General features: G+C 64.6%; 47 protein-coding genes, 1 tRNA gene and 1 riboswitch (1 of these 49 running past the window's edge). Of the genes, 24 read left to right on the top strand and 24 right to left on the bottom strand.

The window, feature by feature from the left end; translation table 11 throughout:
• Window positions 1-3,058: the 5' portion of an ATP-dependent RNA helicase HrpA gene (hrpA, locus tag IAG25_RS35340; protein WP_255504184.1), read on the bottom strand. It extends 1,463 nt beyond the left edge of the window; the window shows 3,058 of its 4,521 coding nt (coding positions 1-3,058); its start codon is at window positions 3,056-3,058; its stop codon lies off the left edge, out of view.
• A 22-nt stretch (window positions 3,059-3,080) separates the two neighbouring features.
• Between hrpA and argA the strand changes: the two genes are divergently transcribed.
• The gene (argA, locus tag IAG25_RS35335) at window positions 3,081-4,451 is read left to right on the top strand and encodes an amino-acid N-acetyltransferase (protein ID WP_187608990.1); all 1,371 of its coding nucleotides are present in this window, start codon (window positions 3,081-3,083) and stop codon (window positions 4,449-4,451) included.
• A 57-nt stretch (window positions 4,452-4,508) separates the two neighbouring features.
• Window positions 4,509-4,781 (top strand): oxidative damage protection protein, encoded by a 273-nt coding sequence (locus IAG25_RS35330; RefSeq protein WP_035506430.1) that lies wholly within the window; start codon window positions 4,509-4,511, stop codon window positions 4,779-4,781.
• A gap of 352 nt (window positions 4,782-5,133) precedes the next feature.
• Here the strand turns inward: IAG25_RS35330 and IAG25_RS35325 are convergent, their stop codons facing one another.
• The gene (locus IAG25_RS35325; protein ID WP_187608989.1) at window positions 5,134-5,325 is read right to left on the bottom strand and encodes a hypothetical protein; all 192 of its coding nucleotides are present in this window, start codon (window positions 5,323-5,325) and stop codon (window positions 5,134-5,136) included.
• 134 nt (window positions 5,326-5,459) lie between these two features.
• Here IAG25_RS35325 and proP point away from each other — a divergent pair, with 134 nt between their 5' ends.
• Window positions 5,460-6,935: a glycine betaine/L-proline transporter ProP gene (gene proP, locus IAG25_RS35320; protein ID WP_187608988.1), complete on the top strand. Its 1,476-nt coding sequence runs from the start codon at window positions 5,460-5,462 to the stop codon at window positions 6,933-6,935.
• 52 nt (window positions 6,936-6,987) lie between these two features.
• Here proP and IAG25_RS35315 read toward each other — a convergent pair whose 3' ends face one another.
• Together IAG25_RS35315 and IAG25_RS35310 are read right to left on the bottom strand one after the other, a co-directional pair.
• Complete coding sequence (locus tag IAG25_RS35315; protein WP_187608987.1) at window positions 6,988-7,440, bottom strand: metallophosphoesterase family protein; 453 nt, start codon at window positions 7,438-7,440, stop codon at window positions 6,988-6,990.
• Complete coding sequence (locus tag IAG25_RS35310; RefSeq protein WP_187608986.1) at window positions 7,440-7,601, bottom strand: hypothetical protein; 162 nt, start codon at window positions 7,599-7,601, stop codon at window positions 7,440-7,442. The genes IAG25_RS35315 and IAG25_RS35310 overlap by 1 nt, the downstream gene beginning before the upstream one ends.
• A gap of 131 nt (window positions 7,602-7,732) precedes the next feature.
• Here IAG25_RS35310 and IAG25_RS35305 point away from each other — a divergent pair.
• Window positions 7,733-7,817: transfer RNA gene (locus IAG25_RS35305), tRNA-Leu, on the top strand.
• A gap of 21 nt (window positions 7,818-7,838) precedes the next feature.
• On the opposite strand, the gene IAG25_RS35300 is transcribed toward IAG25_RS35305, so the two are convergent.
• The 3 genes from IAG25_RS35300 to IAG25_RS35290 form a co-directional block, all read right to left on the bottom strand.
• Window positions 7,839-8,342 carry a hypothetical protein gene (locus IAG25_RS35300; RefSeq protein ID WP_035506417.1) on the bottom strand — a complete coding sequence of 168 codons (504 nt, stop codon included), beginning with the start codon at window positions 8,340-8,342 and terminating at the stop codon, window positions 7,839-7,841.
• A 74-nt stretch (window positions 8,343-8,416) separates the two neighbouring features.
• Entirely contained in the window at window positions 8,417-8,629 is a 213-nt protein-coding gene (locus tag IAG25_RS35295; protein WP_035506415.1) for a hypothetical protein, read from the bottom strand.
• 110 nt (window positions 8,630-8,739) lie between these two features.
• Window positions 8,740-9,024, bottom strand: a complete 285-nt coding sequence (locus IAG25_RS35290) for a hypothetical protein (protein WP_035506565.1) — start codon at window positions 9,022-9,024, stop codon at window positions 8,740-8,742.
• Between the two features lie 181 nt (window positions 9,025-9,205).
• On the opposite strand from IAG25_RS35290, the gene IAG25_RS35285 reads away from it, so the two are divergent.
• The 3 genes from IAG25_RS35285 to IAG25_RS35275 all read left to right on the top strand — a co-directional run bounded on the left by IAG25_RS35285 (window position 9,206) and on the right by IAG25_RS35275 (window position 11,661).
• Window positions 9,206-9,562 carry a hypothetical protein gene (locus IAG25_RS35285; protein ID WP_187608985.1) on the top strand — a complete coding sequence of 119 codons (357 nt, stop codon included), beginning with the start codon at window positions 9,206-9,208 and terminating at the stop codon, window positions 9,560-9,562.
• Window positions 9,563-9,598: 36 nt separating this feature from the next.
• Window positions 9,599-10,399, top strand: coding sequence for a phosphodiesterase (locus IAG25_RS35280; protein ID WP_187608984.1), 801 nt, complete (start codon window positions 9,599-9,601; stop codon window positions 10,397-10,399).
• 65 nt (window positions 10,400-10,464) lie between these two features.
• Window positions 10,465-11,661: an MFS transporter gene (locus IAG25_RS35275; protein ID WP_187608983.1), complete on the top strand. Its 1,197-nt coding sequence runs from the start codon at window positions 10,465-10,467 to the stop codon at window positions 11,659-11,661.
• A gap of 5 nt (window positions 11,662-11,666) precedes the next feature.
• Here IAG25_RS35275 and IAG25_RS35270 read toward each other — a convergent pair whose 3' ends face one another.
• The 5 genes from IAG25_RS35270 to IAG25_RS35250 form a co-directional block, all read right to left on the bottom strand.
• Entirely contained in the window at window positions 11,667-12,107 is a 441-nt protein-coding gene (locus tag IAG25_RS35270) for a response regulator (RefSeq protein WP_187608982.1), read from the bottom strand.
• Between the two features lie 46 nt (window positions 12,108-12,153).
• Window positions 12,154-12,786 (bottom strand): response regulator, encoded by a 633-nt coding sequence (locus IAG25_RS35265; RefSeq protein WP_187608981.1) that lies wholly within the window; start codon window positions 12,784-12,786, stop codon window positions 12,154-12,156.
• 97 nt (window positions 12,787-12,883) lie between these two features.
• Window positions 12,884-13,459, bottom strand: coding sequence for a ferritin-like domain-containing protein (locus IAG25_RS35260; RefSeq protein ID WP_035506403.1), 576 nt, complete (start codon window positions 13,457-13,459; stop codon window positions 12,884-12,886).
• A 195-nt stretch (window positions 13,460-13,654) separates the two neighbouring features.
• Complete coding sequence (locus tag IAG25_RS35255) at window positions 13,655-13,816, bottom strand: DUF1328 family protein (RefSeq protein ID WP_016344888.1); 162 nt, start codon at window positions 13,814-13,816, stop codon at window positions 13,655-13,657.
• 54 nt (window positions 13,817-13,870) lie between these two features.
• A complete protein-coding gene (locus tag IAG25_RS35250; protein WP_008350561.1) occupies window positions 13,871-14,047 on the bottom strand; it encodes a DUF1328 domain-containing protein in 177 nt (58 codons plus the stop codon).
• A gap of 219 nt (window positions 14,048-14,266) precedes the next feature.
• On the opposite strand from IAG25_RS35250, the gene IAG25_RS35245 reads away from it, so the two are divergent.
• Window positions 14,267-15,706 (top strand): sensor histidine kinase, encoded by a 1,440-nt coding sequence (locus tag IAG25_RS35245; protein WP_255504180.1) that lies wholly within the window; start codon window positions 14,267-14,269, stop codon window positions 15,704-15,706.
• A gap of 184 nt (window positions 15,707-15,890) precedes the next feature.
• Window positions 15,891-16,025: an entericidin A/B family lipoprotein gene (locus IAG25_RS35240; RefSeq protein ID WP_016344885.1), complete on the top strand. Its 135-nt coding sequence runs from the start codon at window positions 15,891-15,893 to the stop codon at window positions 16,023-16,025.
• A 185-nt stretch (window positions 16,026-16,210) separates the two neighbouring features.
• Here the strand turns inward: IAG25_RS35240 and IAG25_RS35235 are convergent, their stop codons facing one another.
• Together IAG25_RS35235 and IAG25_RS41735 are read right to left on the bottom strand one after the other, a co-directional pair.
• Window positions 16,211-16,993 (bottom strand): DUF4397 domain-containing protein, encoded by a 783-nt coding sequence (locus tag IAG25_RS35235; RefSeq protein WP_187608979.1) that lies wholly within the window; start codon window positions 16,991-16,993, stop codon window positions 16,211-16,213.
• 382 nt (window positions 16,994-17,375) lie between these two features.
• Window positions 17,376-17,816, bottom strand: a complete 441-nt coding sequence (locus tag IAG25_RS41735; RefSeq protein WP_255504195.1) for a hypothetical protein — start codon at window positions 17,814-17,816, stop codon at window positions 17,376-17,378.
• Between IAG25_RS41735 and IAG25_RS35230 the strand changes: the two genes are divergently transcribed.
• A complete protein-coding gene (locus tag IAG25_RS35230) occupies window positions 17,739-18,896 on the top strand; it encodes a tetratricopeptide repeat protein (RefSeq protein ID WP_255504194.1) in 1,158 nt (385 codons plus the stop codon). The two genes, IAG25_RS41735 and IAG25_RS35230, sit on opposite strands and share 78 nt — an antisense overlap.
• Before the next feature lie 100 nt (window positions 18,897-18,996).
• Here the strand turns inward: IAG25_RS35230 and IAG25_RS35225 are convergent, their stop codons facing one another.
• Window positions 18,997-20,424: a YadA family autotransporter adhesin gene (locus tag IAG25_RS35225; protein ID WP_187608977.1), complete on the bottom strand. Its 1,428-nt coding sequence runs from the start codon at window positions 20,422-20,424 to the stop codon at window positions 18,997-18,999.
• Between the two features lie 628 nt (window positions 20,425-21,052).
• Window positions 21,053-21,994 carry an EamA family transporter gene (locus IAG25_RS35215; RefSeq protein WP_187608975.1) on the bottom strand — a complete coding sequence of 314 codons (942 nt, stop codon included), beginning with the start codon at window positions 21,992-21,994 and terminating at the stop codon, window positions 21,053-21,055.
• Between the two features lie 244 nt (window positions 21,995-22,238).
• Window positions 22,239-22,380, top strand: a riboswitch (TPP riboswitch).
• Between the two features lie 146 nt (window positions 22,381-22,526).
• Here IAG25_RS35215 and thiC point away from each other — a divergent pair.
• The 6 genes from thiC (at window position 22,527) to IAG25_RS35190 (ending at window position 28,949) form a co-directional block, all read left to right on the top strand.
• Complete coding sequence (gene thiC, locus IAG25_RS35210; protein ID WP_187608974.1) at window positions 22,527-24,458, top strand: phosphomethylpyrimidine synthase ThiC; 1,932 nt, start codon at window positions 22,527-22,529, stop codon at window positions 24,456-24,458.
• 294 nt (window positions 24,459-24,752) lie between these two features.
• Window positions 24,753-24,932 (top strand): glycine zipper 2TM domain-containing protein, encoded by a 180-nt coding sequence (locus IAG25_RS35205; RefSeq protein WP_375336562.1) that lies wholly within the window; start codon window positions 24,753-24,755, stop codon window positions 24,930-24,932.
• Window positions 24,933-25,141: 209 nt separating this feature from the next.
• Complete coding sequence (locus IAG25_RS35200; protein ID WP_187608972.1) at window positions 25,142-25,648, top strand: hypothetical protein; 507 nt, start codon at window positions 25,142-25,144, stop codon at window positions 25,646-25,648.
• 280 nt (window positions 25,649-25,928) lie between these two features.
• A complete protein-coding gene (locus tag IAG25_RS41730) occupies window positions 25,929-26,057 on the top strand; it encodes a hypothetical protein (protein WP_255504175.1) in 129 nt (42 codons plus the stop codon).
• A gap of 242 nt (window positions 26,058-26,299) precedes the next feature.
• On the top strand, window positions 26,300-27,901 hold the full coding sequence (locus IAG25_RS35195) for an L-lactate permease (protein WP_187608971.1): 1,602 nt from the start codon (window positions 26,300-26,302) through the stop codon (window positions 27,899-27,901).
• A 115-nt stretch (window positions 27,902-28,016) separates the two neighbouring features.
• Window positions 28,017-28,949, top strand: coding sequence for a DMT family transporter (locus tag IAG25_RS35190; protein ID WP_187608970.1), 933 nt, complete (start codon window positions 28,017-28,019; stop codon window positions 28,947-28,949).
• Between the two features lie 464 nt (window positions 28,950-29,413).
• Here IAG25_RS35190 and arfB read toward each other — a convergent pair whose 3' ends face one another.
• Genes arfB through recC form a run of 4 tightly spaced genes read right to left on the bottom strand, consistent with a single transcriptional unit; the run spans window position 29,414 to window position 38,958 of the window.
• Window positions 29,414-29,827 carry an alternative ribosome rescue aminoacyl-tRNA hydrolase ArfB gene (gene arfB / locus IAG25_RS35185; protein WP_187608969.1) on the bottom strand — a complete coding sequence of 138 codons (414 nt, stop codon included), beginning with the start codon at window positions 29,825-29,827 and terminating at the stop codon, window positions 29,414-29,416.
• Between the two features lie 25 nt (window positions 29,828-29,852).
• Window positions 29,853-31,862: an AAA family ATPase gene (locus IAG25_RS35180; RefSeq protein WP_187608968.1), complete on the bottom strand. Its 2,010-nt coding sequence runs from the start codon at window positions 31,860-31,862 to the stop codon at window positions 29,853-29,855.
• The gene (gene recB, locus IAG25_RS35175) at window positions 31,859-35,563 is read right to left on the bottom strand and encodes an exodeoxyribonuclease V subunit beta (protein WP_187608967.1); all 3,705 of its coding nucleotides are present in this window, start codon (window positions 35,561-35,563) and stop codon (window positions 31,859-31,861) included. The genes IAG25_RS35180 and recB overlap by 4 nt, the downstream gene beginning before the upstream one ends.
• Complete coding sequence (gene recC, locus IAG25_RS35170; RefSeq protein ID WP_187608966.1) at window positions 35,560-38,958, bottom strand: exodeoxyribonuclease V subunit gamma; 3,399 nt, start codon at window positions 38,956-38,958, stop codon at window positions 35,560-35,562. The genes recB and recC overlap by 4 nt, the downstream gene beginning before the upstream one ends.
• 193 nt (window positions 38,959-39,151) lie before the next feature.
• Between recC and IAG25_RS35165 the strand changes: the two genes are divergently transcribed.
• Complete coding sequence (locus tag IAG25_RS35165) at window positions 39,152-41,701, top strand: FUSC family membrane protein (protein WP_187608965.1); 2,550 nt, start codon at window positions 39,152-39,154, stop codon at window positions 41,699-41,701.
• Between the two features lie 14 nt (window positions 41,702-41,715).
• On the opposite strand, the gene IAG25_RS35160 is transcribed toward IAG25_RS35165, so the two are convergent.
• Together IAG25_RS35160 and IAG25_RS35155 are read right to left on the bottom strand one after the other, a co-directional pair.
• Window positions 41,716-41,934: a hypothetical protein gene (locus tag IAG25_RS35160; protein ID WP_035510494.1), complete on the bottom strand. Its 219-nt coding sequence runs from the start codon at window positions 41,932-41,934 to the stop codon at window positions 41,716-41,718.
• Between the two features lie 324 nt (window positions 41,935-42,258).
• A complete protein-coding gene (locus IAG25_RS35155) occupies window positions 42,259-42,732 on the bottom strand; it encodes an Lrp/AsnC family transcriptional regulator (RefSeq protein WP_014190921.1) in 474 nt (157 codons plus the stop codon).
• 127 nt (window positions 42,733-42,859) lie between these two features.
• Between IAG25_RS35155 and IAG25_RS35150 the strand changes: the two genes are divergently transcribed.
• The gene (locus IAG25_RS35150; RefSeq protein WP_187608964.1) at window positions 42,860-43,459 is read left to right on the top strand and encodes a cysteine dioxygenase family protein; all 600 of its coding nucleotides are present in this window, start codon (window positions 42,860-42,862) and stop codon (window positions 43,457-43,459) included.
• A gap of 7 nt (window positions 43,460-43,466) precedes the next feature.
• On the opposite strand, the gene IAG25_RS35145 is transcribed toward IAG25_RS35150, so the two are convergent.
• On the bottom strand, window positions 43,467-46,100 hold the full coding sequence (locus IAG25_RS35145; RefSeq protein ID WP_187608963.1) for a mechanosensitive ion channel family protein: 2,634 nt from the start codon (window positions 46,098-46,100) through the stop codon (window positions 43,467-43,469).
• Between the two features lie 115 nt (window positions 46,101-46,215).
• Window positions 46,216-46,692 (bottom strand): hypothetical protein, encoded by a 477-nt coding sequence (locus IAG25_RS35140; RefSeq protein ID WP_187608962.1) that lies wholly within the window; start codon window positions 46,690-46,692, stop codon window positions 46,216-46,218.
• 191 nt (window positions 46,693-46,883) lie between these two features.
• Here IAG25_RS35140 and IAG25_RS35135 point away from each other — a divergent pair, with 191 nt between their 5' ends.
• The 6 genes from IAG25_RS35135 to IAG25_RS35110 all read left to right on the top strand — a co-directional run bounded on the left by IAG25_RS35135 (window position 46,884) and on the right by IAG25_RS35110 (window position 57,511).
• On the top strand, window positions 46,884-47,465 hold the full coding sequence (locus tag IAG25_RS35135) for a DJ-1/PfpI family protein (protein ID WP_187608961.1): 582 nt from the start codon (window positions 46,884-46,886) through the stop codon (window positions 47,463-47,465).
• Window positions 47,466-47,667: 202 nt separating this feature from the next.
• Window positions 47,668-47,967: a hypothetical protein gene (locus IAG25_RS35130; protein WP_187608960.1), complete on the top strand. Its 300-nt coding sequence runs from the start codon at window positions 47,668-47,670 to the stop codon at window positions 47,965-47,967.
• Window positions 47,968-48,502: 535 nt separating this feature from the next.
• On the top strand, window positions 48,503-49,336 hold the full coding sequence (locus tag IAG25_RS35125) for an IclR family transcriptional regulator (RefSeq protein WP_187608959.1): 834 nt from the start codon (window positions 48,503-48,505) through the stop codon (window positions 49,334-49,336).
• A 324-nt stretch (window positions 49,337-49,660) separates the two neighbouring features.
• Window positions 49,661-51,025: an MdtA/MuxA family multidrug efflux RND transporter periplasmic adaptor subunit gene (locus tag IAG25_RS35120; protein ID WP_187608958.1), complete on the top strand. Its 1,365-nt coding sequence runs from the start codon at window positions 49,661-49,663 to the stop codon at window positions 51,023-51,025.
• A 27-nt stretch (window positions 51,026-51,052) separates the two neighbouring features.
• Entirely contained in the window at window positions 51,053-54,172 is a 3,120-nt protein-coding gene (locus IAG25_RS35115; RefSeq protein WP_035510464.1) for an MdtB/MuxB family multidrug efflux RND transporter permease subunit, read from the top strand.
• A 3-nt stretch (window positions 54,173-54,175) separates the two neighbouring features.
• Window positions 54,176-57,511: an efflux RND transporter permease subunit gene (locus tag IAG25_RS35110; RefSeq protein WP_187608957.1), complete on the top strand. Its 3,336-nt coding sequence runs from the start codon at window positions 54,176-54,178 to the stop codon at window positions 57,509-57,511.
• Window positions 57,512-57,671: the final 160 nt, after the last annotated feature.

Below are 57,671 nucleotides of genomic sequence, written 5' to 3'. Positions count from 1 at the left end.
CGTCGCGCGAGAGGAAAAGCAGCTTTTCGTTGCCCTCTTTCTTCTGCTCGTCGCGATACCAGCGCTCGAACGCCGCGCCCGTCCACATGCCTTCGGGAATCAGCGAATCGTAGAAGCCGTAGATGAGTTCATCGTCGACGAGCACGTCCTGGCGACGCGACTTGTGCTCCAGTTGCTCGATGTCGGCGACCAGCTTGCGGTTGTGCGCGAAGAACGGCAGGCGCGTATCGAATTCGCCTTCGACGAGCGCGCCGCGGATGAACAGCTCACGCGCGTATTTCGGGTCCTGCTTGCCGAAACTCACGCGGCGGCGTGCGTAGACGGTCAGCCCGTAAAGCGTCGCGCGCTCGTAGGCGACGACCTGCGCGGCCTTCTTTTCCCAATGCGCATCGGAAAGCGACGTTTTCAGCAAATGCGCGCCGACGGTTTCCAGCCATTCCGGCTCGATCTTCGCGATCGTGCGCGCATACAGCCGACTCGTTTCGATGAGCTCGCCCGCCATCACCCAGCGCCCCGCTTTCTTCAGGAGCGCCGAGCCCGGCCACAAATGGAACTTGATGCCGCGCGCGCCGAGATAATGCGGCTCGTCGTCGGCTTTCAATCCGACGTTGCCGAGAAGACCGGTCAGGAGCGACAGATGCACCTGTTCGAACGTCGCTTCCGATTCGTTCAGACGCCAGCCGTGCTCGCGCACGACCGTCAGCAATTGCGAATGCACGTCGCGCCATTCGCGCAGCCGCAGGTGCGACAGAAAATTCGCGCGGCACGCATCGGCGAGCTGCTTGTTCGACTTCTTGTGCGCGACGGCTTCCTCGAACCACTTCCAGATGCGCGTCCATTGCAGGAACTCGGAGCGCTCGTCGACGAACTGCCGGTGCGCCTGGTCCGCCTGCTCCTGCGCCTCGATCGGCCGGTCGCGCGGATCCTGCACCGACAATGCCGACGCGATGATCAGCACTTCCGCGAGCGCATGATGATCGCGCGCGGCGAGGATCATCCGTCCGACGCGCGGATCGAGCGGCAGGCGCGCGAGTTCGCGGCCGAGCGGCGTGAGCGCGTTGTCGTCATCGACGGCACCGAGTTCGTTCAGCAACTGATAGCCGTCCGCGATCGCGCGGCCCGGCGGCGGCTCGATGAACGGAAAGGTTTCGATCGCCGTCAGATGCAGCGACTTCATCCGCAGAATCACGGCGGCCAGCGACGAGCGCAGGATTTCCGGATCGGTGAAGCGCGGCCGCGTCTGAAAATCCGCTTCGTCGTAGAGCCGCACGCACACGCCGTCCGCGACGCGCCCGCAGCGGCCCGCGCGCTGATTCGCCGCCGCCTGCGACACCGGCTCGATCTGCAGCTGCTCGACCTTGTTGCGATACGAATAGCGCTTCACGCGCGCCATGCCGGTATCGACGACGTAGCGAATGCCCGGCACCGTCAGCGACGTTTCCGCGACGTTGGTCGCGAGCACGATGCGCCGTGCATTCGACGGCCTGAACACGCGCTCCTGCTCCTGCGCGGAGAGGCGCGCGAAGAGCGGCAGGATTTCCGTGTGCGGTGGATGGTGTTTGCGAAGCGCCTCGGCGGCGTCGCGGATTTCGCGCTCGCCGGGCAGGAACACGAGCACGTCGCCGGGGCCGACGCGGCACAGTTCGTCGACGGCATCGACGATGGCTTCCATCAGATCGCGGTCGGTCTTGCGATCGTTGCGCCGGGGCAGCGTGCCTTGCGCGTTCTTGATCGCCTCGCTTTCCTCTTCGATCGGCCGATAGCGCACTTCCACCGGATACAGCCGCCCGCTCACCTCGATCACCGGCGCGGGCTTTTCGTCGCTGCCGAAATGGCGCGCGAAACGCTCGGCGTCGATGGTCGCCGACGTGACGATCAGCTTCAGATCGGGACGCTTCGGAAGGATTTCCTTCAGATAGCCGAGCAGAAAGTCGATGTTGAGGCTGCGTTCGTGCGCCTCGTCGATGATGATCGTGTCATACGCGTTGAGCAGCGGATCGGTCTGCGTTTCGGCGAGCAGGATGCCGTCGGTCATCAGCTTGACGGACGCGCCCGGCGCGAGATTGTCCGTGAAGCGCACCTTGTAGCCGACGACTTCGCCGAAAGGCGTGCCGAGTTCCTCCGCGATGCGCCGTCCCGTGGCCGAAGCGGCGATCCGGCGCGGCTGCGTGTGACCGATGAGACCGCTGCCGCCCGCGCCGAGACCGCGCCCGAGTGCGAGGCAGATTTTCGGAAGCTGCGTGGTCTTGCCCGAGCCGGTCTCGCCGCTGACGATCACGACCTGATTCGCCGCGATCGCGCGTGCGATTTCCTCGCGCCGGCCGGAGACCGGCAGCGCTTCGGGGAAGACGATCGGCGGAATCGCGTTCGGTGTGACGATGCGTGGTGGACGCGGTTCGCGAGGCTCGCGCGGTGCGGGCGGGCGTTCGGCGGCTCGTCCGGGGGCGACAGGCTCGCGGCGCGCGACGGGCGCGGGCCGTTCGTTTCGATGCTCGGCGCGTTGGGCGTCGTGCTTGCGCGTGTCGGCTGGCTTGGTCGGCGCGCCGCCGTCCGGTCGCTCGGCTCGATGCCCCTCGCGCGGCGGACGCGCGTCTTGCGCGTGGCGAGTGTCATCGCGCTTCGCGGGCGCGGCCTTATCGGATGCGGCGAGCGGCTCGCGCACCGGAGCGCGATCCGTTTTCGCGGCAAGCGCGGGCTTCTGCTTCGTCCGATCGCGGATCGGCTCCGCAGGCTGCGGCTGTCGAGGCGGCGGCGGACGTTTCGTCGCCGAAGTGCCACTCTGCCCGCGCGTCATTTCCACGGCCTTGCCGTGCGCGACGCTTTTCTGCTGCGGCGACGCCGACGCAGCAGGCGCGCCCGCCGCGAACCGCCGCGCGGCGAGTTCCTTCTTGCTCAACCCCGCTTCGCCGGAATCGCCGGACGCGCCCCCGCCCTCCCACGCTTCGCGCAGCAGATTTTCACGCAGTTGTCGCAACTGCTCCTGAGGATCGAGGGATTTATCGGCGGACTGAGACTTGCCCGCCTGATCGGGACGTGATGGACGAGAAACATTCGGCATAGCGTCGCATTATAATCCCGGGATGAATTCCCAAACCGACCTCACGATGACCGCGTCGCAGCCGGCAGCCGAGCCCGAAGCGCCCGATCTCCACGCCCAGTTCGTCGACTGGATGCGCTCCGTCGCGCCGTATATTCACGCGTTCCGGAACAAGACCTTCGTCGTGGCGTTCGGCGGCGAGCTGGTGCAGGAAGGACGCCTGAACGCGCTCGTGCAGGACGTCGGCCTGCTGCACGCGATGGGCATCCACGTCGTGCTGGTGCACGGCTCGCGCCCGCAGCTCGACGAGCAATTGAGCCTTCACGGGGTGGAATCGTCGTTTTCGCACGGCCTGCGTATCACCGATGCCCGCGCGCTCGAATCCGCGAAGGAAGCCGCCGGCGAAGTGCGTCTCGATATCGAGGCCGCGATCAGCCAGGGCTTGCCGAACACGCCGATGGCGCACGCGCACATCAGCGTCGTGTCGGGCAACTTCGTGACGGCGCGGCCGGTCGGCATTCTGGATGGCGTCGATTTCCAGCATACGGGCGTCGTGCGCAAGATCGACGGCGATTCCATCCGCCAGTCGCTCGCATCGAACAAGCTGGTGCTGCTGTCGTCGCTCGGCTTCTCGCCGACCGGCGAGGCGTTCAATCTGTCGATGGAAGATGTCGCGTCCGCCGCCGCCATCGCGCTGCGCGCCGACAAGATCATCTTCGTGACCGAAATTCCGGGCCTCGTCGATTCGGAAAACGAACTCATCCGCGAACTGTCGCTCGACGATGCCTATCGCCTGCAGGAAAGCGGCGAGCTGCAGGGCGACACCGCGTTTTATCTGAAGCATACGGTGCGCGCGTGCCGCGGCGGCGTCGCGCGCGGCCACATCATTCCGTATTCGCTCGACGGCAGCGTGCTGCTCGAACTGTTCCTGCACGATGGCGTCGGCACGATGATCTCGTACGAGAACCTCGAAAGCCTGCGCGAGGCGACGCCGGATGACGTCGGCGGCATTCTCACGCTGATCGAGCCGCTCGAAAGCGACGGCACGCTCGTGCGGCGCGGACGTCACCAGATCGAACGCGATATCGACCACTTCTCCGTCATCGAGCACGATGGCGTGCTGTTCGGCTGCGCGGCGCTTTATCCGTACACGCAGGAACGCATCGGCGAGATGGCGTGCCTGACCGTCGCGCCGGAAGCGCAAGGTTCGGGCGACGGCGAACGCCTGCTCAAGCGCATCGAGCAGCGGGCGCGGGCGCGCGGCCTCACGCGTATCTTCGTGCTGACGACGCGCACCGAGCACTGGTTCCTGAAGCGCGGCTTCGTGAAGGTGACCGTGGACGATCTTCCCGAAGACCGCCGGCGCCTTTACAACTGGCAGCGCAAGTCGCTCGTCCTGATGAAACACCTTTGAACACGATTTGAGAAGCGCGAACCGCGCTTCGCCCCCGATACAGAGGAGAAACTCACAATGGCTCGAATGGTTCAATGCGCGAAGCTCGGCAAGGAAGCCGAAGGACTGGACTTTCCGCCGCTGCCGGGCGAGCTCGGCAAGCGCATCTACGAAACGATCTCGAAGGAAGCCTGGCAAGGCTGGCTCAAGCAGCAGACGATGCTCATCAACGAGAATCGACTGAACATGGCCGATCCGCGCGCGCGCCAGTACCTCATCAAGCAGACCGAGAAATATTTCTTCGGCGAAGGCGCCGATACGGCTACAGGCTACGTCCCGCCGCAAAGCTGAAATCGCGGCTCGATCGCACTGCAAGAACCGGCCCATGCGGCCGGTTTTTTGTTGCCCGCGAGTGTGCAAAATGTTCCGAATGGACCATCAGACGAATCGCATGGGATTCGGCGCAATCCTAGACCAGGCAAGGGATTGAGCCAGCCTCCGATGCGTGCGCCGATAGCCCGGTTTGCACATCGTCTGTCATCGTGTTATCATCTGTTCGTTATCAACAGTAATTCACCATCATTCACGCGCATGAGTCCGGCGCATCGCTTTTCGGACGCATCGCGGTAGTGACAGTTTTTATACAAAGAGGCGCGTCGGTTTTTTAGCTGGTTCTGCCAGACTCACGCCGGCCTTTTTCGTCTCAGGTTGTTTTTTCGCCGACGTCGCGGCTCCACCCGCGGCAACTCAGGTTCAACACCGGGTTCGCCGTCCGCTCGTCAAATTCGTTTGTTTCATCCGAGTGCAATTTCGCGACCCACCGCGAAGCACCGGCACCGCGTTTGCTATTCGTTTCTTCAGCATCTGCTTCGAACACGATGCTGCGCGGAGCCATTGGCGTCTGTTTCCCGCGATGCAAAGCGGCGCCGTCGCGAAACTGCACTGTCCCGGCAATACGCGCTGTCCTTTCGACGGCGCGCCCGAAGCTCCGCGCGAGTTCTCGGGATCGAATACGGAGTTTTTCGAACTATGTCTTCTCTTCAAGAGGGCCTTTGGCGCAAACACGATTCATCGAGTCGGAAGTCCGATCTCACCCTCGACGACATCACCATCGTCGATCAATCCCTGCTCAAGCGCGCGGTCGGCGCGATGGCCATCGGTAATGCGATGGAGTGGTTCGACTTCGGCGTGTACAGCTACATCGCCGTGACGCTCGGCAAGGTGTTCTTCCCGTCGAGCAGCCCGGCGGCGCAGTTGCTCGCGACCTTCGGCACGTTCGCGGCAGCGTTCCTCGTGCGCCCGATCGGCGGCATGGTGTTCGGCCCGCTCGGCGACCGCATCGGCCGCAAGCGCGTGCTCGCGATGACGATGATCATGATGGCCGTCGGCACGTTCTGTATCGGCATCATTCCGAGCTACGAGTCGATCGGCGTGATGGCGCCGGTGCTGCTGCTCGTCGCGCGTCTCGTGCAGGGCTTCTCGACGGGCGGCGAATACGGCGGCGCGGCTACGTTTATCGCCGAATTCTCGCCGGACAAGAAGCGCGGCTTCATGTCGAGCTTTCTGGAGTTCGGCACGCTCGTCGGCTATGTGCTCGGCGCGGGCGTCGTCGCGGTGCTGACCGCGGTGATGTCAGAGCGCGAACTGCTCTCGTGGGGCTGGCGCATTCCGTTCATGATCGCGGGTCCGCTCGGCCTGATCGGCCTGTATATCCGGATGAAGCTCGAGGAAACGCCGGCGTTCCAGCGCGAAGCCGAGAAGGCGGAAGCGGTGTCGCACGAAACGACCAAGGAGCAGTTCCGCGAAACGCTGATCCAGCAATGGAAGCCGCTTTTGCAATGCGTGGGCCTCGTGCTGATCTTCAACGTGACCGACTACATGGCGCTTTCGTATCTGCCGAGCTATCTGTCGGCGACGCTCAAGTTCAACGAGACGCACGGCCTCTTCATCGTGCTCGTCGTGATGGTGCTGATGATGCCGCTGACGCTCTTCGCCGGCCGCCTGTCGGACACGATCGGCCGCAAGCCGGTGATGCTCGCAGGTTGTATCGGCCTCCTGGTGCTGTCGATTCCGGCGCTTTCGCTGATCCGCATGGGCACGGTTCCGTCGATCTTCGCGGGCATGATGATTCTCGGCGCGCTGCTGTCGACGTTCACGGGCGTGATGCCGTCGTCGCTGCCGGCTCTCTTCCCGACGAAGATCCGCTACGGCGCGCTCGCGATCGGCTTCAACGTGTCGGTGTCGCTGTTCGGCGGCACGACGCCGCTCGTCACGGCATGGCTCGTCGACAAGACCGGCAACCTGATGATGCCCGCGTACTATCTGATGGGCGCGTCGCTGATCGGTATCGTGTCGGTGCTCGCGCTGCACGAAACGGCGAAGAAGCCGCTGAAGGGTTCGCCGCCTGCCGTGGCGTCGAAGTCGGAAGCGCACGCGATCCTGCGTGGCCATCGCGAAGCCGCCGAAATGGACGATACGTTCCCGGAAGGCACGGTGCGCGCGTAAAGCGCCGGGCTTTTTGAAGGCGCAAGGCCGGTGCGTGAGCGCCGGCCTTTTTTTATGTCACGAGCGCGACGATGTGCGCTTCCAGTTTTCCATCGTCGATATCGAGCAACGCGAGCGTGATCGGCAGTTTGAAACGACGCGGCCCCGCGCTGCCGGGATTCACGAAGAGCACGCCGTTGCGACGCTCGATGAGCGGCTTGTGCGAATGACCGGTCACGACGACGTCGATGCCGTCGAGTTGCTCTGGGACATCGGCGATATCGTGGACGACGTGGATCGTCGCGCCGCCAAGCTCGATGCGCGCGTGCTCGGGCAATCGCGCGACGTCATCGCCGACATCGTTATTGCCGCGTACGACGGTGAGCGGCGCGAGCGATGCGAGCGCATCGAGCACGTCGCGCTTGCAGATATCGCCTGCATGAATGATGTGCGCGCAGCCGCGCAATGCGTCGAGCGCCTCGGGGCGCACGAGGTTGTGGGTATCGGAGATGAGCCCGATGCGCATCACGTTTCCTCGTTCGCGAGGATGCGCTCGATGCGTCGATCGGGCACGAGCCATACGGCCGCGACGAGCGCGTAGATCGTCGCGGCGATCCACGGCTGCCAGAACGACACGGCGATGGCGATCACGCCATCGCTGAATGCTTCGAGCCGGGTCGTGCCCATCGTGTGTCCTCGCGCCGAAAACGGTGCCGCCGATTATGCGGGAGCGTCGAAAACTTGTCGAACGGCGTGCATGGTGGCGGCCGGCGCGGCTTTGGCGCGGTGTCGGGCAATGGTAGAATCGCGTCCGCCCTGCCGGGGTGATGAAATTGGTAAACATAGCGGACTTAAAATCCGCCGCCTAACGGCTTGCCGGTTCGAGTCCGGTCCCCGGCACCAGGCACGCGATTCGCACTCCCCTCAATCGTTCAGCGGCATCCCGCCAACCAGCGCCACGCCGTTGGCCACCTGCCTCCCGACCGCATCCGCGACTTCCTGGATGCTGCGATAGCCCGTCGGCATCCAGTGCAGCCACGTGTCCTCCTGAACGTCGAAGCTGGCGTCACCCACGGTCACCGTTCCCGACACCCACTCCGCACCATCGAGGAAATTGAAGGCGATACGCGCCGCGTCGGACTTCGATCGAACGCTGGTGATGCGGATCCTGACCGGCACTCCGTTCGGATCGATTCGAAGTCCGAGATGAGCGGCGCGCATCGCGAATGCGGACATCATCGCGCTGCGAACCCACGGCGTGAGGAGAACACCGTTACTGTCGATCGTCGGGGACTGGATGCCATCGACGATTCGCTGCCTCGTCTGGACGCTGCCCGCGCTGGAAGATGGGATATCCGGTACTGTCGTCAGGCATCCGGAGAGAAACAAGGACAACGCGACTGCGCTTGCAAGGGATTTCAGTGCCATTCGTGGATCAGGTTTTCGGTAAAGGATTGGGTCACCGTAATAACGACCCGCCTTCCGAAATCTTGAACGCCCCCTCACACCGCATTCAACAACCGCTCCGCGTCCCTCACCGCATCAAACAAGGCCTCGATCGCCGTATCGCGATCAAGCAGGCACACGTGTTCGATATCGAACGGCAACGCATCCACGCCGATGAACCGCACCGTTCCGCCGAAGCAGTCGCGCGTCTTGCCGCCGCGCACCGACGCGATGTAGTTCGGGGTGATGTAGAGCGCAACGGGCGTCATGGCAACCTCGGCGATGGTCCGGTCGATGAACCAGAGTCTAGCGATGCCCGCCGTCGCGCTGCACCCGCCTGACGCGGGGAACGCTTCCCCTTCCTTCGTGGCCCTCGCCGCTACACCGCGTGCCCCAGGACGCGCGCGACGTAATGCCGTCCCCACGCCTCGCCGTGCGCGATCGCCTCGGCGACGGTCTCGAAAGGACCGTGATCGCCCGTCATTTCGCCCGAGTCGTCGGCAAGTGTCGATCCGTGCACAGGTTTGCGGTCGAGCCGCGTCACGCGCACGCGAATCGCGTAACCCTCGGACGGAGCCGCCTCCTCGTCGCCGTCGGCTTCGATCGGCCTGGATACGGCCTGCATGGCGAGCAGGTAATCGCCTACTTCGATGTCCTTCTGCATGGCGGTGGTCTCCATCGGTGCGCAACGCGCGGTCGAATGACAGAGCCGATTGTGCTACCGCATCGCGCGAGAAAACAAGCGCCCGGCCAAACCCTCGCGGGGCGCGCATGATATAAAGTTTCGCCCCATCCTCTTTCCGCTCCGAGCCCTTCGCGGCATCGGGCACCGACAGAATTCATCGATGAACCATCGCACCCGCCATCTGCCGCTCGTTTTGCTCACGATTCCGCTCGCTTTTCTCGCCGGCTGCACGTCCTATTACAAGAACGTCGAAGCCTGCAAGGACAAGGTTCGCGCGGATTACCCCGACGCCGCGAGCGCGCCGCTGAAAATCACCGGCTCCGGCGCGAGTTATCATGGCTCGCGGGTGGTCGTGCACGGCACGATCCAGAATCCGCCGAAGCCGCCGGCCACCAAGGCGGCACAGGTGCCCGCGGCGGCCGAATGCACGTTCAGCGAAACGTCGATGACCGGCTTCCAGTGGCTCGTTCCCGCGAAACTCGCGCCGAAGCCGCCCGTCGCCGCATCCGACGATTGAGCCTCTAACCCGCCCGCGACGAGGAGATCCACGCGCATGCTGCTCGCCCAGATCAGCGATCTGCACATCACGGCGCAAGGCACGCTCGCCTACGGCCGCGTCGATACCGCCGCTTTCCTCGCCCGCGCGATCGGCCTGCTCAACGCGCTCGATCCCCGTCCCGACGCCGTGCTCGTCACAGGCGATCTCGTCGATGCGGGCGGCATCGACGAATACCGGCATCTGCGCACGCTCCTCGATACGCTCGCGATGCCGTGGCATGTGATCGTCGGCAATCACGACGACCGCGCGAATCTGCGCACGGTATTCGGCGATCGCCCCGAACTCGCGGGCCACGACGGCTTCGTGCAGTACGCATTCGATGTCGGCAATGTCCGCGTGCTCGCGCTCGACACACTTGATCCCGGTTCAGGCGGCGGACGTCTGTGCGCCGCGCGCCTCGCCTGGCTCGAAGCGCAGCTCGACGCCTGCCGCGATCAGCCCGTCGTCATCGGCATGCATCACCCGCCGATCGCATGCGGCATCGGCTTCATGGACGAAATCCGCCTCGCACCGGACGACAGCCGCGCGCTTGATGCGCTCGTGCGCCGCCATCCGAACGTCGAGCGCATCGTGTGCGGTCATGTGCATCGGGCCATCGGCGCACGGTTCGGCGGCACGTTCATCTGGTGCGCGCCGTCGACCGCGCATCAGGTGGCGCTGCAACTGAAGCCCGACGGCCCCGAGGCGTTCGTCATGGAGCCGCCCGCGTTCGGTCTGCATCTGTGGCGCGCCGATCTCGGCCTCGTCACGCATTGCATGAGCGTCGATCAGGGCGGCGGCCCGCAGCCTTTCTGACGGCGCGCTGCGGCGCGCGCGCGTCTTCAGTATGATCAGCGGCTGATCTTCATCGGCTTCGGTTCATGCCCAATTCGCCGCAATCGAATCCTCCGGCGCGCCATCCGCACTATTCGCGCGCCACGCTGTGGCTGCTCGCGACCATCGCGGGCGTCTCGGTCGCAAACATCTATTTCAATCAGCCGCTGCTCGGCGATTTCCGCGCGAGCTTTCCCGGCGACGCCCATTTGATCGGCGCGGTGCCCGCCTCGACGCAGCTCGGCTACGCGCTCGGCATGCTCGTGCTCGCGCCGCTCGGCGACCGCTTCGACCGGCGTCTTTTGATCCTGCTGCAACTCGCGGCGCTCGGCGTATCGCTCGTGGCCGCGGCGAGCGCGCCGACGCTCGCCGTTCTGATCGCGGCGAGTCTCGCGATCGGCATCGTATCGACGATCGCGCAGCAAGCCGTGCCCTTCGCCGCCGAGCTCGCGCCCGCCGCCGAACGCGGCCACGCCGTCGGCACGGTGATGAGCGGGCTCTTGCTCGGCATCCTGCTCGCGCGCACGGTGTCGGGCTTCGTCGCGCAGTACTTCGGCTGGCGGGCCGTGTTCGGCGCCTCCGTGCTCGCGACGATCGCGCTGGCGGTCGTCGTGATCGCGCGGTTGCCGAAGAGCCGTCCGACCTCGACGCTCACCTACGGCAAACTGCTCGGCTCGATGTGGCATCTCGCGGCCGAAAACCGCGCGCTACGCGAGGCGTCGTTCACCGGCGGCGCGCTCTTCGCCGCGTTCAGCATCTTCTGGTCGGTGCTCACGCTGCTGCTCGCGGGCGAGCCGTTTCATATGGGTCCGCAGGCGGCGGGGCTTTTCGGCATCGTCGGCGCGGCAGGCGCGCTCGCCGCACCGCTCGCCGGAAAATCCGCCGACAAGCGCGGCCCGCGCGCCGTCATCTCGCTGTGCATCGGGCTCGTGGCGCTGTCGTTCGTGGTGTTCGCGTTTTCGGCGAAGAGCATCGCGGGGCTCGTCGTCGGCGTGATCGTGCTCGATGTCGGCGTGCAGGCCGCGCAGATTTCGAACCAGTCGCGCATCTACGCGCTCAAGCCCGAGGCGCGCAGCCGCGTGAACACGGTCTACATGGTCGCTTATTTCATCGGCGGGGCGCTGGGATCAGCGGTCGCGTCGCTCGCGTGGCAGGCGATGGGCTGGACGGGCGTCTGTCTCGCCGGTCTCGCGGCGACGGGTCTCGCGGGCTTCAGCCACTGGCGCGGGCGCGATAAGCGATAGCGGATTCAGGTGCGCTCGCGTGCGTAGTCGCACAACGCGTCGAGCACGCGATCGAATTCGAGCGACTTGTCGAAGAAGTGGCGCACGCCGTATTGCAGGCAGCGCTCGCGATACGTCGGCAGCGCGTGATTCGTGAGCACCGCGATGAACGCGCCCGGCGAGCGCGCCGCGCCGCATTCCTCGAGCCACGCGAGCACGTCGATGCCCGAGCCGCGTTTCAGTTGCAGATCGACGATCACCGCGTCGAACGCCTGCGCCGACAGCAGCGCGATCGCGTCGTCCGGCGCATCGGCGAACGCGCTCACGCGCCACGGTCCGAGCGCATCGATCGCCTCGGTCAGGCTGCGGCGGATCAGCGGCGAGTCCTCGATCAACAGCACCGCGAGCGGCGTGCGCCGCGCGCCCGGCTGCCCGCTTCGGTCGTCAGTGGTGATGTGATTGCCCACGTCGGGCGCCCTCCGGCAGTGCTCGCGGATTTCAAACCATGCGCCGCTATTCGATCAGGCCATTCTTGATCGCGTAATACGTGAGATCGGCGTTATTGGAAAGCCGCATTTTTTCGAGCACGCGCGCGCGATACGTGCTCACCGTCTTCACCGAAAGATGCAGTTCCTGCGCGATTTCCGTCGGAATCCGTCCGCCCGCGAGCTTGCAGAAAATCTGGAACTCGCGCTCCGACAGCAGTTCGTGCGGCCGTTCGGCGGCGGGCTTGTCGAGCTTGTCGGCAAGCGCATCCGCGATGAACTCGGACAGATAGCGATGTCCGCGCGCCACAGTACGGATCGCGCGCACGATCTCGTCGGGCGCGGCATCCTTGTTCAGATAGCCGTTCGCGCCCGCCTTCAGCAGGTTGATCGCGTACTGGCTCTCCGGAAAGCCCGAAAGCATCAGCACGCCCTGCTCCGGGCGGATCTGCTTGATCACGCGCAAGGTGTCGACGCCGTTTTTGTCCGGCATCGCGATGTCGAGCAGCACGACGTCGAACGCCTGCGCGCGCACGAGCGCGATGGCTTCGTCGCCGGTTGCGGCCTCGCCCGCGACTTCCATGTCGGGCTCGTCCACGACAAACTGCCTGAATCCGCTGCGCACGATCGCGTGGTCGTCGGCTATCAAGACTCGAATCATTCGCGTCGTCCGCGCTGCCGGACGCTCTTGTAGTAGTTGATCGGTCATTTCATGCATGCGGCCGGATACGCCCGCAGCGTATCCGGCCGCGTCGCCCTTAGCCGTTACGGCCTTCCAGCAGATCCGCCATGTCGTCGGCGTGCTCTTCCTCGACGGCCAGAATGTCCTCGAAGATGCGGCGCGTCGTGACGTCCTTGTCGCCGAGATAGCGGATGATCTCGCGGTACGTATCGATCGCGATGCGCTCGGCAATCAGATTCTCGCGGATCATGTCGATCAGATCCTTGCCTTCGTTGTACTCGGAATGCGAGCGCGACGACAGGCCATCGGGCGCGAAATTCGGTGCGCCGCCCAGTTGCACGATGCGTTCGGCGAGCGTGTCGGCGTGCTCCTGTTCCTCGTTCGCGTGCTCCAGGAACTCCTGCGCGACGGCTTCCGAGTGAATGCCCTTCGCCATGAAGTAATGACGCTTGTAGCGCAGCGTGCAGACGATTTCGGTGGCGAGCGAATCGTTGAGCAGCTTCAGCACCGTCTCGCGGTCGGCGCCGTAGCCCTCCGTCACCGCGCCTTCGTCCATGTGCTGACGCGCATCGGCGCGAATTTTTTCGACATCGAGGACAAAAGCGCCCGAGGACTGGTTCGACTCGGCTTTTACAGCAGACGATTTGGACATTTGGTTCGCTCCTCTGTACGGGATGAGATGACTGTTCGCTGGAGCAGGTTCTCGCAAATGCCGCGTGCATAGAACCCTGCTATCCAATCAGAGGCTCCGATGCATGCACCATGCCTGCCCCTCGAAAAAGCCGCGCGACGGTCGTAAGTCCCGCGCGCGGCTTGATGGCTCATGGCTTTCGCCCTGATGCGGGCGTCATGTGCGGAACACGCCAAGCAGCAAGGTGACCACGAACACGACGAGAAAAATGAAGAAAAGAATCTTCGCGATTTCCGCCGCGCCGGCCGCGATGCCCGTGAAGCCGAACACGGCGGCAATGATGGCGATGACGAAGAAGACGGCAGCGTAGTGAAGCATGTGAGCTCCTTCCTAAGTAGTTGAGAACGTTCTGGCGAGCGGACGCAAGCGCCGCTAATCGATGGCTTTTTTTGTGACGACGAAGCCCAGCACCAGGAACACGACGCAGAGGATCAGGAAGAGCACGAACAGGAACTTGGCGATTGCCGCGGCGCCCGCAGCCACGCCCGTAAAGCCCAGCACGCCGGCGATCACGGCCACGATCGCGAAAAACAAGGCCCACTTCAGCATGATCGTTCCCCGTAAAGAATGAATGACGGAACCATGCTAGCGATGCCCGCCGCGCGGCGCATTCGGGCAGGCTCCTTTTTTGCTGTGGGAATCCACCGACACCCGCTTTCAAATCGGCTGCCTTAAGTGAAACGCCGCACCACCGACACCATGAGCCACCTACCGCGAGCCGCGATCCTGCCCGACGACCCGCCCCTCTTCGCAGCCGACGAGCCCGCCATGCCGAAAGCGTCCACGCCGCCCGCGCCGGCCGGCATCGCGCGCCGCGCGGCGCGTTTGAACGACTGGATGCGCCGCTATAGCTGGGCGGTCGCGATGACGGTCGCGATCGTCATCACGGTGGGTGGACTGATCATTCTGGAATCGGGACGCATGCGCATCGCGTCCGAATACGAAACCGCGCTCGAAGCGAAGGGCGCGACCGCGCAGCTTTCGATGCTCGCCGCCGATATCGCCACGCTCACCGCCGACGAGCGCGGCTTCGCGCTGAAAGCGGACGATGCGTTTCCGGCGCACTTCAGGGAGACGGCGGCGCGCGTGCGGCGCACGCTGGCATGGCTCGATGCGTACTACCGACGCATCGGCGACGACACCGCGCTCGCGAGCTTCGCGCAGATCCGCGCCGCCGCCGACGATGAAATCGCGCAAGGCACGGTGCGCTTCGCCGACCCGCCGGCCGACGCCGCCGCACGCAATCGCACGCTGGCGCCGCCGCCCGACACGAGCGCGACGCTCGACGCGGCGCTATCGCTTCTGCGTCTGAACGAGGAACAACGCGCGCAGCACGCGCTCGATGCGAGCCGCGCCGATCAGCGCATCTCGACGCTTTGTGTCGGCGCACTTTGCGCGCTCAATATCGTGTTGTTCATCCTGCTCTTTCGCAATCTGGGCATCCAGCTCGACAAGCAGGCGCGCGTGCAGAAAGCGCTTATCACGCAGCAGGAAGAGCTCGATCAGCTCGTGTTCGCGCGCACGCGTCAACTCGAAGCGCTCGCCTGGCACTTGCAATCGGTCAGCGAAAACGAAAAGACGGAGCTTGCGCGCGAACTGCACGACGAACTCGGCTCGATCCTCACCGCGAGCAAGATGGATGTCGCGTGGGTGCGCGGCAAGCTCAAGAACACGGAACCCGCGATGGCCGAGAAACTCGCGCGCGCACTCGGCAATCTGGATCAGGGCATCGCATTGAAGCGACGCATCATCGAGGACATGCGGCCGACCGTGCTCGCCAGCTTCGGCCTTGTGACCGCGCTGCGCTCGCTTGCCGACGAAGCCGCGCAACGCAACGGCTGGAGCGTCGAGTTCGATCTGCCGGGCGACGACGTGAAGCTCGGCGAGGCGATCGAAATCGCGCTCTTTCGCGTCGCCCAGGAAACGCTGACCAACGCGGCGAAGTACGCGCACGCGAGCCGCATCCGCGTGACGCTCGACGTCGATGAAGAGAACGTGTCGCTCTCGATCATCGATGACGGCATCGGCATCCGGCCGCAGGATCTCAAGCGCACGCAGACGCATGGGCTCGTCGGCATGCGCCAGCGCGTCTCGGCGCGCGGCGGGCGCTTCGAGATCGAGCGCGCGTCGCCGCATGGCACGTCGATCAGCGTGTCGATGCCGCGTGAGCGCAGTGTCGATGCGCCCATCGTCGCGCCTTCCGCGTAGGACGATGCCGACATCGAATGCAGACGCCGCCGACAGCAAAATCGCAGCCGTGCCTACAGCCTGAGACCGACCGATTTTTTTATGATTGTTCACACCGGTATGCGGGGCGTCGAAGAGGTCCGTCACCAGACATGATGCGCGAACCCGATTCCAGTCACGCATTTCAACTCCAAGGGGAATAAACATGACTCGACTCATCGCTCTACTGCTGATTGCAGGCACGGCGGCTCTCGCGGGCTGCAACACCGTCTCGGGCGCTGGCCAGGACATTTCGAAGGGCGGTCAGGCCATTTCGAATTCCGCCGAGGAGCACAAGTAACGGGCGACGTGCGCCGCATCGTTGCGGCGCACGCGCTCAGGCGTTCCATAGCGTTGATGTAGGACCCTGTCTTCCCGCCACGTTCGCGTGGCGGGATTTTTTTTGCGTCGACGTTGGCGCGCGCCAAACGCAAAAAACCCGGCCGATGCTGCGCGGCCGGGTTTCGTTGCTTCAGGCGCTTGTCGTTATTGCGTGTCGGGCAGTTCCAGCGCCGGTTGCTGCGTGTTGCCGCCCTGCGCGACCAGCATACGGATCTTCTCCGGCACGAGTTGCGAGACCGCATTGCCTGAAGGCAGCGTCGTCACGAGCCAGTCCGCGTTGTTGACGAGCGTGAACGAGGCCGATGTGTAGACCGGCGTCTTCGTGCCCGGCAGCGTCGCGATCAACTGGTACGTGCCGCCCGAGACATAGATGGAATCCTGCGTCGTCGCGGGCACGGCGTTCTTGTAGGCGACACCCGCCATCGTCGGACTGACGCTCGCGATGTTCGTCCCCGGCGCGACGAGATAGATATCGAGGTTCGGCGCGTTCGTCGACGCGTTGAATGCGCGCACGCGCGCGCTGCTCGACAGCAAGCCCTTGTCGAACGGATCGTCGATGACCGCGATCGACGGCAGGAAGCCCGCGTCAGGCAGCGCGATCACCGTGTATTCGTGCCCTTTCGCCGCGTTCGAGATGCTCGTGTCGGTGGCGAGTTGCGTCGTCGTGTTGACGGCCGCGTAGGAGAAGCTGTGCTGGCCCGTGTCGATGTTCGCGAAGTTGGTCACCGCCTTGTAGGCGAGATTCGGCTGCAGGATCTTGGCGTTGTCGTAGAAGTCGACGTTCGGGCCGCTCGGAATCGCGTGAATGAAATGGACCTGCGCCGGGGTGACGCCGATTTCCTTGCCGACATCGTCGGAGCTTCCGCCGCAAGCGGAGAGCAAAGCGGCGACGGCGGCGAGCGCGGCAGCGGTGCGGATGAGCTTCATGGTTCCACCTTTTCTCTGGTTCTTTTCTATTCGAGTCCGTGGCGCGGGGGTGCGATGCCCGGCTGGGACTCTCCCTTGTTGGCCTTCCCTGCCCGCTTGCGACGAAGTTCGAATGCGAAGACGCGTGGAACGGGCGTTCGCATTGAGCAATCGACGTGCCCTTGATCGGTGCGTGGGCGCGTGGGTAGGCCGCGAAGCCTTGTGGGATAAGGCTTTGGTTTCGTTAGAGGATTGCTTCGGGAAGGTACGAGCGGCGAGTTCGGCACGATGACACGGCTGCAAATCCCACGATAGAAACACTCAATTTTCCAATCTGGCGAGTGGCAAATCGAAACCGATGGATAGAATCGGTGACGTGGTTCGCAAAACATTCGGAGTCGCTTCAGGAATGCAGGATGATTTTCAGTCGACGGCCGATTGCTATAACGCTGGCCAATGGCAAGGCGCTGTGTTTTGGAGTGAACGATGTCTGAGCATCGAATCGGATAACGCGGATGTGCTCCATTTGCGTGGTATCACCGCGCTTGCGCTTGACGATGCAAAAGACGCGCAACGCTGGGCTCTGAAAGCAATCGAGCGTTCGCCGAATCCGGTCTTCCTCAATACGCTCAGCGTGATTCAGACGCACCTGGGCGCATTCGCCCGCGCCGCGGAAATCGCGCGAACCGCACTCGAAATCGCAGCGCAAGGGCGCCCGGACATCGATAAGAGCGTCCTGCTCTATAACCTCGGTCGCGCGCTGCAATTGGATCTGCGCTTTGCGGAAGCGGCTGCGGTATATCGAGAGGTGATCGATCTCAACCCCGGTCATGTCGAGGCGCATAACAATCTCGGTGTGTCCTTAAGATCGCTTGGCCAGCTCGACGCGGCCGTCGAGCAACTCCATCATGCGCTGGCGATCCAACCGGCGAATCCGGTAGCTCATGGCAACCTCGGTCACGCGTTGCTCGCGTCGGGTCGATACAGGGACGCGTGGCCGCATTTCGAACATCGATGGTCCACGTTTCTGGATGAGCGCGGCGATTCGAAGATCAATCCTCCGAATCTGCCGATGCCTCAATGGAAAGGCGAAAGCACGCGGGCAGATCAGGATCGTCTGCTGGTACTGCACGAGCAGGGGCTGGGTGACACGCTTCACTTCTGCCGGTATATCCCGATGGCGATGGAGCGTTTCTCCCAGGTGGGCTTTGCCTGCCCCGAACCTCTTCGGCGCCTGTTGAGCCGCGCTTTCGGTTCGACGTCATCGAAGTTCGTGTACCTCGATGCGACGCGCGTTGACTTGCGACAGTGGGACATGTACAGCCCGCTGCTGTCACTGCCGATGACGTTCGACACGGATGCCGACTCCATCCCGGCCGCGATTCCGTACTTGCACGCGGAACCGCGCGCAGCGCAGCGCTGGTCGAAACGGCTCGCCGGCTTGCAAAACTCGGCACGGCCGCGTATCGGTCTTGTATGGGCCGGCGGCGGGCTGCTGCCGGAAGTGGATGCGAGACGAAGCATGCCGGTCGACAAAATCGACGCGCTCATCTCCTGGCCGCATGCGCTCTGGATCAGTTTGCAGAAGCCTGTGAGCGACGCGAAGAAACTGCAAAGCCGGCAGCGCGCCCATATCGTCGACTGGATGAACGAGATCGACGATTTCGCCGATACCGCCGCGCTCGTCGCATCGCTGGACCTCGTGATCTGTGTGGACACATCCATCGCGCATCTCGCCGGCGCAATGGGCAAGCGCGTATGGCTGCTCAATCGGTATCAGGGCTGCTGGCGCTGGATGCGCGATCGTGAGGATACGCCGTGGTATCCGAACATGCGGATCTTCAACCAGGAAACGTGTGGCGACTGGGACGAAGTGCTGGCACGGGTGCTCGCGGAACTGGAACGGGACGCCTGGCGGTCGTAGTCTCAAATGGCGAACCCGGGCACATCGTTATCGATGTGCCCGGGTCCGAGTGTCATCAGATGGAACTGGCGGAATGCCGCCCGTTCTATCGAACGTGTGCTTACCAGCGGTAGCCCGCCTGAGCCTTGAGGGCGGTCGAACCACCATTTGCCGACGAGACACCGACACCCAGGTTAAGGTTCATCGTCACCTGATAGGCCGCGGCGACGCCGACAGCGGTCGCGCTGCCGTAGTTGCCGACCGCCACGCCGGCCCACTTCTCGCCCGGGTTCAGCACCGGAATGCTCGGGATGGCCAAGGTCGACGCCGCTGCACGATCAGCGTAGCGTTCCATGTCTCGCCGCGTGCTGGCGATCGCCTGATCCGTATAGGCTTTCTCGCCTGCGACGGCCTGATCGGTGTAGGCGTTCGCTTGCGTGATCTTGTCGTTCAACTGATTGACGTTGACCGCGTCGGTGCCTTGCGTGCCGGCCGCGACGTTCGTGATCTGACGCTCGCTGCCTGCCGCGCCGACGGACACCGTATTTGCGCGATCCGCGACGGAGTTCGCACCGAGGGCGACCGAATTGTCGGCGCTGGCGTTCGCGTTCGCACCCATGGCGGTGGCGTGCGTGCCCGATGCCGTGGCGGTTTCACCGGCGTTGCCACTCGCTGCGAAGAGCGAGTCGGAGACGGCAGCGCTGACGACCGGAGCTGCGGCGCGCACGGTCGACTGGAGCATCGCGCTCCGGACAAGCCCGTTGCCGCCCTGGAGAGCCAGGATGTCGGCGGTGTTTTGCGCGACAAGTTGGCCTACTGCGTTCAACTGGTTCATGTTGACAGCGTCGTTGCCGTCGATGCCGTCGGCGACGTTGATAATCCGACGCGTTATCTCGCCGCCAACGCTGAAAACGTTCCCTTGTCCGCCATCACTACTGCCATTGCCGATCGCGACAGAGTCAGTACCTGAAGCAACCGCCCTGAAGCCGATCGCGACTGAACTTTCACCACTCGCATTGGAAGCCCAACCCATCGCTATTCCGCGCTCAGTAGACGAGGCCTCTACGCCCACGGCAATCGCGCCATTGCTCGCGCGCGAATTCGCACCAACGATGACGGCACCTTGAGAAGCTTTCGAGTTTGTGCCGATGACGACGCTGCTGTTTCCGGCTTGCGCGTACTGTCCGATGACAACAGAAGCTTGGGGCGGACCTGATGTATATTCCCAACCGTCTAACGGAAGCGCTTTCACGTTGTTTCCGATCAAAACGGCTCCCCAACCATCGGCATTGACCTGGTGATCGCCGATCATGGTCGCCATTACATCTGTATGGTTGTCGTCGCCATAGATATTCGTACCGTCTCGCGGCACGGGCTCTCCCCAAGGCGACACGCCCAGCGTGTTGTTCCAGCCTGTGATCGTCCCGGCCGAAGCACCGGAACCCGCCAGAACGGCCATGCTGATCAACACCCCCGTCATGACCGGCTTAAACCGAATTTGATTACGCTTCATATATAATTTCCCGATAATAAAATATTTGATGTACATCCCTCGCTGCGTTCGAATTCCGGCCAAGGTTCCCGAACGTAGCCTTCTTTTTCGCTCACGCGAAAATCACTTGCAACACGTGTTATCTCGCTGCCCGCAAATTATTGGCATTCCGCCGTATCACGGATAACGAGACATCAGAATCGCTTTGTTTGATGTTTTCAGGCGTTCGAAGAGTCTTTTATGACGAACGTCCGCCGTAACAATCAGTAATATGATTGTTTGCGGACAGCATTATAGTCAGACGATTGAAGACACTGTTGATTGCACCGCTTTTTGACAAATCACAGCGAGTTAAGCCGTCAACTCATTGCGTCGCTGAGAAAGGGGCTGAAATCGGAAGGCGTATTTAGCGTTGTGCAGTCGACCAGCTCGTCATTAGTGGCTTTTCCATGACGCTCAATGACCTTGATGAAGATGTCCCGGTCGCCGCCGTTAGCGTAAATAGTCGACTTGTCCGACATCGCGCTGACCGTCTGCGCGACTTCTTCCAGTAACCGGGCATTTTCCCGCGTGTTACAAAATCCCGTGACACTCGAATTGAAATGCCAGGGCAAGTGCGAAGACAGGTTGTTCGCTCTGCCGGCCTCAGGCGCGAAAGCCGTTTCGCGTCAGTTCACCACCAGCGCTAAGCCAACCCCCGTCGCCGATAATCAAACCAGAACGAAAGCCCGACCGAAAGCAAAATCACGACCGTCGCGATAACAGTCCATTGCGTGATGATTTCCCCGAGCAGCAACGCCCCCAGCAATACCGCAACGACCGGATTCACATAAAGACAACTCGTCGCGACAATCGTGCTCGTATTCCGAATCAAGAAGTTATACGCGACATAAGCCGCCATCGATCCGATCACCACGAGATAAATAAACGAAAATCCCGCGCCGACGCTCATATGCGTCACTCGCTCCCCCGCCGCCAACGCGATACCCGTCGCAATCAATCCACCGAGCCCGATCTGCAAAGCCGTCGACATCAGAAGATCCGAAGCCTGCGGCAGACGCGTCGCCAGATGCGCGCCGCCCGCCCAGAAAATCGCGGCACACAGAATCGCCAATGTGCCGACGGTCGAACTCGGAGAAGGATCGCCGTGATTCAGCAGCACGATGCCGATGAGTCCCAGCGCCACCGCGAACCATTCACCCCTGGCGACGCCGCGTCCGCTCAACGCGGTGAAGATCGTCGCGAAGAGCGGCACGGTGGCCACCATCACCGCGGCCGTGCCGGTTCCCACCGTGCGCATGCCGTAGGCCATCATCCCGCTCGACAAACCCTCCAGCAATGTGCCGACGATCGCCGCATTGCGCACTTCCCGCGCGCTGGGCCACACCGCCTTGCAATGCACGGCGATCACGAACAGCCCGACACCGGCGCACAGGTTGCGCAAACCGCCGAGCATGAGCGGCGGAAACGACTCGAGCGACAAATAAATCCCGAGATACGTCGAGCCCCACACGAGATAAACGACGGCCAGCGCAAGCGCGACCTGCCCTTTGAACGAGCGCGGCGCGCGAAACGGAAAACGGTCGGGGAAACTGAACGGCAGACGCGGCGGCGGCAAAGCGGACATGCATTACTCCGCGACGGCTGCGCGCCGGACAACTGCAAAAGGAACAGGGAAATACGCTGCGGCGACTACCAGACTGAACGGCATGACGGGACGAAAGAAGTGCGATTGCGCGAGGAGAGACCGCGCGATCCTCGGGAAAACCCCGATAATCCGCGGCGCCCGACATTATGCAGTAAGCACGGAACGCGTTTGCACAACTTTACGAATGGTTGCCAAGACGCCACGCCGCGGTGTAACGTGTCGGCTGCTAACGCGGGGGTCCTGCGTTGCACATCGCGATCTCGATCGGTTTTATCGACGAAATCGCTTCGTGTGGCGTGGGTGAGAAATACCCTTTGAACCTGATCTGGATAATGCCAGCGCAGGGAAGCGTTCGGGTTCCATGGTTTGCAGCATCCAGCCACTTCTTCCGGACCCGTACCTTTCCATCTCGTTCCTCCCTGTTTAGCTCCTGAATCAGCCGAGCTCGACTGCGTTCGTGTGTGCGTCGTCGTGCTTCGGCAATAAACCATCCCTACAGGAGAGACAGCACATGAATGCCAACCCGAAGTTCCTGTCCGAGAACGCCGTCGTCGATGCCGCCGCCATCGCGCCGCTGCCGAACTCGCGCAAGGTCTACGTGACCGGCTCGACGCCCGACATCCGCGTGCCGATGCGCGAGATCACGCAATCGGACACCCCCGACGGCTTCGGGGCGGAGAAGAACCCGCCGGTGTACGTGTACGACACCTCGGGCCCGTACACCGATCCCGACGCGAACATCGACATCCGCGCGGGTCTGCCCGCCGTGCGCGCGCAATGGATTGAAGCACGAGGCGACACCGAACAGCTCGACGGACTGTCGAGCGAATTCGGCCGCGAGCGCGCCGCCGATCCGAAGACGGCCGAACTGCGCTTTCCCGACCTGCATCGTCATCCGCGCCGCGCGCTGGCCGGGAAGAACGTCTCGCAGATGCACTACGCACGGCAAGGCATCATCACGCCCGAGATGGAGTACATCGCGATCCGCGAAAACCAGCGGCGCGCGGAATACCTCGAAAGCCTGAAGCACAGCGGCCCAAACGGCGAAAAGCTCGCCGCGATGATGGGTCGCCAGCATCCCGGACAGGCCTTCGGCGCGGCGGCGTTCGGCAAGGACGCGGCAAAGGAAATCACGCCCGAGTTCGTGCGCGAGGAAGTGGCGCGCGGCCGCGCGATCATCCCGGCAAACATCAATCACCCGGAAAGCGAGCCGATGATCATCGGCCGCAACTTCCTCGTGAAGATCAACGCGAACATCGGCAATTCGGCGGTGACGTCCTCCATCGGCGAGGAAGTCGACAAGATGACCTGGGCGATCCGCTGGGGCGGCGACACGGTGATGGATCTCTCGACGGGCAAGCACATCCACGAAACGCGCGAGTGGATCATCCGCAATTCGCCGGTGCCGATCGGCACGGTGCCGATCTATCAGGCGCTCGAAAAGGTCAACGGCAAGGCCGAGGACCTGACGTGGGAAATCTTCCGCGACACGCTCATCGAGCAGGCGGAACAGGGCGTCGATTACTTCACGATTCACGCGGGCGTGCGCCTGCAATACGTGCCGCTGACCGCCAACCGCATGACGGGCATCGTGTCGCGCGGCGGCTCGATCATGGCGAAGTGGTGCCTCGCACATCACAAGGAAAGCTTCATCTACGAGCACTTCGAAGACATCTGCGAAATCATGAAGCAATACGATGTCTCGTTCTCGCTCGGCGATGGCCTGCGCCCCGGCTCCATCTACGACGCCAACGACGAAGCGCAGCTCGGCGAACTCAAGACGCTCGGCGAACTGACGCAGATCGCGTGGAAGCATGACGTGCAGGTGATGATCGAAGGCCCCGGCCACGTGCCGATGCAGCTCATCAAGGAGAACATGGACCTGCAACTGGAATGGTGCGACGAAGCGCCGTTCTACACGCTCGGGCCGCTCACGACGGACATCGCGCCGGGATACGACCACATCACGTCGGGTATCGGTGCGGCGATGATCGGCTGGTTCGGCACCGCGATGCTCTGCTACGTCACGCCGAAGGAGCACCTCGGCCTGCCGAACAAGGACGACGTCAAGGTAGGCATCATCACCTACAAGCTGGCGGCGCACGCGGCGGATCTGGCGAAGGGTCATCCGGGCGCGCAGGTTCGCGACAACGCGTTGTCGAAAGCGCGCTTCGAGTTCCGCTGGGAGGACCAGTTCAACCTCGGCCTCGATCCCGACAAGGCGCGCGAATTCCACGACGAAACCCTGCCGAAGGATTCGGCCAAGGTCGCGCACTTCTGTTCGATGTGCGGCCCGCATTTCTGCTCGATGAAAATCACGCAGGACGTCCGCGATTTCGCCGCGAAGCAAGGCGTGAGCGAAAACGAGGCGCTCGCGAAGGGCATGGAGACGAAGGCGATCGAGTTCGTCAAGAAGGGCTCGGAGATTTACCAGCCGACTTGATGCTTGTTTCTGGCTGACAACGGCCTGTCGCACAGCGCGTGCGGCAGGCCGTTTTTTTATCGGAATCGGGCGCAAAGCCTTGTCGCGTCTGGATGAGCGGTTCATCGGACGATTCGGGCACTTTTCCTGCTAGAGAAGCGAACGAACCGGCGAAAACATGGCGGCCCTCGTTGGTCGACGCCGAAAACGGTCACTGCGCGGCTCGCGTAGCCGCGTGTGAACCGAAGCCGATTCATCTCATCATCGAATTGGAGAGTCGACATGAAAAACATCAAACAGATCGGCGCCGCTGCAATGGTCATTGCGTTTCTGGGAGGATTGACCGCTTGCGGCGACATGACCACGCGTCAACGGGATACCGCGATCGGCGCAGGCGTGGGCGCGGCCGGCGGAGCGGTGATCGGCGGCAGTGCACTTTCGACGTTGGGCGGCGCTGCAGTCGGCGGCGTCATCGGCAATCAGGTCGGCAAGTAAGGAGGTGGCCGTTTTAGGCGGCGAAGCGTTGCGCTTCGCCGCGTCAAACCGAACCGCTGTTTCATGTTTGTTACAGAAAGGCGTTTCGGTAATGCTTTGTCACATGACATCGGACGCCTGCGCGCCATCGTTCGTCTAAGCTGTTTCTAACGGACCGTTCGATTTTCATCGAGAAGAGTCCGGCAAGCCGTAGCGCAAGGAGCAGCATCATGATTTCCGCCTGTATTCCCGGACCCAGAACGGCCGCCGCCGCGCTCGCCGCCGGGCTGCTTCTCAGCGGGTGCTATTACCCTTACGGGTATCCGGCTTATCCACCCTATCCCGTCACGAGTGCGACCTACGCGCAGCGTGAGTTCGTCGTTCCCGCATCGGGAGCGGCGGTAGCGGCCTCGCCTGCCACGCTGCCGCCGCAGTACGAGTACGCCGTCGGCTCGCCCTATTCCGACTACTACCAGACCTATCCGTACCCTTATCCGTATCCGTACTATCCGTACGCCGGGTATCCGGCGTATTACGGCTATGGATATGGCTACGGCTATCCGGCGGTCTCGATCGGCTTCGGATACTGGGGCGGCGGCGGTTGCTGCTGGGGTCACGGATGGCACGGCGGAGGCTGGCATGGCAACGGCGGATGGCACGGCGGCGGAGGCGGAGGCCGCTGGCACGGTGGCGGCAGCAGCTGGCACGGTGGCGGGGGCGGCGGCCACGGACACTGAGCGCCGTGTCGCGATCGCGTTGGATGACACAGAAAAGCCGTCCGGCGCGCGCCTGCGTAACATAGCTGCAACATTTTCTGATCGACTCGCGGACTTACGCGCACATTACCCAACTGTGCGCCGGGACACTTTCCTTATCCGACAAGGCTTCGGCACATTTCGCCAGACGATTGGCACAGTTCTGGCTACATAGCTCCCCTATTCGACACGTCGCGACGGCGACCCACGCAGCAAACCTCGCGCGCATCGCTGGCGCACTTTCCGTATCGGGGGATCGGACATGATGGCCTTTATATTTTTCCTGCTGTGGATGCTCGCCTCGCTCGGCCTTTTGACCGTGTGGGTGTTCCGCCAGACGCCATCTGTCCGCCATGACGAACGCGCGCCGGACGCGGTCGCCAAGGGCTGACGCCCTCCACTTCCGCGCAACTCCCGCATCGACGACGCGCCCGCAAGCGGCGCGTCCCGTCACGCCGATGCCGCAATGGGCGGGCATTCACGCCTTGACGCAGGCCGTTCGCGCCCTATTCTTAGTGTGCGCGTTATGCGTTTGCTTAAGCCCGCGGCCGGCTACTGCTTAACATCGAACTCCACGCGCATCGCGGCTTCGCTTCGCGCCGCTTCGGCTCATGACAAAGAGAAGGAGACCCGATGTTCCACCAGCTACTCACCCCGATCGCCAATTCCCTGTTCGCATCGTTCATCGTCGCGGCGCTGCCGATCATTCTCGTGCTCGTGCTGCTGGGCTGGGCGCGCCGCCCCGCGTGGCAGGCATCGCTCGCGGGCTTGATACTCGCGCTCGTCATCGCCGTGGCGGGCTGGCATTTCCCGGTCGCGCTCGCGCTCGATTCGGTCGCGGCCGGCGCCGTGTTCGCGCTGTGGCCGGTCATGTGGATCGTCTTCGCCGCGATCCTGCTCTACAACGTCGCGCAACGCTCGGGGCGTTTCGAGGCGTTCCGCCTGTGGATGGTCGATAACCTCCCGAACGACCGGCGCATCGTGCTCGTCGTGATCGGCTTCTCGTTCGGCGCGCTCCTCGAAGGGATCTCGGGTTTCGGCACGCCGATTGCGATCACGAGTTCGCTCTTGATTCTGCTCGGCTTCCCGACGCTCGAAGCGCTCACCTTCACGCTGATCTTCAACACGGCGCCGGTCGCGTTCGGCGCGCTCGGCGTGCCGATCACCGTGCTCGGCGCGGTCACGCACCTGCCGACCGATGCGCTCGCGAAAATGGTCGGCCGCCAGTTGCCGTTCTTCGCGTTCTTCCTGCCGTTTTACGTGATCGGCATTTACGCGGGCTTTCGCAACATGATGCGCGTGTGGCCCGTGCTGCTCGTCTCCGGCGGCGCGTTCGCGCTCACGCAGTTCGTGACGTCGAACTACATCAGCTATGCGCTGACCGACGTGCTTTCGTCGCTCGTCTCGCTGATTCTGACGATCGCGTTCCTGCGCGTGTGGAAGCCCGTCGCCGACGAGCGCTTCGCCGTGAACGTCGAGCGCCTCGGCAATACGGGCGCGACGCTTTCGGGCGGCCACGGCTGGGTGCCGTGGATCGTCGTATCGGTGGTGGTGATCGTGTGGACGGTGCTCAAGATTTTCCTGATCGGCGACGTCAAGGTTCCGTGGCCCGGTCTCGACAAGGCCGTCTACATCACGCTCTATAACCAGCCGTACGGCGCGATCTGGGACTTCCAGCCGCTCGCGACCGGCACCGCGATCCTGGTGGCGTCGATCATCACGGCGCTGCTCGTGAAGCTGCCCGCGCGCGAGTACGGCGCGGCGATCGCGGATACGTGGGTGCAGACGCGCATCGCGATTCTGACGGTCGCGACGATCGTCGGCCTTGCGTATCTGATGAACTATTCGGGCATGAACTACACCCTCGGTCTGGGCGTGGCGTCGGTCGGGCCGTTCTTCCCGCTCGTGTCCGCGTTCCTCGGCTGGGTGGCCGTGTTCCTCTCCGGCAGCGACACGTCGGGCAACGCGTTGTTCGGCAATCTGCAGGTGGTGGCGGCGAATCAGCTGAACCTGAATCCGGTGCTGATGGCGGCGACCAACTCGTCGGGCGGCGTGATGGGCAAGATGATCTCGCCGCAGAACATCTCGACCGGCGTGGCGACGACCGAGCTCAAAGGGAAGGAAGGTGTCGTGTTCGTGCGCACCTTCAAACATTCGATCCTGCTCACGATCGTGCTCGGCGTGCTCGTGTGGCTGCAGCAGAACGTTCTGACGTGGATGATTCCGCCGCACTGAAAACCCGGCGCGCTTCTCCCGCTTCTTGCGCTTTCGTTCGGCGGGCGTTTTATCGGTACGGGCGCGGTGCTAACATGCGCGGACTTTCAATCAGCATCCCGAAGTCCGCCTCGCCATGTCACCCGCCAATCTGCTGCAACTGATCGTGCTCGCCGCCCTGTGGGGCGCATCGTTTCTCTTTATCCGCGTCGGCGTGGCCGAGTTCGGCGTCGCGCCGCTGATGGCCTTGCGCGTGGGCATCGGCGCGGTGTTTCTGGTCGCGATGCTGCTTGCGCGACGCCCGTTCGCCGCCACCGTCAAGACGCTGCGCACGCGCTGGCTTCAGTTGCTGGCCGTCGGCATTCTCAACTCCGCGGCACCGTTCTGTCTTTTCGCGTATGCCGAGCTGACGCTTTCGGCCGGCGCGACGTCCGTCATCAATGCGACGACGCCGCTCTTCGGCGCGCTCGTCGCTTTCCTGTGGCTCCGGGACCGTCTGACGACGGCACGCTCGATCGGCATGGCGATCGGCTTCGCGGGCGTGCTCGTGCTGGTGTGGAATCAGATCGCGCCGGATCACGGCGGGCACGATGCCGCTTTGCCGGTGCAGGGCATGCTGGCGGCGGCTGCGGCGCTCGCGGCATCGGCGCTTTATGGCGTCGCGGGCAACTTCGCGAAGAAGTATCTGATGGACGTCGACGCGATGACCAACGCCGCCGGCAGCATGATCGGCGCGACTCTCACGCTCGCGCCGATCGCGTTTTTCACTTGGCCCGCCGTGCCGGTTTCGGCGCATGCGTGGGGCGCGGTGCTCGCGCTCGGCATCGGCTGCACGGGCATCGCGTACTTCATCTATTTCCATCTGGTCGCGGTCGCGGGGCCCGCCCGCGCGATGACCGTCACCTTCGTCATTCCGCTCTTCGGGATTCTGTGGGGCGCGGTGTTTCTTGGCGAACATGTGTCGGTTGCGATGATCGCGGGGTGTGGGATCGTGCTTGCGGGGACTGCGCTTGCTACCGGTGCCGTGAAGCGTGTTCCGTTCGTTGGGCGGCGTAAGCTTGCGCCTTGAGGTTTTGGGGAACCTTGTGTTCGTGTCGGTCTATTAGCATTGCCCCTGTGCGGGGCGGCAGTCACTTTCTTTGCTGCTGCAAAGAAAGTAACCAAAGAAAGCAGCTCGCTCAGGCCCGCGGTCACACGCACGTTGGCCATGCTTGCCAGCCGCCCTTGGCCCTCGCCTGAGATCGCCGACAAGAGGCTCGCGCATTCTGACAAGCTTGTGATTCAAGCGAATTGGTTCAGCACCGAACTGCTCCGGCACAGCTTCCTCCGCTAATCTCGAATTCGAGATGGAAGACGCTCATCTACACGGTCGTCGGCTGTTCGACTACTGGAAGGACACGCATGACGTGGCCTCGGCGCATCACGCACTGATCTATCCAGATCTCGCTGCTTCGATGATCGGCCGCGATGTCCTGAAGTCATACTTTCCCGCCCCGCGCATCGGTGCGCCCCCGAAGCCGCAACAAGCCCAACTCAATCCCCCCGCACCGGCCCCCTTCCCGCCTTGATCGCGCCACGCTTCACCTTCCCCTCCACGCGACGTCGTTGCGATGCGCGCGTCGGCTTCGTCGCGATCCGCTTGCGCCGCGTGACGGCGACACTCCGAATGAGCTCATCCAGCCGCGCCAGCGCCGCCGCGCGATTCATGTCCTGCGTGCGATGCTCCTGCGCCTTGATGACGATCACGCCCTCGCGCGTGACACGGCTATCGGTGAGCGCGAGCAGGCGATCCTTGATGTACTCCGGCAGCGACGACGCGCGGATGTCGAAACGCAGATGGATCGCGCTCGACACCTTGTTGACGTTCTGACCGCCCGCGCCTTGCGCGCGCACGGCCGTCAGCTCGATTTCATTCGGCGGCACGGCGAGGCTGTCGGTCATCGTCATCGGTCGGCTCCTTCTTGTCCTGCACTCATGTGAGACGCCGTATTCTCGCCGCAAGTCCGGAATCGCGCCGCGTCGGCTCCCTCACGGCCTGCGCGAAAATCGCCGCCGAGCCGATGACCTCCACCCTGCGCTTCGCCCGCGTGATCGCCGTGTACACCAGTTCGCGCGACAGCACGCGCACGAACGCGCCGGGCAACACAAGCGCCGCGTGCTCGAATTCCGATCCCTGCGACTTGTGCACCGTGAGCGCGAACGCGGTGTCGTGCGGCGGCAGCGCGGCGGGCGACACATAGCGCAGCGCGCCATCGGCCATGCGGAACGCGACGCGCAGCGATCCGTCCACGCCCGGCAGCGCAATCCCGATATCGCCGTTGAACAGCCCGAGCGCGTAATCGTTGCGCGTGACGATCACCGGCCGTCCCGCAAACCACTGTGCGCCGAGCGCAAGCGCGATGCCCGCCTGCTCGCGCACTTTCGCGGCGATGCGCGCGTTCACTTCATCGACGCCGCGCGGTCCTTTGCGGGTCGCGCACAGCACGCGAAAGCGATTGAGCGCGTCGAAGAGCCGGGCGTGATCGGCCTCTGCGCCATCGAGCGCGGCGGACAGCGCTTCGGCATACGGCGCGAAGCCTTTGGCGAGGCGCGCGAGCGTGCGCTCGGACAGCGCCGCGTCGCCGTCGTCGAAGAGCACGGCCGCGCGCGCGCCGGATGGATCGAGCGCATCGAGCGCGGCCTGTTCGTCGCCGTTGCGGATCGCGATCGACAGACGGCCAATGTCCGAATCAAGCCCGAACCGATAATTCTTCTGCAGCCACACGACGCAATCGGTCAGCGCGCCTTCGCCTTCCTTGCCCCGCCCGCTCCAGTCATCGGGCAGCGTATCGAAGAGCGCGCCGTAGCCTTCGGAATCGTCGGCGGACGCAATGTCGAATAGTCCGAGTTGCGGCTCGCTCTTTGGCGTGCGGGCGTGCGGCAACGCGGCTTCGAGCCGCTTCGCATCGATCGAGAGCGCCGCCGCGATGCGCGCCTTGCCCGATACACTGAACGACGGCTGCGCGCTCAGTTCCGCGAACACCGCGCCGGCTTCCACGGCCGACAACTGATCCTTGTCGCCGAGCATCACGAGACGGCTCGCCGGGGCGACCGCTTCGAGCAGATGCGCCGCGAGCGCGACGTCGATCATCGAGGCTTCGTCGACGACGATCACGTCATACGGCAAGGGATTGTCGCGATGATGCCGGAAGCGCCCGTCCGACTGCACGCCGAGCAGCCGCTGCAAGGTGAACGACGTGCGCGGCAGGCGCTCCGCGAGTTCCGGCGGCAGCTTGTCCGCGCGCTCGATGAGCGCCTCCTGCATGCGTTGCGCGGCCTTGCCGGTCGGCGCGGCGAGCGCGATGCGCACATCCGGATCGGTATCAAGCAGACACGCGAGCACACCGACCACCGTCGTCGTCTTGCCGGTGCCCGGCCCGCCGCTCACGATCGTGAGCCGCCCCGCCAGCGCGACCAGTGCGGCGACGCGCTGCCAGTCGATGTCGTCGTCCTCGCGCGGACCGAAGTAACGCGCGATGCGCCCGGCCTGCTGCGCGATGCCCTCCCGCGAGACGGGCACGCGCGCATCGCGCGAGCGTTCGACGAGCGCCTCCGCGAGCCGCCGCTCGTACTCGAAGTAACGCGCGAGATAAAGCCGCCCATCTTCGTCGATGACGAGCGGCAAAAGATCAGCGGCGTTGCCGCGAGCGTTACTGCGCGCAAGGCACGCGACGCCGCTCGCGAGCAGCGCGTCGCGCGCTTCGTTGAAGTGCGCCTCGTGACGCCGGGCGAGCGCGCCGAGCGGCAGGCACACGTGACCTTGCGCAGTCGCGCGGCTCATCGCGAGCGCAGCGCGCTCGGTCCACAGCACGCTTCGCTCGTCGGCGCCCAGCCGCGCCGCGAGTGCGCTCAGACGCCGCGCGAAGCCTTCGGCGAGCGCCGCGCTCTCGTCCGCGGGCGCGGGCACGGGGCGCGCCGCTTCCATTGAATCGAGCGTGCTCATGCGACGCCTCCCGACATCAATCGATCGAGCGCCTCGACCAGTTCCAGCGACGGCCGTCCGCGATGCACACCGCTTGCGGATTCGCCATCTCGCCAGTCGGGACGAACGCCGCGCACGAACAGATACAGATATCCGCCGATATGCTTGTCGTACGCATAGTCCGACAGACGCGCGCGCAGGTAACGATGCAGCGCCACCACATAGATGAGCGCCTGAAGGTGATACGCATGTTCCGCCATCGCCACGGCGAGCGGTGCGGCGGCGTAGTCGGAAGCGGCATCGCCAAGATGATTCGACTTCCAGTCGATGATCCAGTAGCGGCCTTCATGCTCGACGATCATGTCGATGAATCCCTTGATGAACCCGCGCAACGCGCCGCTTTCGAGGGCGACGTCGGGAAATCCGTGCGCGGCGAGCAAACGCCGCATCGCGGTGAAATCGAGCGCATGCGCCGGAAACAGAAACTCCAGCTCGTTCATGCGACGCGTCATCGCGATAGTCTGAAGCCGCATGGCGGGCGCGATCTCGGCGGCGACCGTATCGGCGAGCAGACGCAGCATCATCGGCCGCAGGCGCGGGGCGAGCGCGTCCGGCGCGGGCGTCGGATGCTCGTGCAGCGCGCGTTCGACGGCAGCGGGCCAGCCGGACGGCTCGGTGAAATCCGCGAGCTCGAACATGCGATGCAGGCACTCGCCCGCCGCCGCGCCGCGCGGGAACGCGAGTATGTCGTCGGGCGCGAGTTGCGATTCGTCGCGCGCGGATGGCGCTATTCGTGCGGCGTCATCGAGCGCGGCGAGTTCATCGTGATCGGGACGCGCTTCGGCTGGCTGCGCCTGATTCGCCTCGTCGCGCGCACCAGCCGCGATCAGCGAGCTGAAACTCGCCATGCGCCAGCGATCGCGCAGAATGCGCTGATTCACGCGCGCGGCGATCTCGTGCTGATTCGTCGCATCCGCGACGAGCGGCTCGCGCATATCGATCACAGGCAACGGCGCAACGCCGATCGCGCCGTCCGAGCGCGCCGCGACCGCATTCCACGCCGCGACGACATCCGCTTCCTCGGGCGGCTCGTCGCAGAACGCATCGAAATCTTTCCCGCTGCCCGCGACGAGCCAGTTGAGCACGCTGCGACGCGATTCCTTCGTCGATCGGTTCGACACATAGAATCCCGCCACGACATAGCAGCGGAACACCGCACGCGTCAACGCGACGTAGACGAGACGCGCGCGCTCGGCCGCCTGCTCGCGCGCGATCGCCGCGCTCACGTGATCGTCTTCATTGCCTTCGATGCCGTAATGGAGCACGGCTTCGCCCGCGTCGTCGTGATACTCGCGCGCATCGGGCAAGCCCGATTTCGACCGCTCGCGCGATGCGCCATCGTTCAGGAACGGACAGAACACGACCGCGTATTCCAGTCCCTTCGACTTGTGAACGGTCACGATCTGCACGAGATTGCGATCGGATTCGAGGCGCAGTTGCGCTTCCTCGCCGCCGCCCTGCTGCTCGCGTTGCGCTGCGAGCCAGCGCAGCGTCGGCGCGATGCCGGGCTGTTCGGCTGAACGCGCCTGCAGCAACTCCGCCAGATGATTCACGTTGGTGAGCCTGCGCTCGCCGTCGGGCCGTGCGACGAGACGCGTCGCGATCGACAATTCGCGCGCGAGCGTGCGCCACATCACCGCGAAGCCGCGCTCATGCCAGATCGTGCGATAACGCGAGAAGCGCTCGACCCAGCTCGTCGAATCGATCGGCTCGCCGTGCGGATCGGCCGCGTCCGCGTGCTCCAGCCGCCAGAGCGCGGCGGCGTCGAGGCCGAACCAGTCGGTCGCGAGCGCCGCGCGCAGACGGCGCAAGTCGCCCGGCGTGTCGATGGCGGCGAGCACGCGCTCGATCTGCTCGGCGTCGGGCGAGCCGAACACCGACGCCTGCGCGAGCTCGACGCTGCCGATGCCCCACGCCGCGAGCACGCGCTTCACGAGACTGCCCTGCCGGTGCGTCTGCACGAGCACGGCGATATCGCCCGCCGAAAGCGGCGCGCGGCCGATGGTCACCTCGCCGCGCTGCGCGCCGCGCAAGAGCCGCGCGATCTCGGCGGCGCAGGCTTCGGCGGCATCGCGATGCGCGGTGGTTTTCAGGAGCGCCGATTCGCCGTGGGGCAGCATCCACACGCAGAAATCGGCGATGTCGGCATAGGCCGCGGCCGGCGTGCCGTCGACGAACGGCCCGCGTTTGCGAGTACCGGCGCGCACCGGCTGATAGTCGAGACCATCGAGAATGAACGCCGCCGGATTCGCTTCGAACACGCGATTGCACGCCTCGATGATCTGCGGCGTCGAGCGCTGATTGACCGCGAGCGTATAGCGCGCGCTCGCGCCGTCGCGCGCCGCGAGATACGTGTGCAGGTCGGCGGCGCGGAAGCTGTAGATCGCCTGCTTCGGATCGCCGACGAGAAAGAGCGGCCCGTGCGGCGCGAACACGCGGTTGAAGATCGCGTATTGCAGCGGATCGGTGTCCTGGAATTCGTCGATGAGCGCCGCCGGATAGCGCGCGCGCAACGCCTCGGCGAGCCACGCGTGCCTGACGAGCGCGTGATGCAGGTTCGACAGCAGATCGTCGAACGATACGACGCGGCGCGCGCGCTTTCTCGCGGCGAGTTCCGCGGGCGCGTGATCGAGCCACTCGCGCACGATGTCGAGCCACATCGCGCGCTGCGACGCCTCGGCTGCGGCGGCGGATGCAGCGAGCGCATCGGCCTGATCGAAAAACGCGTGCGCGGGCGGCGTGTTCTTGCCCTTGGTGCCCTTCGCGAGCGCGGTCGCGGTGAGCTTGAGCGCTTCCTTCGGCGGCGGCGCGTGACAGTCGGCATTGGCGAAGTAGTCGGCCCACGCGTCGATGGCCGCATCGAGGATCGTGCGCTTGTGCGTCGTCTTGTTGAGGATGGCTTCGGCGTCGAAGAGCAGCTTCGCGATGCCGTCGCGTTCGGCGTTCCACAACGCGCAGGCCTGGTCGAACAGCGCCTGCATGTCGGCCGCTTCGGCGGCATTCGTATCGCCGAAACGCAGCGCCGCGAGCGGCTTTTTCAGACGCCGGGCGAGCTGCGCATCGAGCGATGCCGGCCCCGCGCCCTTCGCGACGAGCCACGACGCGAACGACGGCGTGCGCGCCGCGACCGGCTCCACGCGCTCGCGCCAGAAATCCGCTGCGAGCTCGAAACGCAGCGCGCTGTCGTCGGCTTCCATCTCGAACGCGAACGGCATCGCGGCGGCGAACGGCGCCTCTTGCAGCGCGCGCTGGCAGAACGCGTGAATCGTGTGGATCGCGGCCTGATCGAAGGTGGACACGGCGATGCGCAAGCGCTTCGCCGCCTCGGCCGCGTCGATCTCTGCGAGCGTCGTTTCGAAGAGTTGCTCGATGAACGGATCGCCGGCCGCATCGCCGTTTTCGATCGCATGCGCGACGCCCGCGAGCCGCGAGCGGATGCGCTCGTGCAACTCGGCGGTCGCCGCCTTCGTGAAAGTTACGACGAGAATCTGCTCGACGGACAGGCGCTTTTCGAGCAGCAGGCGGACGTACAGCGCGCAGATGTTCCAGGTCTTGCCGGTGCCGGCGGAAGCCTCGATCTGATTCACGCCATCGAGCGCGCAGGAGAAGACGTCGAGTTCCTGCACGCCGGTGTCATCCATGAATGTCGTGAGGTTCGTCATGCGCCGCTCCGCAGATGTTGTGCGAGCGGATCGAACACGATGCGCGCGAGCGCGGCGAAGGCGTCGTCGAGCGCGAGGTCTGCGCCGCGAAACGCGATGCGAAACACCGGATCGTCGGATTCGGCGCGCGTGCGTTCGGACTCCCACGCGGCCTGCGCTTTCGAGTCGCCCTCCTTCACCTTGAGCCATGCGCTCTTCGGAAAGAACCTGAGCGGCATGCGCCGTCCCGCGCGATAGAGCGACGCCAGCGCGGCGAGATGCGCGAGCGGATCGGCGACGGGCATCAGCTCGAAATCCGCCGATTGCGACCCGCGCCCGTGCCAGATCGTGCGGCGCGGACCATCGGGCAGCGCCGCGCAATACGCGAGATGCGCGAGCCACGCGGACAGATAATCACGCGCGCGCGGCGCATCGTAGCGATAGATCACCTGGCCTTGCGGCGTCAGCGCGTTGAGCGTGCCGACGAGCGTCATCGGACGAACGTCGATGAGCGTGTCGTCATATGCGCCGAAGAGCGCGATGCCCGCGGTGTCGGGCCAGCGCGGCTCGAGATCGAGCGAGAACGGCAGGCGCTCGACACCCGCCGATGTCGAAGCGCGCACGCGTTCGGCCAGTTGCCCGAGCGCGTGAAGCTCGCGCGCCTGCCACACGCTGCCCGTTGCGCCGCCGGGCATTTCCGGACTCGCGCGCGCGACGCGTCTCGCGCGTTCGCGTGCGGCGCGCTCGCCGTCGTCGGCGGCTTCGAGCAGCGCGGGCAATACGCGCGCGGCGAGCGCGTCGCGGCCCGCGAAGCCCAGTTCGAACGGCTCGGTTTCGTCGAGTTCGGCTTCGGCATCGACGAGCGCAATGCCGAGGCGGTCACGCAACAACGCGCGCGCGGGATGGCGCCAGAAGCGCACGAAGTCGTCGAACGCGACGGTCTGGACGTCCTCCTCCTGCGGCAATGGCGCGGAGAAAAACCGCGCGACGGACTGCGACTTGCCCGATTCCAGCGCGCGAGCGAGTTCGGCGCGCTCGGGCTCGTAGGTGAAGAGTCGGCCGTCTGCGTGAAAATATTCCGGCGCATACGGCTGCAACGGATGCTCGAACACGAAACGCGCGCGCGCCGCTTCGAGTTCGTCGGGCGCGGCATGTTTGCCCGCGACGGACTGCGCGAGATAGTCGAGCAGTTCGTCGATGAGCGCGGCGGGCGGCAGCACCGCGTTGTCGCGGATACTGCGCCCCGTGTACGCGATCATGAACCGGTCGCGCGCGGCGAGCATGAGATCGAGGAACAGGTTGCGCTCGTCGTCGCGGCGCTGACGGTCGCCGAGCTTGCCGAAACGCGCCATCAGATCGAACTCGTCGGCGCGCGTGAGGCTCGGCAGCATGCCGTCGTCCATGCCGAGCAGGCACACCACGCGATACGGCAGGCCGCGCAGGCTCGTCAGCGACGAGAACGTGACGCCGCCCCACGGCACCCCGCCGCGTGCTGGATCGTCGAGTGTATCGCTGAGCGCGGTGCGGATCACGGCAGCCGATACGTCGGTCTCGCCCGCGCCTTCGTCCATCGCGACGACGAGCGAATCGATCGCGCGGCGCACGTCGCCGATGGCGTCGGTGAACGCGACGCCCGCGTCGAAGAAACGTTCGAGCGCATCGAGCAGCAGATCGCCCCAGGCGCGCGCGGTGCGCGACGTGGCGATGCGTTCGGCGAACGCGTCGATATCGTCGACGAAGCGCGTCAGACGGCCGAGCAACTCGGCGTCGGAGCCATTCGCGCCTTCGATAGGCAGCCATTCGTCGACAGGCGCGCCGCCGCCCGGCAGCGCGTAACCGAGATAGAGGCGCGTGAGGGCGTCGGCGAACGTGTGGCGCGCGGCGGGCACGTCGGCGGCGGTGACTTCGTCGGGCCGCAATCCGCGACGCGCGCCTGCCGCCGCAAGCCACGCCTGCGCGGTTTCGAGCGCGATGGCGTCGATGCCGTAGCGCGCCGCGATCGCATCCACGCGCAGCCATTCGACGAGTTCGGGCGCGCCGACGCTGCGCTCGGTGAGCGCGAGCCAGTCGATGAGCGCGCGCGCGACCGGATTCGCCTGCGACGGCGGCAGGCCCGTGATGCGATACGGAATGCGCCGCCGCTCGTTGCTAGCGCCCGCGGGCGCGGTGCCGAAGATGCCGTCGATGAGCGGCCCCGCCACCGCGAGATCCGGAAACGCGACGAGCACGTCCGACGGCTCCAGGCCTTCGATCTCGTCGAACCAGTCGAGCAGACGGTCGTGCAGCACTTCGAGTTGGCGCGACAGGCTATGACAGACATGCACTTCGATGCCGTTCCCGACGATCGTTTCGGGCTGCGGCTCGATGCTTTCTTCATCGAGCGCGAGGATGCCGTTCTGCACGCGCGCGAGCCACGTCGGCGCGGGATTGTCCTCGAAGAGTTGCCGCTCGCTCGACGCCGCGCTTTCGGTCAGCTCGTGCAGCATATGCAGTTGCGCCTGCGTCTGTCGGCCCCATTCCGCGAGCAGCGGATGGCCGACTTCCTGATAGTCGGCTTCGCCCTTCAGTTCGAGTTGCTCGACGCGCGCCTCGCTCACGATGTCGTACCAGAACTCGCGGCAAGGATTCTGCGCATAGACGCGCACGTCGATCCAGCGCGACAGCTCGCGCAACAGCGCGATATGCAGCGGCGGCATCGTCGGCAAGGCGAACACGCTGATGCGGCGCGGCCATTGCGCATGCATCACGGCATCGAGATCGAAGCCGGACGCATCGGCGAGAAAGCGGTACGCGGGCGGCGTCGGATCTTTTTCGGCGCCGTTCGCATCGTGTGCGAGATCCGCGAGCAGCGCGCGCCAGAGCGCCGCCTGCCAGCGCTCGTCCTCGCGCTGGATATCGTTCGCGCCCGCGAGACGCGGGCCGCGCGCATCGGTCTCGACACCGCTGCCCGCGAGAATCGAGCCGCCCGCCTGCCAGTGCGTGAGCCACTCGGGCCGATATGTCAGGTAGTGATCGAAGACCGTTGCGATGCGGCGCGCGAGCTCGTAGCGCATCGAATCGTCGGCGGCGTCGAGATATGTCGATAGCCGCGCCGAATCGCCGATCGACGGGTCTTCGAACAGCCGGTAGCAGCGCCACGCAAGCCGGTCCGGCGCGAACGGCGAATGCACGGCCACGGGCAGCACGCGCCCGATCTGCGCCCAGAGCCACTGCGCGAGATAGCAAAAATCGACGTTCGCGCAGATGCCGAAGCGCTCGGCCATGTCGAGTTCGAGCCGCCGCCGCACGGCCGCGCTCGGCACGATGACGGCTTCGCGCGCGAAGGGATCGCTCTCGCGCATCGCGAACGCGTCGAGGTCCTCGAAAAGCGCAGCGGCGAGCGTCTCGTGACGATTCGAATAAAAGAGTTCGAGCATGGAAGCGCCGTTGCTATGCGGCCTGAAATGGCGGGATTCGAAAAGCTTTGTAAGTCCAGGCGCCAGCATAGCAAAGCGGGCGCGGTGACGAGAACCTGGCCGAATGGCCGAGGTCAGAAGCCCGGTAGAGTTGGGTTAGACTCGTTTCTCGCCTCGTCCCCGGAACATCAACGAGCGTCAAAACAGGAAGTCGATGCGCTATTCGTTCGAAATCAGGAAGTTCATTTACAGCCAGTATTTCTTCGGCGGCTTGCGCATCGCTTTGGGCGTGTCGCTGCCCGCCGTCCTGATGCTCATCGTCTTTCATAATCGCGAACTCGGCTTCACGATCGCAACCGGCGCGCTCGGCGCATGCGTCGTCGATATGCCCGGCCCGCTCAGGCACAAGCACAACGAGATGCTCGCCTGCACGTCGATCGGCTTTCTCGCGGCGCTCGCAACGGGTATCGCGACCGCGCATCCGATCGCGCTCTGGCTGACCATCGTGCCGCTGACTTTCGTGCTGTCGCTGATCGTCGTGTATGGCAATCGCTGGCCGCAGATCAGCTTCGCCACGCTCTTCATGATGGTCGTCACGCTCGAAGAGCATTTCACGCCGATGCAGGCGCTCATCAACGCTTCGTGGATTCTGCTGGGCGGCCTCTGGTACACCTACTGGGCGACGCTCGTCTCCCGCCTGCTCGTGTATCGCATCGAGCAGCAGGCGCTCGCCGAAAGCATTTTCAGTTGCGCGGAGTATCTGCTCGCGCGCGCCGAGTTTTATGACGGCGACGCCGATCTCGACGAGTGCTACCGCGTGCTCATCGAAAAGCAGATCGCGGCCGTCGAGCGGCAGGAAGCGGCGCGCGACATCGTGCTGCGCAACCTGCCGAAAGTGAAGAGCGGCAAGCTCGACGCGCGGCGCGCACGGCTCTTCAATCTGTTCATCAACGTGGTGGATCTGCACGAGTTCTTCGTCGGCGCGCATACGGATTATCCGCTCGTCAGAAAGACGTTCGCGGGTTCCGACGTGCTCATCTTCTATCGCGACCTGATGCGCAAGGCGAGCGCGGATCTCGAAGAAATCGGCCTCGCGGTGCTGCAGAACAATCCGGCCGGACGGCAGATCAGCATGAAGGCCGAATTGCGCGCGATCGAATATGAACTCGAACTGATGCGCAAGCACGGTCTGCCGGAGAAGAATCCGGAAGCGTATACAGCGGCGGCGGCGGTGTTCAGGCGGCTCTGGAGCGCGACGCGCCTCATCGACAAGATGCGCCGCCGCACGCGCGACGGCGCGAGCGCGATCGAAACCGAAGTGCAGATCGATCACGCGCTGTCGCGGTTCATATCGAGCCGGCGCGTGCCGTTCATGCAGATCTTTTCGAATCTCACGATGTCTTCGCCGAGCTTCCGTCACGCGCTGCGCGTGACGATCGCGGTGGGCATCGGCTTCTGGCTCGGACGTCTGCTGCCGCTCACGAACGCGTACTGGATCGTGATGACCACCGTCATCATCCTGAAACCCGGCTATTCGCTCACGAAGCAGCGCAACACGCAGCGGATCATCGGCACGGCGATCGGTTGCGCGGTGACCATCGCGCTGATTCTGTTCGTGAAGGAGCCGCATATCCTGCTCGTCGTGATGTTCGCGTCGATGGTCATGAGCTATAGCCTCCTGCTCTTCAACTACGCGGCGAGCGTCGTGTTCACGTCGTCGTACGTGCTGCTGATGTTCCACCTGCTCGCGCCCGGCAGCTTGCGGCTGATCGGCGAGCGTGCGATCGATACCGTCGTCGGCTGCGCGATCGCCATCGCGGCGAGCCATCTTTTCCCTTATTGGGAATACCGGTTGATGGGCAAGCTCGTGAAGGATCTGCTCGCCGCGACGCGCAATTATCTGGAAGCAAGCTGGTGGTGGCGCGCGAAGCCAGCCACGCCGGCGGAGAAGTCGCGCGCGGCTTCTTCATCGGCGGTGGAAACGCCCGTCGATCGCGCGGTGTTCGCCGATGCCAACGCGGGCGCGGTGGCGTCGTCATCGGTTGTCGAGGCGCCCGTGCAAACGGTGGCCATCACAACCGTCGCGGCCAACGAGCCGAACGCCACCACGCCGCCGCTCGATCCGGCAGTGGTCGCCGATTCGGCGATGAAAGCCGCGAGCGCGACTGCGCAGCGCTTGTCGTCGGTGAGTATCGGGGAAAGCACGGCGGCCACGGCGAGCAAGGGCGCGTCCGCTGCGGCGACGGTCGCCGCCACCGCGCTCGACCGCGACTTCCGTTACCGGCTCGCGCGCAAGAACGTGCATATCGCTTTCGCCAATCTCGCGCAGGCGTTCCAGCGCATGATGCTCGAACCGAAGGCGCAGCAGCGGTACGTCGCGGAATTGAACGATCTGCTCGTGCAAAGCCATGTGCTCGCCTCGCAGATCACGGCTGCCGCGCCGCTTTTGCAGTCGCTCAACGAAGCGGGCGGCCAGCCGTTCGAACCGGTGCAGCGCACCTTCGGCATCGTGCGCGACAACCTCGCCGACGCCGTGGGCGAGCTGCCTGCCGCACCGAAGCCCGATGCGCCGCCCGCACAGGCGGACGCGCTCAAGGAGTTGCGGCGCGATCTGGACAAGATGGTCGTCGATGCCGAGCGCGCGCAATCGCTGTCCGCCGATGCGCTTCACGACCTCAAGCTGCTCGCGCATCAATGCAAGCAGATGCTGACGGCGTCGTCGCTCATCGGCAAGGACGCCGCGCAGATTCGCCTGCCAGTGTGAACGCCGCTCAGGCGCTACTGCGATGCGCCGATCGCAGGGACCGCGGGACGCACGTCGCTCGCGGCGGACGGTTGCGCGTTTTGCTGATCGAACTCGCGCTTTTCGCGAATCGCGTTGAAGAGGATCGTGCCGATCACGAGCAGCACCACGACAACGATGAACACGCTGACCGCGCGGGTCGGGTTCTTCGGCTTACCGTCCGGGCGGCGGGAATCGCGGGGGTCGTGGTTCATGAAAAGGTTCGTGGCGACGTTTCGGGAATGACCCGACATGGTACCCGTATCGGGTTTCAGTTGGATTGCGGGGCGCGACGATTCGCGGCACTTGCACTCACGTCGTTTCGATACGCGCGCGCCGGTCGCGAAATTCTCTGCTGCACCGCGCCGCTTGAAGAGAGCCCGTCCGGACGACGATACTGAATGCGATTCCATGCGCGTCCGATCCCGGCGCGGGTGGCAGGTGCAGGTGCCGGGATGATCTGTGACCGGACGTGGTGAGCCGCCCGCCCGGGCGGCCTTTTTTGTTTCATCATCCTAAGTTAATGCGCTCGCGAACGCTCAAGGCGCAAGCGTCGGGCGCACCGGCAGCGCCGTCGAATACTTGATCTGCTCCATCGCGAAACTGGAACTCACGTCGTACAAAGGCACCGCGCGAATGAGCTGCTTGTACACGCGGTCGTAATCATCGATATCCGACACCACGACCCGCAGCAGATAGTCGGTTTCGCCGCTCATCCGATACACCTCGACGACTTCCGGAATATCGCGGACCGCGCGCGTGAAATCCTCGGCCCACGTCTGCGTGTGCTGATTCGTGCGCACCGCGACGAATACCGTCGTGCCGACGCCCAGTTTCTTCGGATCGCATAGCGCCACCTGCGCGCGGATCACGCCCGTCTCTTTCAGACGCTGCACGCGCTTCCAGCAAGGCGTCTGCGACAGATTCACTCGTTGCGCGAGTTCCGCGATGGGCATCGTCACGTCGTTCTGCAGCAATTCGAGCAGTTTGCGGTCGATGAGGTCCATTCCCATGCTGCACCCCTTATAGGAAATTATTCTATTTCTCGATGGTCGAGCGAAATTATATGGAAACTAATTCTGGAGGCAAGCCGGTATAAATGAGTGGATCAGGTAACAACGAAAAGACGGCTCATCCACTATGCAACTCGAACATGTCAGCCGCCCGGCGCGGCCCTTCCCCCCGGCTTCGCCGGCGTCCGAATCCGCTGCCCGCACAAGCCCGGCGGTCGAACAACTGTGCCGCGAGCTCGACGCGGCTTTCGCGGCCGCCGAAACGGGTTCGCAGGCTGCGTTCGGGCAGCGCGTGCGACTTGCGCTGCAACGGGCGATCGCCGATCCGGCCGTGCTGCGCCCCGATCAGCGCGCGGGCAATCCGCAGACCTATTGCCGCCATCTGCTCGCCGCCGATCCGCTCAACCGCTATGCGATCGCCGCGCTCGTCTGGGCGCCGGGACAGGCGAGCCCGGTGCACGGTCATCGGACGTGGTGCGCCTATGCGGTGATCGAAGGCACGCTCGAGGAAACGCTGTATCGCTGGGACGCGGCGGAGCATCGCGCGATCGAAACGCGGCGTCATCCACGCCCGCCGGGCGCGGTGTCGTATGTGGGCGCAGGACGCGGCGCGATTCATCAGCTCGGCCTTTGCGCCGATGCCGCCACGCGCGCCCTGTCGCTTCATGTCTATGGCGTCGCGGGCGAGCAGATCGCCACGCACGTCAACGATCTGCTCGCAGCCTGAAGCAGGCTCAGCCTTTTCCCGGCTCGGACGCCGTCGGAATCTGCGGCGGAATCGGCACGGACTGATCGGTCGGCGGGGGCGCGGGCTGCGGCTCGTGCGACACATCGCGCGCCGCGGCTGTCGCCTCTTCTTCCACCGCAGGCGGCGCCCCGCCCGTCCAGATGCGCCGCGCGCGCTCGCGCCCTTCGGCGGCGTCGGCGCCGAGCATCGCGTCGCGCGTCATCTGCACGTGCATCTGCGGCACCGGAATCTCCATGCCGGCTTCGTCCATCTTGCGCTTGATGCGCAGATTGAACGCCCGCGCGACGCTCCATTGCTGCAGCGGCCGCGTCTTGATCTGCCCTTTCACGACCATCCAGTTCGGATCGAAACGGTCCAGTCCCCATACTTCGACCGGCCCCAGCATCTCCAGCCGATAGCGGAAATCGTCCATCAGCTCGGCGCCGACTTCGCGGATCATCTGGGTGACTTCATCGACGTCGGCCGAAAACGGCACGCGCACCTCGAACACCGCATACGCGAAATCGCGCGACAGGTTCTTGACCGTCTTGATCTGCGAGAACGGAATGGCGTGGATCGCGCCCTGACCGTCGCGCAGGCGCACGGTGCGAATCGTCAGGCTTTCGACGATGCCCGCGTGACCGCCCTCGACCTCGATCGAATCGCCGACCGAGATCGTGTCCTCGATGATGATGAAGAGCCCCGTGATCAGATCCGCGACGAGCGACTGCGCGCCGAAGCCGACCGCAAGGCCGATCACGCCCGCGCCCGCGAGCAGCGGCGTCACGTTGAGGCCGAGATTCGCGGCGGTCACGATCGCCGCGACCGTCAGCAGGAAGACGAACACGACGTTGCGCACGAGCGGCAGCATCGTGCGGGCGCGCATGCTCGGGCCGCGCCCGCCGCGCCGCGCCGCGTCCGGCCTGAGCGCTTCCTGAATGCCCGTGTCGATGAGAATCCAGATCAGCCACACGACGAAGAACGTCAGCACGATCATCGCGACGGCGTGCGTGATGCCGCGCGCGGCCACGCTCTCCTCGGCCATGTGGGCGAGCGAAAAACCCCAGAAACGCGACGACAGTTCGAGGAACACGAGCCACACGCCGACCACGATCATCGTGCCGACGAACTTGACGAGTCTGCGCACATACGCCGATTGCCGGCGCGGTTTGCGCGACTTGGGCCGTGTGATGCGCACGATGATCGCGGAAAGGAAGAACGCGATGACGAGCAGGCCCGCCGTCGCGATCGCCATCTGCAACACGTTCTCCGACGTGCCGATGCCCATCAGCGTCGCCACCACCGACGCGGAGGCGAGCAGCAGCAGCGGCAGTTGCCACAGCGACGCGACCACTTCGAAGGTTTCGGTCGCGGCCTTGCGCGTGTTGCGCTGCTCGTAGCTGCGGCTGCGGATCAGATGCGCGACGGGCCGCTGGAACGCGAGCGCGAAATACGCGGTGAGGCCCGCCGCGCCCATGTTCGCGCAGGTCGAAATGAGGCCGGCGAGATTGGTGCCCAGTTGCTGCGCGACGTCGTAATTGGCGGCGGCGTCGCCGAGCGCGCCGAGCGTGCCGATCAGGAACAGGAGCCGCCGCGCGCGGATGATCAGCAGGTTCACCGCGACGCGGCGGTGCGCCGAGCCGAACAGCGAGAACATGATGAGACAGATCGCCGAGAACACCGCGCCTGCGACGATCGCGTACGCGGTGACCATCGCGAGCGTGCGACCGAGCGACAGCGGCATGTAATGCGTGAAGGTCAGCGCTGCGAGAAACGCGAACAGGTACGGCGCCACGCGGCGCAGCGTGAAGAGCAGCAGCTCGCGCGTCGTCGGATTCGAGTGCAGGCCGGTGTCGATACCGTAACGCGCCTGCACGCGCCGCTGCAGATAAACGAGCGTCAGCGCGCACGCGGCCCAGCCAGCGAGCATCGCAAAGAAGTTGAAGAGCGTGCGGCCGAACGTCTCGCGGCTCTGGCTCGTGACAATCGTGAAGAGCTCGTTGCCGGCCGCATTGAAGCGTCCGATCCAATAGGCGATCGGCGTCTTGCCGCGCTTCACGTCCGCTTCGATGTTGGTGAGCGCCGACGCGATCGCGCCGAGCAGCCCGGCGTTCTGCGCAATGGTCGCCACCACCGACGATGCCGTCGAGCCGGATGTCGGCGTCGCGCCTGCCGCGGCCGTGCCGCTCGCGGTTACGTCCGTCGTCGCGGAAGCCGCCGCTGCGCCGGATGCGGGAACGGTGGTGTCGGCCGCGCGTTTCGCGTCGCGCAGATGCTTCAGTTGCGAAACGAGCGCGGCGCGTTGCTTGTCGCTGTCGAGCGTTGCGATGATGTTGTCGAGCGAGCGCACCATGTCGGCATCGGACATGGCGGGCGCGGACGCTGCATCCGGCGCGGATGCGGGCGCGGCCGGCGTGATCAGTTCCTGGAAGGTGGGCAGCGTGAGCGCGGAAGCGGCGTGGGCGGCAGGCGTCGCGAGCGCGATCGACGCGACGAGCACGGCAAGCACCGACGACATGACAAGCGAAAAACCGCGCGACGCGTGGCGCACGAGCGCGGCGTAAGAAAGCGCGAACGCCGCCATCCAGGACATCGCGACAGACGCCGCCGCGCGCACGGGCGCGAGCTTGCGTAACTTCATAACGGTCTCGATTTCTGAAAGACCGCCAGTTTAGCGGCTGCAACAGGAACGCCGCCCAACCGGGACGTAACCGAATGTTAAGCGGATTCGCCCCGTTTTCTCAGACGAATGAACGCTATTTGTCCATCTCCGTGCGGGTGCCGCTGCTGCCGTCGGCTGCCGGGCTCGCGACCGAACCCTGCGCACTCGCCTGCGGATTCGACGCGCCGCCGCTCGTCGCGGACCACTCCTGCAGCTTGCGTCCCGCCGATTGCAGGCCGGCGCCGGTCGCGCTCGCGGCATTGTTGATGGCGGCGTTCGTCGCGCTCGCGGCGCTGTCGAAATTCGATCGCGCCGACGCGGCGACGCTGCTCGCCGACACGTCGGGCATCGAACCGGCGTTATCGACATTCTGTTGCGCCGACTGCTTCGCCGCATCGACCTTCGCGCCGACATAGCTCGCCGCCTGATCGAACTTCTGGCTCGTCTGGCTCGCGAGGTTGTTGAATGCGCCCGCGGCCTGTCCCGCGGTTGCGTCGTGCTTCTCGCACGCGGCCAGCACGCCGAGCGCGGCGAGCGCCACGGCGATGCGGCTCATAGGATTCATTTGCATGGTGTTACCTTCTGCCCGATTCGTGATCTCAAAAGTCGCGCACATCATACGCTGCCGCTGCTATACCGCTCGGCAATGCAGTTCCGGCGTGTCACATGCGAAGCGTGACATGAATAGTAGACTGGTCCGCGTTGCGCGCCTTGCGCGCGGCACGGTGCATCCGACAACCCATTCCCTGACGAGGTCTAGCGATGGCTGCGAAGAAGATTCTTTTCCTCACCGGCGATTTTGCCGAGGACTATGAAACGATGGTCCCGTTTCAGGCGCTGCAGGCCGTCGGCCATACGGTCGATGCAGTCTGCCCCGGCAAGCGGCGCGGCGACTACGTGAAGACGGCGATCCACGATTTCGAGGGCGACCAGACCTACACGGAGAAGCCCGGCCATCGCTTCACGCTCAACGCGAGCTTCGATGATGTCGATCCGGCCCGTTACGACGCGCTCGCGATCGCGGGCGGCCGCGCGCCGGAATATCTGCGGCTCGACGATCGCGTACTGGAACTGGTGCGCCATTTCGCGCAGTCGAACAAGCCGATCGCCGCTGTCTGCCACGGCGCTCAGGTGCTCGCAGCGGCGGGCGTGATCGAGGGACGGCGCATTTCCGCCTATCCGGCTTGCGCGCCGGAAGTTCGTCTCGCCGGCGCGACTTTCGCCGATATCGCCGTGGACGACGCCGTGACCGATGCGAATTTCGTGACCGCGCCCGCGTGGCCCGCGCATCCGGCGTGGATCAGGCAGTTTCTCGCGCTGCTCGGCACGCGAATCGAACTCTGAAACCTTGCATCGCAGGGGAACCTGACTGGCGCGAAGGCCGCGCCAGTCCTTACGAATACCTGCCAACGGACGCGCCGCCCGTGAAAAGCGGCAAATAGAATTTTCCCTCTACATTTAAGAGACTTCTGGTTTTGGAGCGTACCGGGCTGACATATATTCGCCGGCGTCCCGCCTCCCCACACAGTCTCGCTCCATGCTTCTCATGAATTTCGCTGTCGCCCTGGTCGCAGGGTTGATCCTGTTCGGCCCGTTTACCCGCGCCCCCGTCTCCCGCTTCACCACGCCCCGCATGCGCCGCAATCTCGCCAGCCGCTCGTTCTACCAGGCGGGCGTGGCATTCCTGACGGCGTTGTTCATCGCGACGAGCCCGCCCGCGCCGGAACGCATTTCCCCGCTGCTGGTGCTGGCCGTCGCGCTACTGCTGGTATGCGCGAGCGTCTACTGGATTGCGCGCGGCAAGCGCCTGCTCAAGCAGCCTCGTGTGTTCAACAACATGTACTGATTTCCACGACGCGGCGCCCTGTGCGCCGCGTTTTGCCATCGCGCGATGAAAGTCTTCGCCGCCGATCTCCCGCCTCGCATCACCTTTCCCTCCGGCATCCCGATCCAGCGACCGCACGCGGCATCCAGGCGGCTCGTGCCCGTTCAGGTATATTCGCCAACGCGCTTCGATTAAGCGAGTACGAAAAAAAAAGGCGCTACGTTGCCGTAGCGCCTTAAAAGTTCTAGCCATTCCGAGGGCCGTGCTAGAACCTGAGAGCCTGTATTTCGAGCCCTGAGCGGAAAGCGCCAATGCGCACATCACCCCGGTTTCGAAATTCGGTTCCATTTTTTCCGGGATCGCTGCCTAAGTCAAGCAAAACTTCACGGTCCGGGCAACTGCCCAAACTTCGTTCAAGGTGCGACCGTTGCGGGAAAAGTTTCATCGTGTATGCAGCTTATCGTGAAGGCTTGCATCGTTTGCAAGTTTCGCGGTGTCGCCCTGTAGAATCGCGACCTATCATCAAATAAAACAATGTTTCACAAAACGAATGCCTATGCAAAATGAACGGTCGCCAGGCCGGGAACGCGCCCGGGAAAAAGACGGCGAAGAAGTCACGGCTCTCGCCCGCGGGCTCGATGTGTTGCGCCGGATCGCCGCCGCCGATGCGCCCGTGAGCAATCGCGAACTGACGGACTGGACCGGCATCCCCAAGCCGACGATATCGCGCATCACCGCGACGCTCGTCGGTGCCGGCCTGCTGCTGCGACTGCCCGACAGCGAGCGGTTCGTGCTGACCGCATCGGTTCTCGAACTGAGCAACGGATTCTTACGCAACTTCGATATTCGTGCTCGGGCGCGCCCGTTCCTCATCCGGCTCGCGGAACGTACCGGCCTGTCCGTCCACCTCGCCGTGCGCGATCGGCTTGAGATGGTTGTAATCGATGCCATCCGGCCACGTTCCGCCGTCCTGGTTTCGCGGCTCGAAGTCGGCGGCAGGATGGACCTGTGCCGCACGGCGGTCGGCCGCGCGTATCTCGCGGTGCTCTCGGAGCCGGATCGGCGCGCGCTCATCGGCAGTCTCCAGACCGCATCGGGCGACGACTGGCCGGCCATCGCGGGCGGCTTGCAACGCGGCCTCGACGATGCCTTGCGCCTCGGCTTCGCGACCTCCGTCGGCGAATGGCACCACGGGCTGAACGCGGTCGCGGCGGGCTTCGTCGGGCCGTCCGAGGAACGGTATTCGGTCAATTGCGGCGGGGCCGCGCATCAGTGCCCGCAGGACATACTCACCGGCGAAGTCGCGCCAGCCCTGCTCGATTGCATCGAGCAGATCACCCGCGAGATCGGCGGCTCGCGCGCGACGAACGCGATACGCGCCGCCGGTTAGACTACGCGGCTGCACGGCGCGCGAGCGAAGCCCATCGAAAGCTCGGGTCGGCGCGCGTGTAACAGTCGTAATCAACAGAAAGAATGGCCGGTAGACGGCCTCGGGTGCGGGACGTAGCATCATGCTTCGCGCGCACCGGGGCTGCGCCGGATTCCTGGCCTGATCGACAGGCAGGCTTTCCAGCCGCTTTCGACGGCCCCCGCATTCTCACGGCCTCCGCTTCGGTCACGGTTCATGCGCGCGGCGCATCGCCTTGCGCGTCCGAACCGCGACCGCCGCCCGTCCGCGCTCCGTACAGATTTGAAAGACCCAGCCACCGAACCGATGGACGACCAAAAGAATCCTTCCGCGCAACCGCGCCCGACGCCTCCAACGCCCGCCGCCTACGAACCCGCGCAGCGGCGGCGCCGGATCGTTCCGCTCATCGTCGCGATGCTGATCGTCGCCGGTGCGATCGCATGGTGGCATCCGTGGAATCGCGGCAGCACCGGCGGCACGAACGCTCCGCAGGACGCGCGTCAGGGCGGACGGCGCGGCGCGCAAGCGGCGAACCAGCCGCAACCGGTGCATGTGGCGACCGTCACACAGGGCGAAATGCCCGTCGTCATCAATTCGCTCGGCACCGTCACGCCGCTCGCGAACGTCACGGTCAAGACGCAGCTGAACGGCACGCTCGTCGATGTCGCCTTCAGGGAAGGCCAGATGGTCAAGAAGGGCGACGTGCTCGCGCAGATCGATCCGCGTCCGTATGAAATCTCGCTGCGCAACGCGGAAGGCGCGCTCGCGAAAGATCAGGCGTTGCTGCAGACCGCGCGCCTCGACTTGCAGCGCTATCAGACGCTGCTTTCGCAGGACTCCATCGCGAAGCAACAGGTCGACACGCAAGCGTCACTCGTGAAGCAGTACGAAGGCGCGGTGAAGTCCGACCAGGCGAATGTGGATACCTACAAGCTCGATCTGACCTATGCGCGCATCACCGCGCCGGTGTCGGGGCGCGTGGGTTTGCGTCAGGTCGATCCGGGCAACTACGTGACGACGGGCGACACCAACGGCGTCGTCGTCATCACGCAGTTGCAGCCGATCAGCGTGATCTTCACGACCTCCGAGGACAACCTCGCCGCCATTCTCAAGCCGCTGCACGCGGGCACGAAGATGTCGGTGACCGCGTACGACCGCGCGAACACCACGCCGCTCGAAGCGGGCTTCCTCGAAACCGTCGATAACCAGATCGACACGACCACCGGCACCGTGAAGCTGCGCGCCACCTTCGACAACAAGGAGAGCATGCTCTTCCCGAATCAGTTCGTGAATACGAAGCTGCTCGTCGATGTGATCAAAAACGCGACCATCGTGCCCACCTCCGCGGTGCTGAACGGCTCGTCCGGTGCGTTCGTGTATGTCGTGAAGCCGGACAACACCGTCACGGTGCGCAACGTGAAGACCGGTCCGGTCGACGGCGAGCGCACGAGTATCAAATCCGGGCTGGAAACGGGCGAGCGCGTGGTGATCGACGGCTCCGACCGCCTGAAGGAAGGCGCGAAGATCACGATCCCGGCCGAGAAGGCGAAGGCGGCGTCGGCTGCTTCCGGTGCTTCCGGTGCTTCCGGCGCATCGGCGGCCGCGCCAGCTTCGGCGGCATCGGGCGCACGGCATGGCGGGCATCGACGTCAGCAGTCGCAGCAGCAGTAACCGCAGGCATCACGTAATGAATCCGGCATGAACCCATCCCGCATTTTTATTCTGCGTCCGGTCGGCACGGCGCTCCTGATGGCGGCGATCATGCTGGTCGGCCTCGTCGCGTTGCGCTTTTTGCCGCTCTCGGCGCTGCCCGCCGTCGACTATCCGACGATCCAGGTGCAGACGTTCTATCCGGGCGCGTCGCCGGACGTGATGACATCGAGCGTCACCGCGCCGCTCGAAAAGCAGTTCGGGCAGATGGCGAGCCTGAACCAGATGTCGTCGCAAAGCTCGGCGGGCGCATCGGTGATCACGCTGCAGTTCAGCCTCGACTTGCCGCTCGATATCGCCGAGCAAGAAGTGCAGGCGGCGATCAACGCGGCGGGCAACCTGCTGCCGTCCGACCTTCCCGCGCCGCCGATCTACGCGAAGGTGAACCCGGCCGACGCGCCGATCATGACGCTTGCGGTGAGCTCGAAAACACTGCCGCTCACGCAGGTCCAGGATCTCGCCGACACGCGCCTCGCGCAGAAAATTTCGCAGGTCGCGGGCGTGGGTCTCGTATCGGTGAGCGGCGGCAATCGTCCCGCCGTGCGCATCCGGGCGAACACGCGCGCGCTCGCATCGTACGGCCTCAACATCGACGACCTGCGCACGACGATTTCGAACCTCAACGTCAACACGCCGAAGGGCAACTTCGACGGCCCGACGCGCGCCTACACGATCAACGCGAACGACCAGCTCACCGACGCCGACGCCTACAAGAGCGCGGTGGTCGCCTATCGCAACGGCCGCCCGGTCATGCTGACGGACGTCGCGACCATCGTGCAGGGCCCGGAGAACACGAAGCTCGGCGCGTGGGTCGATGCGACACCCGCGATCATCCTGAACGTGCAGCGCCAGCCGGGCGCGAACGTGATCGCGGTCGTCGACGGCATCAAGAAAATCCTGCCGCAGTTGCAGCAGGCGCTGCCGGCCGCGCTCGACGTGCGCGTCGTCACTGACCGCACCACGACCATCCGCGCATCGGTGCGCGACGTGCAGTTCGAGCTCGCGCTCTCCGTCGTGCTGGTGGTGCTGGTGATCTATCTCTTCCTCGCGAACGTCTACGCGACCATCATCCCCAGCTTGTCGGTGCCGCTCTCGCTCGTCGGCACGCTGGCGATCATGTATCTGTGCGGCTTCTCGCTCGACAACCTCTCGCTGATGGCGCTGACCATCGCGACAGGCTTCGTCGTCGACGACGCCATCGTGATGATCGAGAACATCGCGCGCTATGTCGAGGAAGGCGAACCGCCGCTCGAAGCCGCGTTGAAGGGATCGAAGCAGATCGGCTTCACCATCATCTCGCTGACGGTTTCGCTCATCGCCGTGCTGATTCCGCTGCTCTTCATGGGCGACGTGGTCGGCCGCCTGTTCCACGAATTCGCGATCACGCTCGCGGTGACCATCGTCATTTCTGCGATCGTCTCGCTCACGCTCGTGCCGATGATGTGCGCCAAGCTTCTGCGCCACACGCCGCCGAAGGAGAGCAAGCGCTTCGAGGCGCGCGCGCACCAGTTCATCGATTACGTGATCGGGCGTTATGCGGTCGCGCTGACCTGGGTGCTGGAACGTCAACGCGCGACGCTCTTCGTGTTCGTGCTCACGCTCGTTTTCACCGCCGTGCTGTACGTCTACATTCCGAAGGGCTTCTTTCCGACGCAGGACACCGGCGTGATCCAGGCGATCACGCAGGCGCCGCAGGCGGCGTCGTATCAGGCCGTCGCGGAGCAGCAGCAGGCGCTCGCGCAGAAAATCCTGCAGAACCCGGATGTGGAAAGCCTGACCTCGTTCGTCGGTGTCGATGGCACGAACATCACGCTCAACAGCGGGCGCATGCTCATCAACCTGAAGCCGCGCGACGACCGCAGCAATACGTCGAGCGACATCATCCGCAACATTCAGGGCGAAGTCGCGGACATTCCCGGCATCAAGCTCTACATGCAGCCGGTGCAGGATCTGACGATCGATTCGACCGTCAGCCCGACGCAATACCAGTTCATGCTGACGGACCCGAATCCCTCTGAATTCGCCGAATGGGTGCCGAAGCTCGTCGAGCGCCTGCAGCACACGTCGGTTCTCACCGATGTCGCCACCGACCTGCAGCAAAACGGCCAGTCGGTGTATATCGAGATCGACCGCGCGACCGCCGCGCGCTTCGGCATCACGCCCGCGACCGTCGACAACGCGCTCTACGACGCGTTCGGCCAGCGGATCATCTCGACCATCTTCACGCAGTCGAACCAGTACCGCGTGATTCTCGAAGCGGAACCTTCCGACGCCCACTACAGCGACACGCTCAACGGCATCTACCTGCCCTCTTCCACCGCGAGCAACGGTCAGGTGCCGCTCTCGGCCATCGCGAAGTTCCATGAACGCGCGGCGCCGCTGCTCGTCACGCACCTCGGCCAGTTCCCGGCGACGACCGTTTCCTTCAATCTCGCCAAGGGCGCGTCGCTCGGCGAAGCGGTGAAGGCGATCGAGCAGGCGAAAGAGGACATCGGCCTGCCCGCGTCGTTCCAGATCCGTTTTCAGGGCGCGGCGCTCGCGTTCCAGGCGTCGCTGTCGAACGAACTGTTCCTGATTCTCGCGGCCATCGTGACGATGTACATCGTGCTCGGCGTGCTGTACGAGAGCTTCATCCATCCGATCACCATTCTCTCGACGCTGCCGTCCGCGGGCGTCGGCGCGCTCCTCTCGCTGATGATCACCGGGCACGATCTCGACATCATCGGGATCATCGGCATCGTGCTCCTGATCGGCATCGTGAAGAAGAACGCGATCATGATGATCGACTTCGCGCTCGAAGCCGAACGCGACCAGGGCAAGTCGCCGCGCGAGGCGATCTTCCAGGCGTCGCTGTTGCGCTTCCGCCCGATTCTCATGACGACGATGGCCGCGCTCCTCGGCGCGTTGCCGCTGATGCTCGGCTGGGGCGCGGGCTCGGAGCTGCGGCATCCGCTCGGCATTGCGATCGTCGGCGGTCTGATCGTGTCGCAATTGCTCACGCTCTTCACGACGCCGGTGATCTATCTCGGCTTCGATTCGCTCGCCCGCAAGCTGCGCGCGCGTTTTCATCGAGGCACGCCCCCGGCGCCGGCCAGTGAGGGACGCTGAGCCATGAACCTGTCGCGCATCTTCATCGCCCGGCCGGTCGCGACGACGCTGCTCGCCGTCGGCATCGCGCTCGCGGGCATGTTCGCGTTCGTGCGGCTGCCCGTGGCGCCGTTGCCGCAGGTCGATTTCCCGACGATCTCCGTGCAGGCATCGCTGCCCGGCGCGAGCCCGGAGACGGTTGCGACGAGCGTCGCGAGCCCGCTGGAGCGGCATCTCGGCACCATCGCCGACGTGAGCGAGATGACGTCCATGAGCTCGGTCGGCTCGACGCGTATCACGCTGCAATTCGGCCTCAACCGCGATATCGACGGCGCCGCCCGCGACGTGCAGGCCGCGATCAACGCCGCGCGCGCCGATCTGCCGACCTCGCTGCGCCAGAACCCGACGTATCACAAGGTCAACCCCGCCGACGCGCCCATTCTCGTGCTCGCGCTCTCGTCGCCGACGCGCACGGCGGGCTCGCTTTACGACTCCGCCGCGACCGTGCTGCAGCAGACGCTATCGACGGTGCCGGGCGTCGGCGAAGTCGACGTGAGCGGCTCCGCGAATCCGGCGGTGCGCGTCGAACTGGAGCCGGGCGCGCTCTTTCACTACGGCATCGGGCTGGAGGACGTGCGCGCCGCGCTCGCGTCGGCGAACGCGAACAGCCCGAAGGGCGCGATCGAGTTCAAGGGCACCCGCGTTCAGCTCTATACCAACGATCAGGCGAGCAAGGCCTCGCAATACAAGGATCTCGTCGTCGCGTACCGCAACGGCTCCGCGGTGAAGCTCTCGGATGTCGGCGAAGTGGTCGATTCGGTCGAAGACCTGCGCAACCTCGGCCTCATCAACAACAAGCGCGCGGTGCTCGTGATTCTGTATCGTCAGCCGGGCGCGAACATCATCGAAACCATCGACCGGGTGAAGTCGATGCTGCCGCAACTTCAGGCCGCGCTGCCCGCCGACGTGCAGATCACGCCGACCGCCGACCGCTCGACCACCATCCGCTCGTCGCTGCACGATACGGAGCTCACGCTCGTGATCGCGGTGGCGCTCGTCGTGATGGTCGTGTTCCTGTTTCTGCGCAACTGGCGCGCCACATTGATACCGAGCGTGGCCGTGCCGATTTCGATCATCGGCACCTTCGCGGCGATGTATCTGCTCGGCTTCTCGCTCGACAACCTCTCGCTGATGGCGCTGACCATCGCGACGGGCTTCGTCGTCGACGACGCCATCGTCGTGCTGGAAAACATCACGCGGCATGTGGAGAAAGGCGTGCCGCGCATGGAGGCCGCCATACTCGGCGCGCGCGAAGTCGGCTTCACGGTGCTGTCGATCAGCGTGTCGCTCGTCGCGGTGTTCCTGCCGATCCTGCTGATGGGCGGCATCGTCGGGCGGCTGTTCCGCGAGTTCGCGCTGACGCTTTCGCTCGCGATCGGCGTATCGCTCGTCGTGTCGCTGACCGTCACGCCGATGATGTGCTCGCGCCTTCTTCAGGAACCGCACGACCGCAAGGAAGAAGGTCGCGTCGCGCGCTGGCTGGAACGTCAGTTCGATCGCATGCAGCGCGCCTACGCGCGCACGCTCGGCTGGGCGCTCGCGCATCCGCGCACGATTCTCCTGGTTTTGCTCGCGACCATCGGGCTGAACATTTATCTGTACGTGATTGTGCCGAAGGGCTTTTTTCCGCAGCAGGACACGGGGCGCATCGTCGGCGGCATTCAGGCGGACCAGAGCACGTCGTTCCAGGCGATGAAGGTGAAGTTCGCGGAGATGATGAAGATCGTCGAGGCGGACCCGGCCGTCGATAGCGTCGCGGGCTTCACCGGCGGGCGTTCGACCAATTCGGGCTTCATGTTCATCTCGCTCAAGCCGAAGAGCGAGCGCAAGGTGTCCGCCGATCAGGTGATCAACCGCTTGCGCAAGCCGCTTGCGGACGTTGCGGGCGCGCGCACGTTCCTGCAGGCGGTGCAGGATATTCGCGTCGGCGGGCGGCAGTCGAACGCGCAGTATCAGTTCACGCTGTTGTCCGACACCACATCCGATCTCTACAAGTGGGGGCCGCTCCTCACCGACGCGCTGCAAAAACGCCCCGAGCTCACCGACGTCAACTCCGACCAGCAACAGGGCGGCCTCGAAGCGATGGTCACGTTCGACCGCTCGACGGCCGCGCGTCTCGGCATCAAGCCGGCGCAGATCGACAACACGCTCTATGACGCGTTCGGCCAGCGTCAGGTCTCGACCATCTACAACCCGCTGTCGCAGTATCACGTGGTGATGGAGCTCGCGCCGAAGTACTGGCAGGACCCGGAGACGCTCAAGCAGCTCTACATCAGCACGTCGGGCGGCACGGCGAGCGGTTCGGCATCGACGCAATCGACCACGACCTCCGGCACGACCTCGACCGCATCCACTGCCGCGACCGGATCGACCGGCGCGGGCGGAGCATCGACGAGCACGAGCGACACCACGGCCGCCCTCGCGCTCGCCGCGGTGAAGAATTCCGCCACGAACGCGATTGCGGCGACGGGCAAGAACGGTTCGTCGTCGGGTGCGGCGGTATCGACATCGAAGGAAACGATGGTCCCGCTGTCGGCCATCGCGAAGTTCGGGCCGGGCAATACGCCGCTTTCGGTGAATCACCAGAGCCAGTTCGTCGCGTCGACGATCTCGTTCAACCTGCCGCCGGGCAAGTCCCTGTCCGACGCGACCGCCGCCATCTATGAAACGATGGCGGAGATCGGCGTGCCGCAGACCATTCACGGCAGTTTCCAGGGCACGGCGCAGGCTTTCCAGCAATCGCTCAACGACCAGCCGCTTTTGATTCTCGCGGCGCTGGCGGCGGTTTATATCGTGCTCGGCATTTTGTACGAGAGCTACATCCATCCGATCACGATTCTTTCGACGCTGCCGTCCGCGGGTATCGGCGCGCTGCTCGCGCTGCTGCTGTTCAAGACGGAGTTCAGCATCATTGCGTTGATCGCGGTGATTCTGCTGATCGGGATCGTGAAGAAGAACGCGATCATGATGGTCGATTTCGCGATCGAGGCGACGCGGCATGGTGCGCAGACGCCGCAGGACGCGATTCGCGAAGCGTGTCTCTTGCGCTTTCGCCCGATCATGATGACGACCGCCGCCGCGTTGCTCGGCGCGTTGCCGCTCGCGTTCGGTACCGGAGAGGGGTCGGAGATGCGCGCGCCGCTTGGGATTGCGATTGTCGGCGGGTTGATCGTTAGTCAGATGTTGACGCTTTATACGACGCCTGTTGTTTATCTTTATATGGATCGGTTTCGTATTCGTGCCGAGGCGCGGCGCGCTCGGAGGCAGGGGGGCGCGCGGCCTGCGAATGCGGCGGAGTGAATTGCGGTTTTTCTTCGCCGGATCCCGGTATCGCGGTGGTCTATTAGCACTGCCCCTCCCCGGGGCGGGGGTCACTTTCTTTGCTGCTGTGTATAGACCGGGGACATGGTTGACACTTTCGTCGGGGACATAGTTGACACTTTGATCATCGGGTATCGGG

It is taken from the genome of Caballeronia sp. EK (assembly GCF_014384845.1).
GTDB lineage: Bacteria > Pseudomonadota > Gammaproteobacteria > Burkholderiales > Burkholderiaceae > Caballeronia > Caballeronia jiangsuensis.
Note: the sequence above shows the minus strand (reverse complement) of the source record. Positions and strands in the feature narration are given on the sequence as shown.

Coding starts and splice junctions, on each gene's coding strand:
- argA (WP_187608990.1), top strand. CDS start 3,081: ATGAATTCCCAAACCGACCTCACGATGACCGCGTCGCAGCCGGCAGCC.
- IAG25_RS35330 (WP_035506430.1), top strand. CDS start 4,509: ATGGCTCGAATGGTTCAATGCGCGAAGCTCGGCAAGGAAGCCGAAGGA.
- IAG25_RS35325 (WP_187608989.1), bottom strand. CDS start 5,325: ATGGCTCCGCGCAGCATCGTGTTCGAAGCAGATGCTGAAGAAACGAAT.
- proP (WP_187608988.1), top strand. CDS start 5,460: ATGTCTTCTCTTCAAGAGGGCCTTTGGCGCAAACACGATTCATCGAGT.
- IAG25_RS35315 (WP_187608987.1), bottom strand. CDS start 7,440: ATGCGCATCGGGCTCATCTCCGATACCCACAACCTCGTGCGCCCCGAG.
- IAG25_RS35310 (WP_187608986.1), bottom strand. CDS start 7,601: ATGGGCACGACCCGGCTCGAAGCATTCAGCGATGGCGTGATCGCCATC.
- IAG25_RS35300 (WP_035506417.1), bottom strand. CDS start 8,342: ATGGCACTGAAATCCCTTGCAAGCGCAGTCGCGTTGTCCTTGTTTCTC.
- IAG25_RS35295 (WP_035506415.1), bottom strand. CDS start 8,629: ATGACGCCCGTTGCGCTCTACATCACCCCGAACTACATCGCGTCGGTG.
- IAG25_RS35290 (WP_035506565.1), bottom strand. CDS start 9,024: ATGCAGAAGGACATCGAAGTAGGCGATTACCTGCTCGCCATGCAGGCC.
- IAG25_RS35285 (WP_187608985.1), top strand. CDS start 9,206: ATGAACCATCGCACCCGCCATCTGCCGCTCGTTTTGCTCACGATTCCG.
- IAG25_RS35280 (WP_187608984.1), top strand. CDS start 9,599: ATGCTGCTCGCCCAGATCAGCGATCTGCACATCACGGCGCAAGGCACG.
- IAG25_RS35275 (WP_187608983.1), top strand. CDS start 10,465: ATGCCCAATTCGCCGCAATCGAATCCTCCGGCGCGCCATCCGCACTAT.
- IAG25_RS35265 (WP_187608981.1), bottom strand. CDS start 12,786: ATGATTCGAGTCTTGATAGCCGACGACCACGCGATCGTGCGCAGCGGA.
- IAG25_RS35260 (WP_035506403.1), bottom strand. CDS start 13,459: ATGTCCAAATCGTCTGCTGTAAAAGCCGAGTCGAACCAGTCCTCGGGC.
- IAG25_RS35255 (WP_016344888.1), bottom strand. CDS start 13,816: ATGCTTCACTACGCTGCCGTCTTCTTCGTCATCGCCATCATTGCCGCC.
- IAG25_RS35250 (WP_008350561.1), bottom strand. CDS start 14,047: ATGCTGAAGTGGGCCTTGTTTTTCGCGATCGTGGCCGTGATCGCCGGC.
- IAG25_RS35245 (WP_255504180.1), top strand. CDS start 14,267: ATGCCGAAAGCGTCCACGCCGCCCGCGCCGGCCGGCATCGCGCGCCGC.
- IAG25_RS35240 (WP_016344885.1), top strand. CDS start 15,891: ATGACTCGACTCATCGCTCTACTGCTGATTGCAGGCACGGCGGCTCTC.
- IAG25_RS35235 (WP_187608979.1), bottom strand. CDS start 16,993: ATGAAGCTCATCCGCACCGCTGCCGCGCTCGCCGCCGTCGCCGCTTTG.
- IAG25_RS41735 (WP_255504195.1), bottom strand. CDS start 17,816: ATGCGCCTCGACATGACCGGGGTTGAGATCGATCACCTCTCGATATAC.
- IAG25_RS35225 (WP_187608977.1), bottom strand. CDS start 20,424: ATGTACATCAAATATTTTATTATCGGGAAATTATATATGAAGCGTAAT.
- IAG25_RS35215 (WP_187608975.1), bottom strand. CDS start 21,994: ATGTCCGCTTTGCCGCCGCCGCGTCTGCCGTTCAGTTTCCCCGACCGT.
- thiC (WP_187608974.1), top strand. CDS start 22,527: ATGAATGCCAACCCGAAGTTCCTGTCCGAGAACGCCGTCGTCGATGCC.
- IAG25_RS35205 (WP_375336562.1), top strand. CDS start 24,753: ATGGTCATTGCGTTTCTGGGAGGATTGACCGCTTGCGGCGACATGACC.
- IAG25_RS35200 (WP_187608972.1), top strand. CDS start 25,142: ATGATTTCCGCCTGTATTCCCGGACCCAGAACGGCCGCCGCCGCGCTC.
- IAG25_RS41730 (WP_255504175.1), top strand. CDS start 25,929: ATGATGGCCTTTATATTTTTCCTGCTGTGGATGCTCGCCTCGCTCGGC.
- IAG25_RS35195 (WP_187608971.1), top strand. CDS start 26,300: ATGTTCCACCAGCTACTCACCCCGATCGCCAATTCCCTGTTCGCATCG.
- IAG25_RS35190 (WP_187608970.1), top strand. CDS start 28,017: ATGTCACCCGCCAATCTGCTGCAACTGATCGTGCTCGCCGCCCTGTGG.
- arfB (WP_187608969.1), bottom strand. CDS start 29,827: ATGACGATGACCGACAGCCTCGCCGTGCCGCCGAATGAAATCGAGCTG.
- IAG25_RS35180 (WP_187608968.1), bottom strand. CDS start 31,862: ATGAGCACGCTCGATTCAATGGAAGCGGCGCGCCCCGTGCCCGCGCCC.
- recB (WP_187608967.1), bottom strand. CDS start 35,563: ATGACGAACCTCACGACATTCATGGATGACACCGGCGTGCAGGAACTC.
- recC (WP_187608966.1), bottom strand. CDS start 38,958: ATGCTCGAACTCTTTTATTCGAATCGTCACGAGACGCTCGCCGCTGCG.
- IAG25_RS35165 (WP_187608965.1), top strand. CDS start 39,152: ATGCGCTATTCGTTCGAAATCAGGAAGTTCATTTACAGCCAGTATTTC.
- IAG25_RS35160 (WP_035510494.1), bottom strand. CDS start 41,934: ATGAACCACGACCCCCGCGATTCCCGCCGCCCGGACGGTAAGCCGAAG.
- IAG25_RS35155 (WP_014190921.1), bottom strand. CDS start 42,732: ATGGGAATGGACCTCATCGACCGCAAACTGCTCGAATTGCTGCAGAAC.
- IAG25_RS35150 (WP_187608964.1), top strand. CDS start 42,860: ATGCAACTCGAACATGTCAGCCGCCCGGCGCGGCCCTTCCCCCCGGCT.
- IAG25_RS35145 (WP_187608963.1), bottom strand. CDS start 46,100: ATGAAGTTACGCAAGCTCGCGCCCGTGCGCGCGGCGGCGTCTGTCGCG.
- IAG25_RS35140 (WP_187608962.1), bottom strand. CDS start 46,692: ATGCAAATGAATCCTATGAGCCGCATCGCCGTGGCGCTCGCCGCGCTC.
- IAG25_RS35135 (WP_187608961.1), top strand. CDS start 46,884: ATGGCTGCGAAGAAGATTCTTTTCCTCACCGGCGATTTTGCCGAGGAC.
- IAG25_RS35130 (WP_187608960.1), top strand. CDS start 47,668: ATGAATTTCGCTGTCGCCCTGGTCGCAGGGTTGATCCTGTTCGGCCCG.
- IAG25_RS35125 (WP_187608959.1), top strand. CDS start 48,503: ATGCAAAATGAACGGTCGCCAGGCCGGGAACGCGCCCGGGAAAAAGAC.
- IAG25_RS35120 (WP_187608958.1), top strand. CDS start 49,661: ATGGACGACCAAAAGAATCCTTCCGCGCAACCGCGCCCGACGCCTCCA.
- IAG25_RS35115 (WP_035510464.1), top strand. CDS start 51,053: ATGAACCCATCCCGCATTTTTATTCTGCGTCCGGTCGGCACGGCGCTC.
- IAG25_RS35110 (WP_187608957.1), top strand. CDS start 54,176: ATGAACCTGTCGCGCATCTTCATCGCCCGGCCGGTCGCGACGACGCTG.